At 50.3% G+C, this 57,671-nt stretch carries 38 protein-coding genes (1 of these 38 running past the window's edge); 14 read left to right on the forward strand and 24 right to left on the reverse strand.

Annotation, left to right across the window (positions count from 1 at the left end):
* Window positions 1-469: 469 nt before the first annotated feature.
* The 8 genes from folP to BUB16_RS17170 form a co-directional block, all read right to left on the reverse strand.
* The gene (folP, locus tag BUB16_RS17135; RefSeq protein ID WP_244545729.1) at window positions 470-1,324 is read right to left on the reverse strand and encodes a dihydropteroate synthase; all 855 of its coding nucleotides are present in this window, start codon (window positions 1,322-1,324) and stop codon (window positions 470-472) included.
* Between the two features lie 108 nt (window positions 1,325-1,432).
* Window positions 1,433-1,774: a DUF3470 domain-containing protein gene (locus BUB16_RS17140; protein WP_073067356.1), complete on the reverse strand. Its 342-nt coding sequence runs from the start codon at window positions 1,772-1,774 to the stop codon at window positions 1,433-1,435.
* A gap of 222 nt (window positions 1,775-1,996) precedes the next feature.
* Window positions 1,997-3,181, reverse strand: a complete 1,185-nt coding sequence (locus BUB16_RS17145) for an alkaline phosphatase family protein (RefSeq protein WP_244545730.1) — start codon at window positions 3,179-3,181, stop codon at window positions 1,997-1,999.
* Between the two features lie 138 nt (window positions 3,182-3,319).
* On the reverse strand, window positions 3,320-6,472 hold the full coding sequence (locus tag BUB16_RS17150; RefSeq protein ID WP_073067359.1) for a TonB-dependent receptor: 3,153 nt from the start codon (window positions 6,470-6,472) through the stop codon (window positions 3,320-3,322).
* 151 nt (window positions 6,473-6,623) lie between these two features.
* Window positions 6,624-7,316 (reverse strand): TIGR04283 family arsenosugar biosynthesis glycosyltransferase, encoded by a 693-nt coding sequence (locus tag BUB16_RS17155; protein WP_073067361.1) that lies wholly within the window; start codon window positions 7,314-7,316, stop codon window positions 6,624-6,626.
* Entirely contained in the window at window positions 7,316-7,927 is a 612-nt protein-coding gene (locus BUB16_RS17160; RefSeq protein WP_244545731.1) for a TIGR04282 family arsenosugar biosynthesis glycosyltransferase, read from the reverse strand. The genes BUB16_RS17155 and BUB16_RS17160 overlap by 1 nt, the downstream gene beginning before the upstream one ends.
* 181 nt (window positions 7,928-8,108) lie before the next feature.
* Complete coding sequence (gene arsS, locus BUB16_RS17165; RefSeq protein ID WP_073067467.1) at window positions 8,109-9,158, reverse strand: arsenosugar biosynthesis radical SAM (seleno)protein ArsS; 1,050 nt, start codon at window positions 9,156-9,158, stop codon at window positions 8,109-8,111.
* A 280-nt stretch (window positions 9,159-9,438) separates the two neighbouring features.
* Window positions 9,439-9,774: an arsenosugar biosynthesis-associated peroxidase-like protein gene (locus tag BUB16_RS17170; RefSeq protein WP_073067469.1), complete on the reverse strand. Its 336-nt coding sequence runs from the start codon at window positions 9,772-9,774 to the stop codon at window positions 9,439-9,441.
* Between the two features lie 176 nt (window positions 9,775-9,950).
* Between BUB16_RS17170 and BUB16_RS17175 the strand changes: the two genes are divergently transcribed.
* Complete coding sequence (locus BUB16_RS17175; RefSeq protein ID WP_073067365.1) at window positions 9,951-10,424, forward strand: hypothetical protein; 474 nt, start codon at window positions 9,951-9,953, stop codon at window positions 10,422-10,424.
* A 113-nt stretch (window positions 10,425-10,537) separates the two neighbouring features.
* Here BUB16_RS17175 and BUB16_RS17180 read toward each other — a convergent pair whose 3' ends face one another.
* The 7 genes from BUB16_RS17180 to BUB16_RS17210 form a co-directional block, all read right to left on the reverse strand.
* The gene (locus BUB16_RS17180) at window positions 10,538-11,407 is read right to left on the reverse strand and encodes an MBL fold metallo-hydrolase (protein ID WP_084088393.1); all 870 of its coding nucleotides are present in this window, start codon (window positions 11,405-11,407) and stop codon (window positions 10,538-10,540) included.
* Between the two features lie 17 nt (window positions 11,408-11,424).
* Entirely contained in the window at window positions 11,425-13,536 is a 2,112-nt protein-coding gene (locus BUB16_RS17185) for a DUF349 domain-containing protein (RefSeq protein ID WP_084088394.1), read from the reverse strand.
* A gap of 195 nt (window positions 13,537-13,731) precedes the next feature.
* Complete coding sequence (locus tag BUB16_RS17190) at window positions 13,732-14,547, reverse strand: mechanosensitive ion channel family protein (protein ID WP_073067368.1); 816 nt, start codon at window positions 14,545-14,547, stop codon at window positions 13,732-13,734.
* Between the two features lie 425 nt (window positions 14,548-14,972).
* Window positions 14,973-15,263, reverse strand: a complete 291-nt coding sequence (locus BUB16_RS17195; RefSeq protein ID WP_073067370.1) for a sll1863 family stress response protein — start codon at window positions 15,261-15,263, stop codon at window positions 14,973-14,975.
* A 184-nt stretch (window positions 15,264-15,447) separates the two neighbouring features.
* Window positions 15,448-15,915, reverse strand: a complete 468-nt coding sequence (locus BUB16_RS17200; protein ID WP_073067473.1) for a Dps family protein — start codon at window positions 15,913-15,915, stop codon at window positions 15,448-15,450.
* A 377-nt stretch (window positions 15,916-16,292) separates the two neighbouring features.
* A complete protein-coding gene (locus BUB16_RS17205; RefSeq protein ID WP_073067372.1) occupies window positions 16,293-17,000 on the reverse strand; it encodes an RluA family pseudouridine synthase in 708 nt (235 codons plus the stop codon).
* A 50-nt stretch (window positions 17,001-17,050) separates the two neighbouring features.
* Complete coding sequence (locus BUB16_RS17210; RefSeq protein ID WP_073067374.1) at window positions 17,051-17,401, reverse strand: hypothetical protein; 351 nt, start codon at window positions 17,399-17,401, stop codon at window positions 17,051-17,053.
* Window positions 17,402-17,571: 170 nt separating this feature from the next.
* Between BUB16_RS17210 and BUB16_RS17215 the strand changes: the two genes are divergently transcribed.
* Window positions 17,572-19,350 (forward strand): SLC13 family permease, encoded by a 1,779-nt coding sequence (locus BUB16_RS17215; RefSeq protein WP_073067376.1) that lies wholly within the window; start codon window positions 17,572-17,574, stop codon window positions 19,348-19,350.
* A gap of 3 nt (window positions 19,351-19,353) precedes the next feature.
* Window positions 19,354-21,096 (forward strand): SulP family inorganic anion transporter, encoded by a 1,743-nt coding sequence (locus tag BUB16_RS17220; protein ID WP_073067377.1) that lies wholly within the window; start codon window positions 19,354-19,356, stop codon window positions 21,094-21,096.
* 81 nt (window positions 21,097-21,177) lie between these two features.
* On the opposite strand, the gene BUB16_RS17225 is transcribed toward BUB16_RS17220, so the two are convergent.
* From BUB16_RS17225 to BUB16_RS17245, 4 genes are all read right to left on the reverse strand, one after another.
* Complete coding sequence (locus BUB16_RS17225; protein ID WP_073067379.1) at window positions 21,178-30,735, reverse strand: Tc toxin subunit A-related protein; 9,558 nt, start codon at window positions 30,733-30,735, stop codon at window positions 21,178-21,180.
* A gap of 119 nt (window positions 30,736-30,854) precedes the next feature.
* A complete protein-coding gene (locus BUB16_RS17230; RefSeq protein ID WP_170864452.1) occupies window positions 30,855-38,819 on the reverse strand; it encodes a SpvB/TcaC N-terminal domain-containing protein in 7,965 nt (2,654 codons plus the stop codon).
* Between the two features lie 455 nt (window positions 38,820-39,274).
* Complete coding sequence (locus BUB16_RS17240; protein WP_244545735.1) at window positions 39,275-40,576, reverse strand: MATE family efflux transporter; 1,302 nt, start codon at window positions 40,574-40,576, stop codon at window positions 39,275-39,277.
* 15 nt (window positions 40,577-40,591) lie between these two features.
* On the reverse strand, window positions 40,592-41,086 hold the full coding sequence (locus BUB16_RS17245; RefSeq protein WP_073067384.1) for an MgtC/SapB family protein: 495 nt from the start codon (window positions 41,084-41,086) through the stop codon (window positions 40,592-40,594).
* 356 nt (window positions 41,087-41,442) lie between these two features.
* Between BUB16_RS17245 and BUB16_RS17250 the strand changes: the two genes are divergently transcribed.
* The 11 genes from BUB16_RS17250 to BUB16_RS17300 all read left to right on the forward strand — a co-directional run bounded on the left by BUB16_RS17250 (window position 41,443) and on the right by BUB16_RS17300 (window position 51,731).
* Window positions 41,443-42,111 carry a thiopurine S-methyltransferase gene (locus BUB16_RS17250; RefSeq protein WP_073067386.1) on the forward strand — a complete coding sequence of 223 codons (669 nt, stop codon included), beginning with the start codon at window positions 41,443-41,445 and terminating at the stop codon, window positions 42,109-42,111.
* 131 nt (window positions 42,112-42,242) lie between these two features.
* On the forward strand, window positions 42,243-42,722 hold the full coding sequence (locus BUB16_RS17255; RefSeq protein WP_073067388.1) for a hypothetical protein: 480 nt from the start codon (window positions 42,243-42,245) through the stop codon (window positions 42,720-42,722).
* Between the two features lie 6 nt (window positions 42,723-42,728).
* Complete coding sequence (locus BUB16_RS17260) at window positions 42,729-43,592, forward strand: hypothetical protein (RefSeq protein WP_073067390.1); 864 nt, start codon at window positions 42,729-42,731, stop codon at window positions 43,590-43,592.
* 439 nt (window positions 43,593-44,031) lie between these two features.
* Window positions 44,032-44,586 carry a 16S rRNA (guanine(966)-N(2))-methyltransferase RsmD gene (rsmD, locus tag BUB16_RS17265; RefSeq protein ID WP_073067391.1) on the forward strand — a complete coding sequence of 185 codons (555 nt, stop codon included), beginning with the start codon at window positions 44,032-44,034 and terminating at the stop codon, window positions 44,584-44,586.
* Between the two features lie 13 nt (window positions 44,587-44,599).
* A complete protein-coding gene (gene coaD, locus BUB16_RS17270; RefSeq protein ID WP_073067393.1) occupies window positions 44,600-45,106 on the forward strand; it encodes a pantetheine-phosphate adenylyltransferase in 507 nt (168 codons plus the stop codon).
* Between the two features lie 240 nt (window positions 45,107-45,346).
* Window positions 45,347-46,540 (forward strand): pyridoxal phosphate-dependent aminotransferase, encoded by a 1,194-nt coding sequence (locus tag BUB16_RS17275; protein WP_073067395.1) that lies wholly within the window; start codon window positions 45,347-45,349, stop codon window positions 46,538-46,540.
* 198 nt (window positions 46,541-46,738) lie between these two features.
* Entirely contained in the window at window positions 46,739-47,053 is a 315-nt protein-coding gene (locus BUB16_RS17280) for an FmdB family zinc ribbon protein (RefSeq protein ID WP_073067396.1), read from the forward strand.
* Window positions 47,054-47,217: 164 nt separating this feature from the next.
* Window positions 47,218-47,826 carry a GbsR/MarR family transcriptional regulator gene (locus BUB16_RS17285; RefSeq protein ID WP_073067398.1) on the forward strand — a complete coding sequence of 203 codons (609 nt, stop codon included), beginning with the start codon at window positions 47,218-47,220 and terminating at the stop codon, window positions 47,824-47,826.
* Window positions 47,823-48,209: a YraN family protein gene (locus tag BUB16_RS17290; RefSeq protein ID WP_073067400.1), complete on the forward strand. Its 387-nt coding sequence runs from the start codon at window positions 47,823-47,825 to the stop codon at window positions 48,207-48,209. The genes BUB16_RS17285 and BUB16_RS17290 overlap by 4 nt, the downstream gene beginning before the upstream one ends.
* Before the next feature lie 281 nt (window positions 48,210-48,490).
* On the forward strand, window positions 48,491-48,796 hold the full coding sequence (locus tag BUB16_RS17295; protein ID WP_073067402.1) for an FtsB family cell division protein: 306 nt from the start codon (window positions 48,491-48,493) through the stop codon (window positions 48,794-48,796).
* A gap of 229 nt (window positions 48,797-49,025) precedes the next feature.
* The gene (locus BUB16_RS17300) at window positions 49,026-51,731 is read left to right on the forward strand and encodes a putative LPS assembly protein LptD (RefSeq protein WP_211483220.1); all 2,706 of its coding nucleotides are present in this window, start codon (window positions 49,026-49,028) and stop codon (window positions 51,729-51,731) included.
* A 218-nt stretch (window positions 51,732-51,949) separates the two neighbouring features.
* Here BUB16_RS17300 and BUB16_RS17305 read toward each other — a convergent pair whose 3' ends face one another.
* The 5 genes from BUB16_RS17305 to BUB16_RS17325 all read right to left on the reverse strand — a co-directional run.
* On the reverse strand, window positions 51,950-52,543 hold the full coding sequence (locus BUB16_RS17305; RefSeq protein WP_073067405.1) for a riboflavin synthase: 594 nt from the start codon (window positions 52,541-52,543) through the stop codon (window positions 51,950-51,952).
* A 135-nt stretch (window positions 52,544-52,678) separates the two neighbouring features.
* Entirely contained in the window at window positions 52,679-53,794 is a 1,116-nt protein-coding gene (gene ribD / locus BUB16_RS17310; protein WP_073067477.1) for a bifunctional diaminohydroxyphosphoribosylaminopyrimidine deaminase/5-amino-6-(5-phosphoribosylamino)uracil reductase RibD, read from the reverse strand.
* Between the two features lie 69 nt (window positions 53,795-53,863).
* Window positions 53,864-55,621: a SurA N-terminal domain-containing protein gene (locus BUB16_RS17315; protein WP_244545736.1), complete on the reverse strand. Its 1,758-nt coding sequence runs from the start codon at window positions 55,619-55,621 to the stop codon at window positions 53,864-53,866.
* Window positions 55,622-56,111: 490 nt separating this feature from the next.
* Window positions 56,112-57,041, reverse strand: a complete 930-nt coding sequence (locus BUB16_RS17320) for an MlaD family protein (RefSeq protein WP_084088395.1) — start codon at window positions 57,039-57,041, stop codon at window positions 56,112-56,114.
* A gap of 11 nt (window positions 57,042-57,052) precedes the next feature.
* Window positions 57,053-57,671, reverse strand: partial view of an ABC transporter ATP-binding protein gene (locus BUB16_RS17325; protein ID WP_073067411.1) — the 3' portion only. It continues 122 nt past the right edge of the window; the window shows 619 of its 741 coding nt (coding positions 123-741); its start codon lies off the right edge, out of view; the stop codon is at window positions 57,053-57,055.

A 57,671-nucleotide genomic window follows, 5' to 3' on the forward strand; every position in this document is an offset into this window, starting at 1 on the left:
TTAATCATCGAAATAAAAACTTATATAACGTCTTGCTGCAAAGGCTCAGAGAAGACCCTCTCTAAGTCGTTTGCTTCATAAGACCCTTAATAAATATAACTATAATTTTAAGAAACTTTGTACCCGCTCCCTAATTATTCCTGCCTGTTTCCGGGTGGCTATATAAACCCATAACGGTTTCATGGGAGAGACAAATCCTGCTCGGCTCATTCTCCGGATGAGTATTCGGAGGCGTCCGCGATAACGAAATCGTCCCCCCATATCATCCTTCATATTTATTTATCAGGTTTGTTCACGCTCCACGGTCCCCCGGAGCTCATATCAGGGCCCAGGCCCCGGGACTCCAAGCCCTAATTCTTAATTCTCAATTCCGCACCTTGCCCTAAGCCCCAAACACCTGTAGAAATTTTGGGGCTCGTGAGGAGAATCAGAACGACTTGCTCCAAATTCCGTTAAGTCCTTGAAACTCCTAACCGGATGTCAGAGCCTTATACACCAGAACCGAATCGTATGCTTCTTTGACATCATGTACGCGAATGAGATCAGCTCCATTCATCAGCGCGTGATAATGCGTAACGACCGTTCCGGTCAGCCGATCATCAACAGGACGTCCGTCCAATATTTCACCGATCATACTTTTGCGGGAAGCCCCGATCATTAGGGGATGTTCAAAGGCTCTGAAGGATTCCAATCCTGAGAGGATATCTATATTGTGCCGCAGTGTTTTTCCAAAGCCGATGCCCGGATCAATGATAATATTTTGTAATCCCCTTTCATTGGCGGTGGCTATTTTTTCCTTAAAAAACAGAAACAGATCGTTTACTACCTCATCATACTCGGGATTCTGCTGCATGGTTTGGGGATCCCCCTGGGTATGCATAAGGATGTAGCCTGCGTTATATTCCACACACAAATCCACCAGGCGTAGTTCTTTGAGTCCACTGACATCATTCACCAGGTGAGCCCCCCGTTTTAGCGCCTCTTCTGCAACCCTTGGCTTAGTGGTATCTATGGAAAAGAAAGTCCCGGCATGTGCCGGAATAGCTTGTTCCATAACCGGAATAACGCGATCAAGCTCGTCCCTTTCTGAAACCGGGTCCGCACCCGGGCGCGTGGATTCCCCCCCGATATCGATGATATCCGCACCCTCGGAAATCATTTCCGCTATGCGGTCAAGTGCCACGTCAGCTTCATTGAACGTCCCCCCGTCGGAAAAGGAATCGGGCGTGACATTCAGCACACCCATTATCCTGGGAGAAGAGAGATCCAGCAATTCATCTCTCAGCGGCAATTTATGCCGGGCAGGGACATCAGAACGGTCCATATCTTGAACGATCGGTTTTGACTTGTTACCGGTAATTATTTAAAGCTCTCTAATCAAAACAGGAAGTTTTCCCTTCCCCAATAACAAATAACCGCTAACTGACAACAACTACTCATCCCAGTCCTCCTGCAGGTATTCAAACTTGTCGTCCACTTCCGCCCATTTATCGGCTTCGGGCAACTCCTCTTTGGTTTGATTAATAATTCTGCCCTGCCATTTTTCAGCCAGGCGATCGTTAAGCTCGATGTAGTGTTCCCACTCCATGGGAACTTCATCATCGGGGTAAATAGCCTCGACCGGGCACTCGGCCACACATGCATCGCAATCGATACAGGCCAGCGGGTCTATCGTCAAAAAGTTGGGGCCTTCCATAAATGCATCAACCGGACAGACTGCAGCACAATTGGTGTACTTGCAGTTGATACATGGTTCGGTTACAACATATGCCATCAGACTGGGGTGTTCTTTTTGCTGTTTTGAGTTGGACTAAATATCCCGGCTTCTGCGGATAGATGCAACGTTTTATATTGATAATTTTTCGGCGACCGGCTTCTCCTGTCACAGGGAATAGCGGACTTTGTAATGGTCCCGGAAACGGACGGCGGCGGGGTCTTCCCCGACGGGAAAATGGGCCATCTAAAAAGTATAGTCAGCTCATCCGCCATAAATAACCTATTTCAGCAAAACCCGCACGCTGTCCAGCGACCCGTCATTTTCGGCCGGCGTTGTCCCCATCAGGTAATTCATCAATTCATAGAGATGGATGCTTTGAAAAGCCTCCACGGTTGTATCCTTTTTAAAGGCGGGACCATGAGCGATAAAAAACGACTGCATGGCCTTTTCAGACGGATCGTAACCGTGGGTGGCCCCGGGCAGTGATTGTACGAACTGCTGTTTGTATTCCGAATCCAGGATCGTATACCCCAGTTCGGCTATCATAACAATTTCCGGAACGCGCCGGTGATTTTTAAGATGATATTGCCCGGGTATTTCCTCTTTTTTATAGACACGGTAGTGCTTTGCCTCCTTTTTTAATTCCCGGTACATCTCCTCTTTTTTTCCCTGCTTCGGCTGTATCATTGTCAACGGTCCCCACACTATACGCTCGGCGTCATCGATCGGAACAATCCGGTCCAGCTCAATGATCTTGTCCGCCGACAGGTCGACCATGCCGTGGTCGGAAACCACCAGCAGGTTCAGTTGCTCCCATAGATTCCGCCGGCAAAGCTGATTCTTCAGGTATCCCAGTATCCGGTCCGATTCCTCAATAGTCGCTTTCAGCGAATCCGAATCCATGCCGTAGCGGTGTCCCATCGCATCGGTGTATTCAAAATAGAGCGTAGCGAAATCCACTGCTTGAGAATCTGGTGCGCTCAGCCATTTCACCACCGTATCCACACGCGCCTTAAACGGCATGGTGTCGTCAAACTTCTTCCAGTATGTGGGATGCATCTCCTGTATATTCGCTTCCGATCCCACCCAGAACATGGTGCCGGTTCGAATGCCCTGTTTTTCAAGGGTATTCCAGATCGGTTCTCCCCCGTACCACTTGCCATCCTCCACCGTTTCCCGGTCGCGGAGGCGGTACCACTCCTCCCATTCGGGATCGTACATCGTATTGCCGACAAAACCGGAGTTCTCCGGATACAGTCCCGTTGCTATGGCATAGTGATTGGGAAACGTCTTGCTGGGAAAAACGGGAATGAGTCCCTCTGCCCGGACACCCCCGGCCACCAGGCTGTCGAAATGCGGGGTTTCCGCTTTATCCAGGTAATCGTATCGAAACCCGTCAAAGGAGATAAGGAGCAGTTTGTCCGGGGACTTTTCCCCATCCTGCTGGTGAGCACAGCTTGCCATTCCCACAACCATGACTAAGCCTAAGATATAACAAGTCGTTGTTTTCGCTTTATGCATCATTCGCACCGGCATTTTTCCCTGAATGAAAAAGGACAGCCGGTCGGGCTGCCCTTTTAATAAGACTGTTATACCATTCCCTTAGAAATTGTATTTAATCCCTAACTGCATTTTCCAGCGTGAGCTAAAATCATTAACCGTATAAAGTTCATCTTCAGATACGTTTTCAGGATTGAAAGAAAGTATGGGTCGTCCACTACCCTCTTCATATCCGCGGATAGTGACAGCCTGGTAATTATTGAAGCCATCTACCGATTTCTGGATTCCCCAGTCATTATTCAAAAAATTAAGCACATTAAACAGACTGGCTGTAACCTCTATCGATTGGCTGCCAACTGTTTGAATATTCTGATTGATGCGAAGATCTATAAAATTAGACCATGGCTCGCGGGCCGTTCCCCGCTCAACAGGTCCCCCGCGGTAATCACTGAGAGACTCATTATTCTCAATCCACTGATTGAATTCATCCCAGTTATCGGTATACATGACTACTTCGTCTTCACTGGCCGGTACATAAATCAGATCATTATCAAATCGGCTGTCGGCGTTTGCATCTCCGGAATAGATCCAGCTGAAAGGTGCTCCGGAACGACCATCATAGATGAGAGAAACAGTTGTAGCAAATCGCTCAGCAAAGCTGAACTGGTAGGAAAATTGTCCCAATATGCGATGACGTCGCTCGTAATCCGCCGTTCCCAACTCGGGGCTGTTGACATCGAAATTCTCATTGTACTGCCAATTAGAGATCGCCCGGCTGGAGGAACCGTTATTTATTGTTTCAGCCCTGTTATAAGTATATGCCAGGCTGGCGGAAAACCCGATATCAAACTGCTTTTCGAGTTCACCCGTAAGGCTAAACTGATACCCTTTATTCGTATTATCCAAGACAATAGCATTTGTAAAACTTTCCCCATCCACACGCTCGGGCGAACCGGAAGCATTCTGGAAATCCTCATTTAGAAAGATTTCCCCATAAATAGGCCTCCCATACGGGGTAGTGTCAACCTGCTCAAGATTGATATTTCGGAACACGACTTCATTTAGCATGTCCGTAAAAACACCTTCCACCGTACCTGTAATACCAAAAGGCAATTGTTGATCGACCGCAAGATTATACTTCAGTGATTGGGGGTACTTAAAGTCCTCTTCAATCAAATTCACCTCCGTAGTTGCCAAATCTGCCCGGGGCTGCTCATTGGGATCAGGAGAAAACTCAATATCCGTATCGAACATATCAGAAAATCCCAGATCAATACGTCCATAGTCAGCTCCCGTATTGCTATACTGGTTGGAAATCCATACAAAGGGCGGATTGCCGGTAAAAACACCAACACCACCTCGAAGCTGGGTGGTTCGCTCACCCCGGCTAAGGTCCCAGTTAAATCCGAACCGGGGAGACCAAAGCACATTTCCGCTTGCAACGCGTGATGTGGAGTATCCCGGAAATGATTGTTCAACCTGAGGATTGTGAGTAGGCTCATCGGGAAGAATGGGAATATCCGCACGCAAGCCCAGCGTTAATTTCAGGTAATTGGTAACCTGCCATTTGTCCTGTGCATACAAGCCCAGCTGAATACCTGTAAACTTAGCGGTTGGACTTCCCCCGGGCAGCAGATAGCTGTACCTGTACTCCTGGGGATCCCCATTTCTAAAATCCTCAATACTATAGAAAGTATAGGAACCAAAATCATCCTGTACAAACAGGTTGTCAAAAGTAAAAATCTGATTACTGGTACCAAGAGTAAACTCATGGTCACCGGTGATATAGGTGAAGTTATCCGTAATTTCTATGAGATCCTGGTTTAACCGATTGGCCTGGGAAAAACGGTCAATACCCATATAAATACTTACGAAATCATCGCTGTTGGGGTCAGATAAACTTACCTCCACTTCTGGAAAAGCCGGGGAATCCAGATCTCTGGAATCACGAATCCGTGTATACACAGCCCGGAACATATTAGAGGTATTATTTCCAAAACTGCTGTTCAGCTCTGTGACGAAGGAATTCTGTACACTATTAAAATTGTATGCGCGATTCGCGTAACTATAGGATGAACGCCCTCTGCCAATCCCCTCTTCATCAATCGCATCTACAAAATTATAGCGAAACGTCAGTTTGTGATCTTCACTTATATTCCAATCCAACTTTGCCAGAACTTTGTTATTATCCTGCGATTGAGAAAGCGGACTTGTATATCCTCCAGTGTTATAATTGTAGGCCGAATCAGCTATAAAACTGATTCTGTCAAACGTATCCGCTTCATAGGGAAATTGGTTTACAGCTCCACTGCCCTGAATACCTGTAGTGAGAGGGCTTGACTGGCGCCTGAACTCTCCGCTTACAAAGAAAAAGAGTTTATCTTCTATAACAGGGCCTCCCAATGTGAGTCCAAGGTAGTTTTCATTAAATTCGGGATAATCACCGGAGGTAGTTCCGTCATCCGTTTGATAGTTCCCCACAAATGATTCATTGCGCAATTGATAGTAAGCAGAACCTGTAAACGTATTGGTACCACTCTTTGTAATCGCGTTAATTTGACCACCCGTAAACCCATTATTAGTCACATCAAAGGGCGCTATATCAACATTAAATTCTTCAATGGCATCAATACTGATGGGAGAACTGACACCAGCCTGACTTCCAGGCGTACCTTCACCTAATCCAAAAACATCATTAAGGGTAGCTCCATCGACCAGAAGATTATTGTAGCGATCATTTGCCCCGCTAAAACTATTCCCGCTGGTTACCTGGGGATTCAAACGCGTAAAATCACTTAAACTTCGATCAAGTGTTGGCGTCCGATCGATTTGCTCGCGGGAAACATGACTGCCTGCTCCTGTTCGATCTGCATTAAATACGGGATCTGCTTCAGCAACTACGGATATCTCATCAAGTGTAAGCTCTCCTTCCTCAAGTTCGAAGTTTACTTCAACGGTTTCTCCGAGTTCAACATTAGCAATTTCTTTCTTCACAGGATTAAAACCAACAAAAGTAACCTGAATGACATAAGGTCCCCCCACCCGAACGCTTTTAAACGTAAAACGACCGTTTGGACGACTTGAAGTGCCATATTCTGTTCCGGTTGGTTCATGTATAGCCACAATATTTGCTCCTGGCAGTGCCTCGCCTGAGTCATCAACAACCGTTCCCTCTATGGAACCGGAAGTGGTACCCTGGGCGAACATAACGGCCGGTAAAAATAACATAGCTAATAGTAGTAAGTAGCGTTTCATAATCGATAGGTATGTTCGTTTGGATTAGCGTTAATATGTATCTGTATCGCATACATGAGTCTTGGTCTCTTGAGACGAAAATATAACCAATACAACATTACGAAAACATTAAGTATTGCCGGCCACTGACATGAAAAAAAGAGCTGCAATATCACGCTCCCGGTATGAATCGATGATACACTGATACCAGCTTCTGCTGTTCCATCCCCAGGTAATACAGGCATACTATTAGCCCAAATACCAGTTGAAGCCTTATAATACCCACATCTCGATATTTCCGGGCGGAGGTCGTAACGACATCATCCAAAACCTCAAAGGAAAAGGAACGCTTGACGCGGCGGACAATCTCCTGGTCTTCCATTACCCTATGGTCTTCCCGGAAACCTCCGATCCCGGAAAAAGCTGTGCGAGTCATGAAAAGACTTTGATCGCCGAACCGAAACAGGTCAATATCAAAGCGGGTAAACCAGGCATAAAACCTCAGCAGCCAGTGACGATCATCGAAGGACAGGCGAAAACAACCGGCATCACTCCCTGCATCGACCGCCTGCAGGATGTTAGTAGCATAGCAGGGGGGCGGGTGGCTGTCGGCATGCAGAAAATACAGCAGATTACCCCGGGCATGCCCGGCGCCTGTGTTCATCTGTGCCGCCCGGCCTTTTCGGGGCGATTTTATCGTCGTTGCACCGGCTCTCCGGGCTTCCTGAACTGTCGCATCGTCGCTCCCGCCATCCACAACAATTATTTCCACTATGGCATCCCCGCCATGACTGCGTACTTTCCCGATCGTCTCCCCAATAATTTCCGCCTCGTTGTACGTGGGGATAATAACGCTGATATTCATTACACTGACAGATGTTTGGATTGGTCCAGATCCTGCTGGGTATCAATATCATTAAGCTCGGGTAATATCCGGTACGAAACCTTCATCTCATCGAGCTGTTGAATGGTCTGTTCGCATACAGCTGATGTGCTCCACTTTTTCCGGTCAAAAAGTGCCGGGTAAAATTCCTTCATCCCCAGGAGGTAGTAGCCGCCATCCCGGGCGGGACCCACAACGACTTTGTGATCGCGTAGTAGCCGAAATGCCTGCCGCAGTATAGGGGGACGCAGCCCGGGGCAGTCACTCCCGATAATAACCACCCTGCCGGAACCACGGGCAAAAGCCTCCCGGAAAGCGAGCTTCATGCGCCCGCCCAAATCTTTGCCCCGCTGCCGTTTCTTTTTGTACTGTCCCCCGGACCATATATCATTTTGCTCGATAAAGCGGGAGTACCATACTTCCCGGTGGATATTCATTTGATCGGTCACCGATTGGGTTATCCGCAGCAGCTTTTGATAGACCTCGAGCGCTGTATCATCGCCTGCTGTTTCTGCCAGGCGTGTCTTCACTTTACCCCTTTCCGGGTTTTTAATAAAAATAAGAAGGGTTGGTCCCATTACAGAGTCTGCCACAAATCTCGTTTGCTTATCTTTTCAACATTAAATGCGACTTACCAAAAGAGTACTTTGCAAAACGTTTTTTTGTTCAATCTCTACATTTTCGCGATTTCAAAATACTCTCGTATAGATAATAAGGCCACAGGAAATCAGGAGCTATCCCTCACATCTCCTGTTATTCTTGTTTCCATACCGTTCACGTCGTCGCTCCGCCGCAGCTGCTGCCGGCACCGGCAGTGCAGCCAAAGCAGTGCTGGTTGATTCTTATCGTTCGATTATTCAGCTTCAACTCATTCCACTCACTGATATGCCGGGGAGCGTCCTCCTCTACCGGCATATCAAGCATCTGGTTGAAATCACAATCATAGAGGGTGCCATCCCAACCCACCGAAATAGTATTACGGCACATTACGCCCTGGGCAGCGGCGGGATTGTAAGCGGTCACCAGCCGGTCCATATAGTCTTCGAGGTTGCCGGATTCCAGCAAAAAGTTAAGAAAGCGGCTGATCGGTAAATTTGTGATCGTAAATAACTTATTAAAAACGATACCGTGCTTGCGGCTCAGCTGGCGTTTGAACGTTTGTTCCATAGGCTCCTGCTCTCCGGGTAAAAAAGCTCCCGCAGGATTATATACCAGGTTCAGCTCTAACCCGCTCCCTTCCCGGCCGTACCCGATCCCGTTAAGCTTCTGAAGCGCTTCTATGGACTTTTCGTACGTCCCTTCCCCCCGCTGACGATCCGTCCGCGATTTATTATAGAACGGAAGGGAACAGGTTACTTCCACCCCGTGCTTCGCAAAAAATTCAGGCAGTGCCCGGTACTTCGGGGCTGTCGTCAGAATGGTGAGATTGGAACGCACAGTAATCTCTTTACCCAGCTTCGAGGCTTCCTCCACAAACCATTTGAAATGAGGGTTCATCTCCGGGGCCCCACCTGTCAGGTCGACGGTCGTGGCTTCTGAGTCCCTTAGCGCTTCAAGGCACTGCCTGAACGTCTCCTTCTTCATAACTTCCCTGCGATCCGGACCCGCATCCACATGGCAATGCTTGCAGGTCATATTGCACATGTATCCGACGTTCATTTGGAAGATCTCAATCCCGGTCGGCTTAAGGGGAAACAGGTCGGTTTCCTTTAATTTATCCCGAAATCTTGGCAGATCCCGCAACGATTCCGAATAGTTATTCAACACCTGCAGTTGATAAGCCGGATCGGAAAGTTTATGGCTCTGGGTTTTCAGAGATTTGATCATAGGGGGTTGTCAATTGTCAGAGGCTGCGGTTTTCGAACCTCCGTGTTAAGGATTAATTTCAGTTATTGGGGGATCTTCTCCGTCTAAAGACGGCCCTCTTTGCAAAGCTACACTGCCAACGTTTGAGTTTCTATTTTCGATTTCATTGTCAAAAATTATTTGGTTAAATATTCCTCAACCTGAACTTTAGCTTCAAGCTCGGATTTAACCTGGGTTCCACAACTTACTACTTTTTGCTTTCTACTTACTACTTTTCACTCCCCGCTGACACACTGAATTACATACTCAGATCCTTCGTTTTGTTCATCATCTGCACGCCATGCACCAGCGAGGATCCGCCTCGTATGGCGGAGGCCACGTGAACCGCTTCCATCATCTGTTCTTCACTGGCTCCCTTCTCCAGGCTTTCGGTCGTATAGGCATCAATACAATAGGGACACTGGACCGTATGAGATACGGCCAGGGCAATCAGGGCTTTCTCCCGTGCACTCAGAGCCCCCTCTTCGAACACAGCGCCGTAATACTCAAAAAACTTTTCGGCTAATTCGGGGCCAAAATCGGCGACATCTTTAAATTTCTTCAAATCTTCGGGTTGGTAATAGGTATCAGCCATCATATAATTTCTTTATATTTAATTATGCTGTAAATTGCATCCTACGTTTAAGGTAGCATTATATATATCTATTTAGTTCCTCATCACAATGTGGAACTTTTTGCCGTGGGAGCCATAAAATATGACAACTACATACAACAAATTCTTACTAATCAATTATAATTAACCATATTTCTATGAAAAAGATACTGATATCGGTATTCCTAAGCGCTTTTTTATGTATATCACTGGCAACCATAACCCAGGCCCAGCAAGCCGGCGATGGGGTTGGCATCGGTTTTATGGTTGGAGAGCCTACGGGACTCAGCCTTAAATCGTGGACCGGTGGCAATAACGCTTTCGATGTGGGACTGGCCTGGTCACTAGGCCGGTACGATGCGGTAAATATCCACGCCGACTATCTATGGCATAACTATGATCTTTTCAGTGAAATCGAATCCGGCAGACTTCCGTTTTATTACGGCATTGGCGGGCGCCTCATTTTAGCGGATGATGATGCCGTCATAGGCGCCCGTATCCCGGTAGGACTCAATTACCTGTTTGACAATTCTCCGGTCGGGCTCTTCCTGGAGATAGCTCCTATCTTCAACCTCGCCCCGGAAACCGACTTTGACGTTGACGGTGCATTGGGGGTGCGCTTTTACCTCTGAACGTCCTCAACCGCTGTTGCGATGGCGAACTGGATGCTGTCAAACTTTACCCTTAGCCGGATTATACCAAATCCCCGGGTCCCGGGAAGTGCGAGGCGAATTTAACGGTACGCTTATATTCTTTTCGTTTGTCCCTCTTTTGCCAGCTCGATAGTTTCAAAAAAGGAACCGTACTCCAGCTCGAGATGCTCATCCAGGCGTCGTAATTGCTCGTCATTGGCTCCGGGGTCATGATGGGTTAAACAGAGTTTTCTTACCTTTGACTTCCTGGCCACCCTGACGACCTCTTCCCAGGGTGAATGTCCCCATCCCTGTCTGTTTTCATAGAGCTCCAGGTTGTATTGGGCATCGTGAATCAAGAGATCGGCGCCGCTTATAAAAGCCGAAATACGCGCCATTTGCTCCGGATTATCGCAATAGGCTGACGGGACAAGCTCATTGTCAGGAGCAAAAACGAGCTGCCGGTCGTTCACATGAAGTTTATAGATAGCCGTATTGATGCTGTGATTGGCTTTCATGAACTCCATTTCATACCCTTCGTACGACCGGCGCTCCGGCGGTTGATTTACAAAACTGAGCTCAGCATCCAGCATGTCCAACGCGACCGGGAAAAAGGTTTTACTAAAATGACCCGACATAATCTCCCTGCAGCTCCCCTCCTCCTGGACAGGCATATGAATATGAAACTTGTTTGAGCTCCCGCGCAGAGGCTCAAAAAAAGGAAAACCCTGGATATGGTCCCAATGGGGATGGGTCAAAAAAATGCGCCCTGACAAATCGTGATCCCGTTGCATCAGTTGCTGGCCCAGATTGCGAATGCCCGTACCGCTGTCGAAAACAAGTATCTCCTCCCGCTCGGGCAGCTGAACCTGCACGCAGGTTGTGTTGCCTCCATATTCCATATGCTCTCGGTTGGGACAAGGGGTCGATCCCCGCACGCCCCAAAAGGTACAGGTACATGATGGTGATGGTTCGTCGCTCATAGTAGCGGCTTACGCTGTTATTCAGCTTCGGCCCGGATATCGTCCATTTCCTGCGTGAGCGCATCCATCTTTTGCTGCTTCTTTTCTAATTTGGCCTCTGCCTTTTGGATTTTCTCTTCTACCTGGTCGAGCAGACTGTTTCCCCCGCTCGACGTATTAAAATAGGTCTTCTTTTCTTTGAAGTTGAGGACTTCCTCTTTCAGGGCACGCGCTTCTTTTTCCACCTTTTTGAATTCCTTGCGGAGTTTTTGAATTTGATGGCGGTCGTCGGTATCCAGGTCAGCCTTGGCCAGTTCCTGGTCAAATTTATCGCCCGACTTGGCCGCACGGAACCGGTCATAGATCACATCACACGCCTCGCGGTACTTCTTCCACATCTTATTTTTATGCTTGATAGGCACATACCCGGCATTTTTAAACTCTTCCTGCAGCCCTTTTGCGATATCCACGGCTTTAATCGGATCGTCGTGACGTCCCAGTTCACGCAGCTTACCCAGGATTTCTTTTTTCTTTTCGAGGTTCTCTTTTCGTCGTTCCTTGACCTCCTTGAAATGTTCGCGACGGCGATCATAAAACTCATCCATCGCCCCCTTAAACTGTTTCCATATTTTGTTGGATTTCTTCCGGGCTACCGGACCAATATTCTTCCACTGTTCCATCAGGTCCTGCATCCTGGAATGCCCCTTGTCAAAGTCGTCCGTATCTTTAATCGTCTGGGCCTGATCAATCAAATCGAGTTTTTGACGGTAGTGTTCCTCCTCCTGCTCTTTAATCTTGTCCTGATTTTTGGCCTTAAGCTCATTAAAGGCATCCGTTGCCGCTTTAAATCGAGACCAGAGCTTATCTTCGGTCCGCTGGGGCAGGTTTCCTATTTTTTTCCACCGGCGGTGCAGCTTGTTGATTTTCCGGGCTGCCGTAGCAAGATCATCAGCCTCCAGCAGCGCCTCTGCTTCCTCGCAGATCCGCTCCTTCTTTGTTGAAAATTTGTCAACCTTACTCTGGTGCTCAGGATTGTACCGATATTTCAGATCATAAAAATCGTCCTGAACGCTCTTATAACGGTCCCACGCATCATCCGCCTTTTCCTTGGGCACCCGGCCGATCTTCTTCCATTGTCTGGTCAGTGCGTCAAACTTCTCATCGATCTCATCCCAGTTTTCGGTTTCATGATCAATGGCTTTGGTCACCCTCTCCATCTTTTCAAGGACGGTAAGCTTAACCATCAGGTTGTCTTCTCTTTTCTGGCGCTCCTGTACCAGCCGATCTACCTTATGTTCATTAAAGATATTCAGCAACTCTTCAAACCGTTCATCCAGTCCTTCTCCTTTTCCGGACGGCAGGGGACCGATACTGTTCCACTGCCCTTTCATCTGGTTGACCCGGCGGGTCGCCGTCCATGTTTTATTGGAGATGATCCCCTCAAATTCTTCAAGCAGCTTCTTCTTGGTTTCCAGATTCTCTTCTTTGCGCTTGTTAAGCTCCTCGTAGTGTTCTTCCTTCCGTTTTTCAAAATCGCTGACAGCGTCATTAAACTTGCCGAACAATTTTTTCATCTCCTCGGAGTCCGTATCCGGGCCCTCCGACCAGTCGTGGCTTAACTTATCAAGCTCCATCGACACGTAGGGCCAGTCTGTTTGCTTGGCGAGATCCTGAGCTTTCTTCACAATAGCACGATAGTATGCCACCGGATCTTCTGCTCCGTCCGTATCTTCCCCGGCCGGTTCTTCTTCAGGAGGCTCCATCGCGGTCGACTTCTTCTCTGCTTCCTGTTCATTCGTTTCCCGGGACTCCTCCGCCCCTGCACTGTGCTTCGCCGACTGCTCTTCAAGCCGTCGGATCAGCTGGCTTACATCACCAATGCAAACCACCTGTTCCAGATCAGTGTGCAGATCAGCAAGGGCCTCCGAAGACGGGTTGTCGTCTTCCAGTATCTCCTCTACCCTCTCCTGCAGCTCCTGAAAGGTATTCCTGAGCTCTTCTACTTTCTGTCCGACCTCTTCCTCGGCAATGTCACAAACTTTTTCCGGATCTCCCTGCGTTCCTTCCTTCAGGAATAATTCATTTTCTTCGGTTAAAAAAACGTGTTCATCCTCGTATAAGTAAGGGGATGCTTCTTTTTGCTCTTCCATAGTTGATTCCACAGAAACCTCAGTTAAAAGCTTGTCAATTCAAATGTACACCTGCTGCCTCACAGCCTTTTAAGTTTAGGTAAGATAATATTTCTGTGCAACTTATTACAATTGTTGGACGGGAAATTCAACAATAAAAAAGCCGGACTCAAACTGAGGCCGGCTTCCGGTAGTTAATGCACGCACAACAGGCAATCACTCATCGCTTTCATTGTGAAAATAGATGTCATGCGAGGGATATGGGAAGTTTATGCCCTCCTCATCGAACCGCTCCTTGATGCGTTTGGTAAGATCAAATTTCAGATCCCAATAGTTATCCTTCTTTGTCCACGGGCGCACAATAACGTCCACTGAGCTTCCGCCCAGCTCCGAAACCGCAATTTTGGGGGGCGGATCATCCAAGATACGCTCGTCTTCCGCAAGCACCTGGCTGATAGTACGAATAGCATGATCGATATCGTCATCATATCCAAAACCGATCACCATATCTACGCGCCGGTTCTCATTTATGGCCATATTCTTAATATTGTTACCCCAGATATTCGAATTGGGTATAAACATAGCTACGTTATCAAAAGTGTTCATCTTGGTCATCACCAGTCCTACCTCTTCCACGACTCCCGACGTACCGCTTATGTCCACAGCATCCCCCACCTTAAAAGGCCGCATCACCAGGATCATAATCCCGGCGGCAAAGTCAGCCAGAACGCCCTGCCAGGCCAAACCGATCGCCAAGCCCAGGGCACCGATAACGGCCACCAGGCTGGTGGTCTCCACCCCAAACCGGTCCAGTACCGCCAGTACAACCACCACCAAAACAAGCACCTTCGCTGTTTTGGCAAATACTTTTGTCAGGGTATCATCCAGCTTCTCCGAGGCTTTTCCCTTTTGCCGGATTTTCCGATTCACCCAATTGGCTATCATCCAGCCGATGATAAGTATGACGATTGCAAAAACCGCATTTAATATGAAAGGCCATGCCGTAGCCATGTATCCATCAATAGTCTCCATAAAATACCCCGTTTTAACTAACAATAATTAAGTGTCCTTGCAAAGCCCCGCTGAACTTATTTAGCATCTACAGCGAATACGCTTTAAAACTGTTGATCCCATTTTATTTTCCAGCAGCCCCATCTCCCGGGAAACCTGGAAGGACGGGCCCGGATTTGCAAAAAGTTCTTTGCCGAAAAAAAGCTCTGCTGAAAGGCAATATACCTTTTTACGCAGTTTTTATCTATTAAAATAAAATAATAAGAAACAGATGAAGCCGGTGAATGACTAAACAACTCGCAGATAGCTTTTTCCCATTAATGACCTAAGAATTACCTAAAGATACACAAAACTGTTACACCGCTGGTTCTGTCGTCCGATAATATCGGCTGTTCATCTGCCGGTTATCCGTCGGATTGCCTCCCTATCGCCTGTGTATCACTTCATTACTCCCGAAGAATGGACTGCAACTCAGCAAATCCCTCTTTTACATCCTTCCACAACACTTCAGCATCGACCTTTATCTTTTCAAAGGCGTCTTCTCCGGAATCTTTAATCTTTTCCAGTTTATCACGCAATTGCGAGCGTTTATCTTTTAGCCGGGCCACTTTCCTGTTTGCTTTTTCTTTCAGCTCTTGCGACTCCTGATTGGCTCTTTCCTGCAGCTTGTCGATTCGGGCGTTCCACTCTTTCAGCTGCGCCTCCAGCTTTTCGATATATTCTTCGCGTGTAGCCATAATATTTTGATAATTTAATCTAATTGCCTTTTTATTTATTTGTCCATCCCAGACAGAGAACCCCGCCCCTTATTCAGCAGGATGTCCCCTGTCCCGGATACAAATTGCCAGCTATGTATTGGAAGCCAGGATCCTGTCGAGCTATCCTTCCCAACCCGCTTTTCTGGCAAGTACACGGTATTCATTATTCGAGATGACTTCGAAGCATCCAGGCCGTTTTGGAATGCACATCAAGGCGTTGGGTCAGCAAATCGACCGTGGCCTCATCCTCTCCATCATTCGCCGGCTGCAGCGCATGACGGGCCGTGCGTAGTACCTGCTCATTCCCCAAGGCCAGCCGGCGCACCATCTCCAGCGCTTCCGGCTCTTCAGTGTCTTCCTCAATGGAAGTCAGCTCATTGAACTCTTTAAAGGTGCCGGGCGCCCGGTATCCCAGGGAGCGGATGCGTTCGGCAATTTCGTCAATAGCTTCGGCCAATTCAGTGTACTGTTCCTCAAACTGCTCATGCAGTGAGTGGAACAGCTCCCCCGTGACATTCCAGTGGTAGTTATGCGTCTTCAGATACAACATGTATGAATCTGCCAATACTTTTGACAGTTCATTCGCTATGGCTTCCCGGTGTTCTTCACTGATTCCGATATTGATTTTCATCTTTTTTTCTGCTTTTTGAATACGATTCATAGTAATACCTCTTAATTTTAGTTATTTATTCTTACTGCATTGGCGGACAGACTGTTCCCTTTCCGCTGGATTCCGGAAAGGAATCAAGTCAATGCTCCCAGCCTCCCTCCATACGACATCTATTTTTATTTATTTAAAAATACGTGTTTAACGGTTAACTGTTTATGAACGGGCAGGTGGATTCTTCTTACAGATTCAAACCCAAACCCTGACCGCTCAATATGTTAAATTCTCTTTACGAAAATTGGTGTCATATCCTGATGTCATAAATACAGAAATATCGCCGGAATCATTCCGGGACACTGATAGATCCTTTTTATGGGGGAAATAGAAAAGAATGCTTTCCTTCAGGAATGGGCTTCTTCTTCCCAGCGGTAATGATCCAGCAGTCTCAGCATGTCAGGCGGAATCTTCGCCTCGAATTTTACCAACCGATGTTTACGGGGATGCTGAAACGCCAATCGATAAGCGTGCAGCGCCTGCCGGTTTATCAGCTGTTCTTTTTTTTCTTCAGGCGCATAATGCCGGTCGCCTACCAGCTGATGTCCGATATGTTCGAACTGAACGCGAATCTGGTTTTTTAATCCCGTGTCCAGCTGTATTTCCACCAGCGTAGTTGACCGAAACCGTTCTTTTACTTTAAACGAGAGGCGGGCCGGCGTAGCTCCTTCTTCATCGGGATCGACCACGACATTGCGGAATCCTTTTTTTATGAGCTTCAGATGATGGTCAAGCCTTCCCTCATCTTCATCGATAATGCCCCGCACCACTGCCAGGTAGGTACGCCTGGGCTCATGGTTGCGAAATTTCTGGTACAGGTCATCGTAAGCCCGTTTATTTTTGGCGAACACCACCAGGCCACTGGTGTATCGGTCGATGCGATGTACCGTCCCAACCCGAACGCCATGCTTGCCCAGGTGGTCGGCCACCAGATCGAAGAGGTTTTTTACGTTGCTGTCGGGAATCGGGACCGCCAACAGTCCCGCCGGTTTATCAACCACAAAGATATCCTTATCCTGATGAACGATATAAAAAGGGCGCTTCTTCGCTGCCATATAGCTTCCGTGTACGAACAGAAATTAGCGGGAACTCAGGTAAGTAAGGCCTAAGCTTCTACGTCATGCACTTCCCTGAGAATAGCCTGGGCATTGGCATCGCCATCCTGTATGACGCGATGCTGCAGGTTCGTGACAATTTCTTGCTGTGCCTTTTCAAAAGCTTCTTCTTTCGCTTGTTTCTCATTACCGGTACGGAACAGGTCGTAGATATCATCCGCCCGGATAATACTGTACAGATCATCTTCATTAAAGGCATGCGAGCGCAGTTCCTCGTACTGCTTGAATACTTCCGGAAACTGTTTACTGTCCTCCACCCTCGTAATCACTTCCACATCTTCGGGGCTTTCTGCGCTCAGCGGCGTCTTGCATAAATAGAAAAACTTGTGCTCGTATTTCATACGATATAACCTAAACAGTTAAAATGCGATTCAGAATTTTCCGGCCTAAAGATAAGAAAAAAAACCCACTCTTCTTAACCGCTCTGTCCAATAACACAAACCACTTATTTGGAAGCTAATTATTCAATATTTTTACCTCATCACTCTTTTAACCGTTCGATTAGCTTGCAATGTCATTTGAAATTATTTTCGTATTTGTCCTCCTGCTATTCGCCCTATTTCTTTTTTCCTCGGATTACGTCTCTTTTGATATTGCCGCGCTCCTCATCATGATTTCACTGCTTGTCACCGGTATTCTAACTCCCCGTGAGGGACTGGCGGGGTTTAGTAATCCCGCTACCCTTACCGTAGCCGCTATGTTTATTCTCAGCGAGGGACTGCGGCGCACGGGATGCCTGAACACCATTGGCGACTATTTCAGCCGGCAGATACAGCATAACTACTGGATGGGATTACTACAGATGCTGCTTTTCGTGAGTATCGCTTCGGCATTCATCAACAATACGGCCATCGTCGTTATTTTTATTCCCGTAATGATCGATATCGCCTCACGCATTGATATAAGTCCGTCCAAACTGCTGATGCCTCTTTCATTCGCCGGTATTTTCGGGGGGATCTGTACCCTGATCGGAACATCAACGAATATCCTTGTCAGTTCGATCGCCGAGGACCGCGGGCTCGATCCATTTTCCATGTTTGACTTTTCCCCGATGGGCTTGTTGCTCCTGGCATCAGGGTTCATCTTTATGTTCACAGTCGGTATCCGTGCCATTCCGGAGCGCAGAAAAAATGAAGAGCTCACCGAAGGATACCAGATGCAGGAATACCTGACGGATGTCATTGTCAAGCCCACGAGCGACCTGACAGGTCAGGTGCTGGACGAAGAGGCGCTCACCAAAAAACTGGACCTGGATGTACTGCGCATTTTCAAACCCGACCGGGACAGTTCAGCCCAGCGTACCGAAACCAGCATTCAATCGGGAGATGTCCTTCGAATCAGGGGTAGCGCTGACGAGATCAACAAGCTCATCCACCGCAATGATATTGCCCTCAAGCCTCCCCGGCGATGGGCCGACGTGGACCTCAAGCATGGCCGCGATGCGCTGGTTGAGGCGGTTATTGCTCCTGACTCCTCGCTTGAAGGGAAAACGCTGGATGAGACAAACTTTACCGAACGATTCGGGGCCGTTCCGCTCGCCATCAGACACAAAGGAAAAATTGAACAGGAAGATCTCAGTAACATCCGGCTCACCGGCGGAGATACCTTACTTCTGAGTATCGGTAAAGAGCGCGTCCGGCAAATCGACAAAGACCAGGCCTTTGTCTTAGCTTCCGAAGTCGGTGCCGCAAAGACGAGAAATAACAAAACACCGATAGTGCTGGCCACTATTTTCGGGGTCGTTGCGGCAGCAGCATTAAATATTGTCCCTATTGTTGTCAGTGCCATTTCAGGGGTAATTGTACTAATCATGACGCGTTGCCTCACGGCTGACGAGGCCTACAAAGCAGTCAACTGGAAGGTCATTATGCTGCTGGCAGGCGTTATTCCGCTCGGCACCGCCATGGATAAGACGGGAGCCGCCGGGATGCTTGCCGACCAAATGATCATTATGCTCTCTGATTTGGGGCCCCGGGCAGTGCTGTCGGGATTCTTTTTGCTCACCATGAGCATTACCGCGGTTATGTCCAACAACGCCTCGGCTGCTCTGCTGGCTCCTATCGCCATTGAAACGGCCCATACCCTGGATATAAGTCCCTATCCCTTTTTATTCGCCGTAACGTATGCTGCCTCGTTGAGTTTTATCACCCCCTTCGGTTATCAGACAAATACCTTGATTTACAGTGCTGGTCAGTATAAGTTTACTGACTTCACCAAAATAGGTTTACCACTTAATATTATTTTCTGGATTTTAGCAACGATATTCATCCCCATATTCTGGTCATTTTAACAGATGGTTGAATGGCTCAAAAAAACGTTTAAAATCGTTGATTGGCTCCCCCATTACAGCCTTTCAAAATTACGCGGCGATCTGTCAGCGGGACTCACGACCGGGATTATGTTCATTCCGCAGGGGATGGCTTACGCCGTCATCGCCGGAGTGCCGCCTATTTACGGGCTCTATGCCGGCGTAATCCCCCTGCTGATCTACCCGCTGCTGGGGACCTCAAAAAACTTGTCGGTGGGACCGGTGGCCGTGGATATGCTTATTATCGCAGCGGGGGTAAGCCTGCTGGCGGAACCGAACAGTACCGAATACATCAGCCTTACGATTGTATTAACCATGATGGCAGGGGGACTGCAGCTGATTATGGGGTCCATGCAGCTGGGAGCCGTCTTTAACTTCTTTTCACGCCCCGTCATTGCGGGGTTTACCCTTGCGGCGCCCCTCATCATCGCTTTTACCCAACTCAATAATTTGCTGGGCATTGAACTTTCCAATACCCAGTATATCATTACCATCATTCAGGAAGTTATCCTGAAAGTCGAACAGATTCATCCCGAAACCCTGCTCTGGGGCGGCACAGCCCTTGCCGTCCTCGTTGTTTTTAAATACCTGAAATCAAACATCCCGGCCTCGGCTATTATTTTAGTAGGCGGTATTATTGCCGCCTGGCTTTTAAACGCCAATACCATGGGCATACAGCTGGTCGGTGATATTCCGATGGGACTTCCCCCTTTTACCTTTCCGGAAACAAATTTCAGCAATATGCGCGAACTGCTACCCACGGCCCTGACATTAGCCCTTGTCCAGTTTATGGTCGTAGCTTCACTGGGACGCACGTTTGCAAAGCGGAATAATTACGTCATTGACGCCAACCACGAGCTGGTGGCCATCGGGGCCTCCAACTTCCTGGGAAGCTTTTTCCAGTCGATTCCCGTATCGGGCAGCTTTTCGCGTTCCGCGGCCTCAGAACAAGCCAATGTACAAACGCCGCTGGCGAACTTCATCACCTCGGGAGTCATCATTGCCACCCTGATACTGCTGACCCCGGTCTTCTACTACCTGCCGATGCCGATTCTGGCCGCTATTATCATCGTATCGGCCCTCAACCTGATTGATATCTCTGAATTTCGATTTTTATTCAGCACCAAAAAGAGCGAAGGGTTTATCGCTATTTTTACCGCTGTCTGCACGCTGTTTATCGGTATTCAGGAGGGGATTCTGCTGGGGGTCGTCGCCTCCATGGTTAATATTCTCTACAAATACAGCCGTCCGAATGTAGCGGAACTGGGACTCATTCCCGGGACCCACCTTTTCCAAAATATCGACCGTAAATCGGATGCCCAGCGTATCAACGGCGTCATCATACTGCGGGTGGATGCTTCTTTTTCCTTTATCAATGCCGATTTTTTTCGGGACTATATCGTAAAAAAAACCCGTGAAAGAAATAACTATACCCGGTATGTAATCATCGACGGCAGTACGATCAATACTCTTGATACCACCGCCATCGACCAGCTGAAATCGATGGCAACCACCTTAAAGAACTGGGATATTGAACTTTTCATCACCGGCTTAAAAGGTCCGGTGCGCGACGTAATCTCCAAATCGGGCATGCGGGATTTTTTAGGGAAAGATCATTTTTTTCGCGAACCTCACGAGGCTGTCCAGCATATCTTAGAAATCATGGATCATGAGGATGACACCTCTCGCCTGGATACCTATAACAGGGAGGTCAACAAAAATCAGTGAACAGGGTCTCAGTGACCGGTTATCACCCTGTCAATAGTCCGTTGGATGCATATTGGAACACGGACCAACCCTGAAAATGGATCAACTTCCCGTCGTTATGGTATAATGCAACATCAAATAGATATCCTTCAGTTTTCGGTCATCAAAAACCGGGGGTTCGGCAGCACCGGTGTCCCCTGTTCCCAGGTTTCCGAGCTCTTCGATCGTCAGTTCAACGCCCAGAGGTCCCGCAGACGGATTGGTCGGGTTGAAAACCGAAGCTCCGAATGATGCTGATTGATACAAGTCGGGGGAACCCTCCACCGGATCAAAACGGTCAACGCCAGCAGTTCCGCCGTTGCCCCTGATAGTAATGGCCGGAGTAGCCAGGCTATCGTCCGGGAGCTTGTCGCTGTCAATTTCAAGGAACAAGCTTGCCTCTTCTATCGACAGGGTCCGGCCCTGCAAAAACAAGGGAAAATGTTTTTCACTAAGCTCCAGGTCGATGGAAGTGCCCACTTCACTGTTCAATATCCGATGGAACGCCTGCGAAAACTCTTGCCGAATGCTAAACAAGCGGGATATGGTATGGCTGCTCAGAAAATTCTCTATTTCTCCGGCTACTCCTTCGATCTCCCCCTCGACCTCTTCCCGGTACAACTCATCATATTCCGCCTCATAACTGATATGCAGGATTACATCATTGATGGTACTGTAATCGAACGGCCGGAATTGTTTGGGCAGATCCAGCCGCCATTCACTGACAGCCCCGGCGCCTTCGAAGGGCATATAGCGCTCGTCCCTGAAATCCAGGTTGAACACGCCGGAATCGTTTTGGGCCGTGCTGGTAGCGACGGTGGTTGTGCGGGTCGGAGGGACCTGAAACAGATCCGAATCCGAACCTATCTCCTCCATCTCCGGTTCCTTGCGAATCTGACTGCGTTTCAGGGTGAGTGTTGCACTGACGTTGGTATAGGGTCCCGTAACACAGGGAATCGTCAGTCGGGCCGATTTGATCCGCCGTCGGTACTGCCCCGGATAAAAAAGGTCAAAGTAGAGCTCCGGAATCCTGAATTCACACAATCCCGTAGCCTTTAGGGTAAGCAGCGCTTCCGGATCGATCTGGGTCAGCGAAAAGGCCTGGTCGATCTCCATCGACCGGTCGTTTGTCTCGATATACAGCCGCTCCATATTCCTGAGATCATTCATCAGCCGCTCCCCGGCCAACAGTCCGGACCTGGAAGCCTCCCAGTAGTTGCCATCCAACAGCGATGTGGTGTCGTCCCCGCGCTCGAACCGGTAGGCCCGCTCAGCCATCCGTGCCATGGTAAGCGCATTCCGGTAGGCCTCCCGATAGAGTCGCTTAAGTCGGACAGACAGCCAGGTGTACAACCCTAAATTCGTAAACTTATCCTCGTAGAAATCTATTTTGTCCTGAAGCTGTTCTCTTTGTTGTTCGTGAATCTCTTTCGACTGCACGGCAATCTCCAACCGGATCTCCGCAGCCTCGATCTTCTTTTCGATCTCCTCCAGTTCATTTTCGGCTTGCTGCAGGTTGAACTTCCAGCCCTGCTCGCGGCGAGTAAAACGGGCTTCCATTCCTGCTAAATCGCCAATTCTATTGGTATGGTCCGCCATACTTTTAAACGTATTTGCTGTATTGATCAAGACCTCTTTTGCCCCTTCCGCACCCGTTGAATTACTAAGTCCGATAATATAAGGGAGCCCAGCCACAGCCGTTGCGCTGACTTGGAAGGGGGTTGCAATTTCAAGCAAAATATTACTTGCATATTTTGATACCTGTTGCGTACGCTCTCCCGGTATCAGCCCATCGTCGTTCAATTTTTGATAATAGTCTTTTCGATTTTCCACCGTCTCTCTGCGTCGCCTGAGAGCTTCCAGATTGGCTTCGGCGGCCGTAATCTCCCGATTCCGGAGTTTGGTGGTGAGGTTTTGAATATTTTGCTGGTGGGTAAGCCGGATCCGGGCCAGTTCCCCGGCATCTTTCTTTTCCAGGGCACTCAGCAGCGCCCCGCCGAACGACTGCAGGGCTCCGGCGTATTCCCTGGCCTTGGTAATAAGAAAGCCAAAGCGGTAGGGCGGCAGATCGCCTCTTATGGAATCGAGTACGTCTTCCAGAGGAATTCCCTCTGCCCGGGCTCTGACCAGTAACATAGGATCGATCTCCGGGGCAAAGAGCGGCAGCTGACGGCGAACGCCTTCGATGTTAAGGCAGTTGCGGATTTTAAACAGCCGGTCTTCCACCCGATCCCAGTACTCCAGCAGTTCTTCGTTGTGAGGAATACAGAAAATACAAGCCTGCTTCAACAGACTTGTCCCGAATGAGGGCAGGGGGAAATACGGCTTCCAGGGATGAAAATTCTTCCAGGCGGATCCTTTGAAATACCGATCCCGACCAATGCCGAAATTGCGCCTATCTCCGGAAAAATACGGTTGATCACCCGAGGTAATATTGTCAATATCGTCAGATTGAACATAGGCCGTCACGGGGTGATTCTGCGCCATCATCGCAGCATTTCCCAGCAACTGATTATCAATGACCTCTGACTGACCGGTTACCAGCGACAGATCGACTGGTCGTTGTCGTTCGGAAGTCAGGCTTTCGACTTCCATGATAAAACCGGAGCCGGAAGACGTATGACAATCCCTCATGCGCTCTCTCAGATTTAAAAACGTCAGATCATCCGCCTGCGGCTCGGGACAGTCGCCCAGTTGGGCGGGACGCTCTCCCAGAACTTCGGACGCCATCACATAGAGCAGCGTAGCCTCGTTCACAGATTCCCGGGTATCCTGTGCAAAGAGATGGTCTCCCCAGTCGAGGAGATTATCGACATATTTCATGACCATCCTTTTCATGTAGCCTCCCAGCCGCAGGCGGGCGATCGCGTGGGGGTTAAACGGATCGCTTTTATACGCCTCTACCGCCTCCTCATCGTTAAGCTGCTCTTTCAGGGTTTGCAGGGTATGATTCCGAAACTCCATAAACTGCCATACCCGGTCTTTTTCCCGCTGCTCTCGTTCTTCTGGGAAGCCCGGATCACTGATTTCCTCCATGCCGTCCGGCAGTTGGTCTGAAGTCGGATCAAAAATGTAATGGTACCAGCGCTGGGCATCTTTGTACTTGCCCTGGCTGTTGAGGTGGTTGGCGACAAGAAAAGGAATATGGAAGAAGATCTCCCTGAAATAGACGCCCAGCGAGCCTTTGGTGTCGAATTTCCGTTCTATCATCAAGCTCAGATCCTGCCGCACATTGCGGGCTTCCACGGGAAGGAAGGGGGCGTTTAACTCCTGTTGAAATTCAATATCCAGTAATCCGTCAATGCCCTGCTCAAATAACTGCCGGCTCACGGTTTCACCGTGGGTTGTCCCGATCCTCCGGATGGCATAGGGGGCGTCAGCGTGCACCAGGGAGTAGAGATAGAGCAAGTCGCCATCAACATTGATAACGGCATCTGTAAAAGTGCCGTTCACAGGAGTGACAACGGATCGCTCTCCCTGCAGGCGCAACAGTTCGCCGGGCGATGTCAAATCACTCTTTTCATTTTTCAGGTAGCGCATCATGTCCGCAAAGGCCTCTCCCTGGATCACATTCGGAGCATAGCCGTAGGATATGCGCTCCCCATCCCTTGTCAATCGCTTTAGATACGGGGGATTGGAAGTACCGCCCATAAATCCAAAACCGATATAGGGAAGCGGGCTTCCCGTGACCTCGGGTCCTATGGACAGAGCGTAGAGATCCACATGGGAGGATAAATCGAAATCCCTTCCCACCAACTTCAGTTTGGGATTGCTGTCGAACAGGTTAAAACCCACAATCTGCGGGTCCACGTCCGGATATACCTGATTCCACCGGTAACCTGTCAAGCTATACCCTTCGACGGGCTTTTCATGAGAGCGGGAACGATCCGTTCCGACAGCGCCCTCTTTTTGATCAAAAATATATTTCGGAATGGGCGGACTGGCTATCTGTATTATGGGATCCCTGACAATGCCGGGGCCATCGGAAAACGGCTCATCATTGACCAGCTTTAGGGATTGGGGAGCTGACCAGGTTCCGTCCAGTCGCATCGACATAAATTTGATCGCAAGAGTATGCTTGTAGGCTACGAAGGTAGAACTGCCTTCTTGCAGATCCGTTTTCGGCTGCGTCGTAATCTCCACCCAAAAAACGTACAGTTTGCCGCGAAATACGATGGGAGAAACCTTGTTCACCGGAATCTGGAGATCCAGTTTTTTCCATGGATTCCAGACAACGCCTTTGGAGGAACCGGTCTCTTCAGCTTTGTATATATTTTCGACGGTCCGATAATAATAGACAGGTGGATCACTGGAGGTAACGCCAAAAAGATGCAGTACATCGCGGTCGTTCCCACGGTCGTGATAGGCACCGGCGATCTTCAGTCGGGCGATTTCTTCAAACCCTTGCATGTATTTGGAATAGGCATCGATCGCGGCCTGAGCGTCGATCTCCCGCTGCAGGAGTTCGGATTCCAGCTCCTCGAACAGGGGTGTCTTGTTATCGCGCAGGTCCGGTTCGATGTAGTTCTCCGGATACAGAAAAACCTTCCGGTTGGCTTCCCACACCCGGTAGTTTTTGCGCCACTCCCACTCATCCTGGGCCTGCTTGCTCAAATGAATCGCGAGACGGGGCTCGATACCCGTGGCGGTCTGCTCCAGGTTCATCAGAATCCGCTGAATGTACAGCTGCAGGCTGGAGATACCGGCCACCACCCTGGAAGTTCGCGCACATCCCTCCAGCTCGGTATCGATCAGGAAATAGTTGTACAGATCTTTTTCGGTTTGGAAGCGATCGGTCAGATCAGGCCGCTCCGGGTCATCCGGTGCAATGGAGTGCATCAAATAGGTGGTCAACGCATCCCGCCTCAGCTCGCGTATCCGGTCCTCAAACGGTTCCGCCACCTCTTTCCACTCTTCTTCCGAATCGTATTTGGTGCGTATGGCGGTAACCAGGGTCTCCACTCCCCGGGAGAAATGCTCAACTTCCTGCTCCCATGCATGAACAGGTTCAAAGTCCTCATAACGTTCGGGAATGAGCAACGGAAGAGCTTCTCCCCCCACCCCCAGGTACCGGGCAAGCTCCACGTTGGTTTTTAGTTTGTCTAAAGCTTCAAGCGCATGATTAACCGGTGCTCCTTCGGAATCCACCGAGCCGGGAAAATCCAATACCTGATTCAGCGAATTAATCAGTCCCCTTTCTGCCTCCAAAAGATGCTCCAGTCGATTTAGCGTCTCTTCATCCTCATTAAATCGGGGGGGGATGGCTTCATAATCAAACCCCTTCAACGCACCAAACAGCTCTTCAGCCGTTCCTCCCGTCTCCTCCAGCAGGTCAAGGAAGAGCGCCGTTTGTCGGACATGCATAAAAGCGGGATTAAGAAATTCACTGGGATCACCGGTACCTACCCGGAATATTCGGCTGCTTCCTCCCGCGTTTTTTTGTATAAACGCAAGTTCTTCCGATCCGAAATCATCGTCGTTAAACCATAGCGTAAGTTTGTTCAATGCCGCGTTCAGATCCTCAAGAACCGTTTCTGTTTTATCGCCGTGTAATCTTCGGGCAAGGGCGCTGTGGAATACATCGTTATCCTGAAAGTCGTATCCGGCCAGCGACGCAAGCCTCTTTATTTTATCGGTTGAAAAGCCGAACTCCTTTCCCAGTTGATTTGCAACAACCTCTCCCGCACTGTGTCGCAACAGCAATTCCCGGGCCTTTTCAGCTCTGATCGGGACCTCCGCGGGTATCGCAATAGAGTCGGAGGGGTTGAAGCCGGCTGACAACCTATAGAGATTCGGGGGTTCTGCCGGTTCGAAAATGGAGCTATTGGCATCCAGAACGGCTCTGGACTGAGATAACGAAAGACCCACCGTGCCTACCAATACCCGGTCGGATATATCCGGAGCGCCCCCCTTCCGGTGAGTAGCTGCGATGTCCCGAATAACGTTTTTCAACTCATCCATTTGATCTGAATCCAGGATATCCTCAACAGCCGTCAGATCAGGCTCAAGCGTTTCAGGATCCGAAACCGAGTCTGCTATCCGGTATATTTGAATATCCGCCGGTTCGATCAGCGAACTATTCTCCCTGATAATGGCACGGGATTGCAATTCCGTAATTCCCTCAAAATAGGCGAAGGCCGTATCCGCAAAAATCAGCGACTGTTCAGCATAAATGTTGTTAACAATTGATTCGCTGATTTCAGCAAGAGTCGATTCCCCTTCTTCCTCGCCCCACCCCTCATTCAGGATTTTGGCCAGCTCCTTTATGCTGTAGCCACTTTCCTCCCGCCAGTCCGCGAAACGGGTTAAAGCCCGGATATCTTCCAGGTTTTCCAGATGGTTATTTTCGATATCGGGACTCATGCGGAGTAACGCTAACAGTTCCGAAACGGTCACTCCGAGGGCCCGGCTCAATCGCGCATGACGGTATAAAACAGTGAGCGTATCGAGGGTTACTTCAAACTCCATCGTATCCTCATCCGCTCCCAGCGGTTCCCGGAGAAACTCAATAAGCCGGACCAGTTCATCGTCATTGATCCCGAGTCCGGCCAGGAGTCTGTGCTGAATGCGTACACCTGGCCCCTCCGGGTCGGGCAGGTCGGAACGAAAAGCCGGATGCCGAAACGTATCCGATACCTCGCCGGGATCCCAGACGGTTTCATCCCCGAAAGCCGGCAGATTAAAAAGCCGGTCGAAAAGGGAGGGAGATCCACCTGTCGGAATCCGGTTAACCAGGGCGCAACATTCCGGAACGGAAACCTTGAGTTGCTGCTGTAACGAGTGAAGACGGGCTATCTGCTTCAGCGGGAGCTTTCCGGAACCCGACATAATGTCCACCTCCTCCATCACATTATCCAGATGATCCAGTAGCTGATCCAGTTCCCGTATGGACCAATCCAGCTGATGCCATAGTCGCACAAACCGGTGCATACGGTCTAAAATACCGGGCGTATAGTTTTCAAAAACTTCCCTGTTCGGTTGAACGCTGCCCGCCAGGGTAATCGCTTTTACCCGCGGTTTATCGTCACCCGGACCATCGATTCCCGCCAACACAAAATAGGTTGCAATCAGGTCGGTGAACTGCGATCGGGTGAGGTCCATCGCCGCGAGCAGTCCTTTTACTTCGGGCAGATCCTCATCCGAGGTGGGAGCCGGAACCGTTATTCCATACAAGTCGCTCAGAAAGTTTTCTTCCGGCAAATCACGGAAGTCATATTCCGCAACCGGATTTGAAATAAGCTCATACTCCCGGCCGGACAGCTTCAGTTTGGATTGTGCCCATACCTCGTTCCCATCTTCCTGGTACATCCGTACTTTTTCAACGATTTCGACCTGCGCAACCGGAAAATGTTCGAAATAGGTCCGGAGTTTCGAGAGCGGCAACAGAAAAGGCTGCCGGAAGCTGTTGAGAGGCGTCAAGTTATAAAGCATACGGTATACATATGCTTCCACCTCGTCTCTGCTTGAAATGTCACCGTCAAATTCATTTCCCGGCTGACCGGCAATATAATTTTCAAGGATCTCCAGAATGACAGTCAGGTACGGAATCAGTGTGTGAGTATTTTTGCAGGTCAGGGGCAGGTTATACCACAGATCGGCCCGACGAACCCGGGGATCCAGATCGTGTCCCCGTTCTCCGGGAACGTATTCCGGAAAATATTCATCCAGCACATGGGTCTTCAGATACTCCATCAGATCCACAAAATAGGCCGCCGGGCTTATGATCGACTGACAGTGCTTGCAGTTGCAGTAGTCCTGACTTCCGAATAACTCACCATAACCGTTAAACCGCTTGAGATAGGCGTAAATATCGGTCGACGTATTATCGACGTTCAGCCAATCCAGTCCCCCCTTCTCGATGTCGATTATCGAACCGAATTTGGAGGTGACTTCTATCGCTATATCCTGAGCGTTCCGGTAGTACGGGGCAGCTATCTCATCTTCGAATCCGGTGGCCTCCTTAAAGCGGGTGTAGCTGTCGGAGGCGATCTGGTACGCGGCCTGATACCCGTTTTCCATCAGCTGAAACGTGTGTGCGGCATCTTTGGTAATGCGATAAATGCGTTGGTTGGATCTCAGGTTATTGATCACCCACTGACGCTCTTCCCCGGAATAGCCCGAAAAGTCTAACCGGTCCGGGTCGCTGCTGTCGGGACTGTAGTCAAGAGAGAGGTATCCCACGTTTTCATGCTCCCGGCAGAACTCCTCCACAAGATTAATCCGGCGATTTATTTCTCCCACCTTTTCCTGAGAAGAACGTTCCCGATCATTTAACACTGTCTTTAACTCCAGTCCCGGGTAGCGATTGGCCTGTCGGGCTATTCCTTTGTACGCCTGCTCTATCGCTGCCCGTTCCTGCGGGTCCGTATCGTCCAGGTTGAACGCGGAAAAAGATGTCCCGTTAAACAACAACTGCTCATTTTGAGCAAAGAGGGGCTCTACCAGGTCCAGATTCCGGATAAAACTACCTTCATCAACCGACTGAAGATAATTGGGAAAAATCTTATGCGGGAATACCATTTCTACCTGTTTGTGCAGAAAAGCTGCATAGCCCTCCTGGCTGACCCCTTTCGGCAAATCAATATCGGTTTCATCGAGCAGCGTTTGCCAGTCGTTGCGGCTCCATGCACTCAGGTCGCGCACGGCAGAAAGGCCCTGCTCCCCTTCTCTCTTTTTGATGGCATTCACCAAGTCAATATCAGCGCCTGCAAGCTGGTACAGATTAGCGTTCAAACCCAATTCCCCGGCTTCACTGCCATCCAACACTTCCTCTTCGATGAGATTATCCAGCATTTCCCGATTGATCGTTCCCGGTCCCATTCCCCGGTTTAACAGTTGATCTACCTTTTCGTCGTTAAGCTGAGTCAGTGATCCGATATGCAACATACCGGCACTCCGAAACTCCTCCGCAAACAACGGATTGCTCCGGAGCGGGATACCCGGTCGCAACATCTCATCGGCATGTTTTGGGCCGTTCCATGTTCCTACGTTGAACAAGCCCTCTTTTTTCCTGAACTCCGAAAGATCGCTGTTCTCGATCGATTGTGTAAGAAAGGTTGTAAGGGGTTGTTTTTGCCGGACAGGCAGAAATAGATTCAATTCCTCGATCAACACCCGAAGTTCGCCGGAAGCCTCTTCAAAATGATTATTCAGTTCCTGCCGTAGACGGCTTACGACTTTCTTTTCCAGCTGCTGATAGAGCTCCGGTTGTTCCGCTTCTATTTCGTCCGGGGTTTTAGCCGAATGTTCGTCGAGCTCCAGCAGCTGATCACGGTCGGGTTGGTAGTCTTCATCCCCACGAACCGACAGATCGACCTCGATTCGAAGCTCTTTTTCCCGGTCGTCCATATTCCAAACGACGCTATGCCTGGTATCATGTACCAGCTTGTCATCCTCAAAGACCTTAAAAAACAGGTCCGGTTTCCGGTCGAGAAACAGCTCTTTGAAATAGGATTCGTCAAAAGTGATTGAAAAGCCACCCGACTCATCGGTCGAGTCGCTCCCGACAAGGTCATCGAAGATCAGGTCCTTGTCCCACGCCTCCACCCGGAGATTGGACAGGGGTTGTTTGGTCGCTGCGTGAATAACGGTGCCGGTAATGTGATAGGATTGTTTTGTCATGGCTCTGAGTCATTTACGATTTTAATAAAAGTAAGCATTGTCGGCAGCATGCTGATATTTTCAACCGGGACAGCCGGCCTGCATTATTGCATTGAAAATTTATTCACAAGAGATCCCGGTCAACGGGAGGGCAACAACGTTCCCCTGTTAAACTGCCTCCACGCCTGGAATGCCTCCCACGGTTCTGCGAAAGATCCCCGGTAGATCTCGATCGATCTTCGAACTCCACCGGTTGTCGTTACGCCGGGGGCCCTCAGGCGAATCCCGTTAAAAACCTGTTGTTCAATCTTGAGTTCGGCGCTAAAATTATTTCGGTACTCGGGACTCATTTCAGACAGAAGCTCTTCCCAGTCCCGCATGGTTAATTCGCCGGCTTCCAGGTTTTGCAGTAACTCATTCAGCGACACTTCCAGATCATCCGCCAATTCCCTCAGATTGGTCAGCCTGATGGTGTACGTACCGACAAATTTGGTCCGCCCGATCTCGATGCTGCCCTGACTGGCGATTTCAATCGTCGCTGTCTCCGCCAGCTCTTCCGCTGAAATATTTCCCATTTGATATTCAAAAGCAGCCGGGAGGGGGACATAGCCGGAAATGCTGGTCTCACCTCCTACATTCAGTCTCGGGAACCCGTATTGACCGGCAAAGGACTCGAGAACATCCGGTACCGGAAGCAGGCCCTGTAGTCCGCCCGGACTGACGCCCGGGATATCGAGATAAGCGGGGGGCTCGGCGCCGGCCGTTCCCACAACCGACAGGGTTTGTCCCACGTGTGGCTGTCCCTCTATCACCCGGTATTCTCCCCCGCCGGATATGCCTGCCATCAGACTTACTACGGGAAGTTCGGGTTCAATCGTCAGCCCCACATCCCCTCTTGCCCGGCTTATGTGGGGGAACAGGTGCTCCATCGTTTCCTGCAAATCTTCCTCAGATTCAACCTCCGAAAACCGCTCCATCATCTCCAGTATGTCACCTGCGGCCTGTTCCCCTGCAAAATCGAGTGTCGTTCGTCCCCGCAACCGGATACCTGCATCAGCGGCGGCCCCTTCTCCCTGGGCCTCCTCTCCAACTCCCAAGGCGCCCCCGGCTTTCACTTCCAGCTGTATCTGATAAGCATCGGGATCATCAGCCGTCCTGGTGATCTGGGCGCCTACACCCAGCGAAACGCTTCCCCCAACTCCGGCATGAACGGAAGCTTCGACATTCATATTCAACACCAGTGTCTCATTGACTTCGAGCTGACCAAGCCGGTCGGGCAGCGTCTCAAGAATCTCTTCGGGAGGCTGATCCGGCTCCCGGGTTTCTCCTTCTATGTCGATGGTAATAGCAGTATCTTCCTCTTCGGCAGACCCTGTTTCTTCGGATGGATTGCCGCCGGACTCTCCTCCTGTGGGCGAGGCAGGCTCACCTGACGGTTCCGGAGCAGTTGCTTCCGTCTCCCCGGAAGTCGCCTCTTCTTCCGTATCCCGCTCCGAAGAAGCTTCCGGAGCCTCTTCTCCCGTGGAGTCATCCCTGCTTTCCAGCATCTCTCTTGTCCTTCTGCGCAAGTCTTCCCGTGCCAGCTCACGAATAGGAATAAATCCGAACTCTCTTATCTCGACAAACTCGGGAAGAGCCTCCAACAGTTCGGGAACCGTGCCCTCTATTTCACCGTGAAAAGAAAACAGTTCTTCGCCATCGGAGGTTATGGACAGACTGAATCCACTGATCAACCGGCCCTCCTCGCTCCTCCTCTGATAGATATTCGAATCAACGCCAAAAGGATACAAGCCGTTTTGATCCACGAGATTCACCGGATTATTCCGCACGTACTGGTACAGGTTCAGGCTGTCCCCGGGGCCGATCGGGTCGGGACTGAGCCAGTTGCCAATCCAGGGGGCGTAGTAGCGGTAGCCGAAGTAGTAGAGCCGGGTGGCATCGTCCTGCTCTTTGCCCGAATAGCGGTACTCTTTCAGGTTTACATCCGCCTGGCTGCCCGCGATAAAAGCGGAACCGCCGTACGGAAAATACTCTTCGTAGCTGATGAGCTCGCCCCCCTCATTCAGCTCCATAGCCGCCGAACCGAGACGATCCGTCAGCTGATAGTGAAATTTTACCGTGTCCGGATCGTCCGTTTCCCGGTTAAACGTGTCCCGTTCCCACCGGTGCATCAGTCCCAGACGCTGCGCCCCGTCCGTGAGGTGCACAGTATACCGCTTCAATAACTCGCTGTCGCCGCTGCGAACCCGCTTTATTTCGCAGCCGTCGAGGTAGATCTTCTCGGTGATCTCCGTGGTCCCGGAAGCCACATCGGTGACCCGTTCGTGCACTTTTCGAACGCGCTGGTTGTCCGCTCCGTAGCCGTAATACTCCACATCGTCCGGCCGGCCTTCCCGTTCTACGATAACCGCCCGCGAAAGCTGGTTTCGATAGTCCCACTCAATGCGGGACAGATGAGGCAGATAAAGCGTGTTGCCGTTGCCGTCGAACCGGGACTCCGGGTCCGAAACGGGCAGGCCGCTCATTTCTTCGGCGGGCAGGGAGCGGTTGGACCGTTCGGAGATCCGGTAATCGCGCCGCCAGCGGTTTGCTCCTGAGTCCAGGTTTGTTATATGGATCATCGATTCCAGGTTACCGCCCAAATCGTAGTGGTACTCCCGGGTATAATTTCGGATGACTTCAGCATTGTTCAGCCCGATATGGCGGGTTCCTTTTCTGAATCCCTCGGTTTCCGGATCGTGGTTGTAATCGCCCGTTTCCAGTGCGCGGTGCGTCCGTCCTTCGGCACGGATAAGCTGGTAAAAGGCATCATAGGTATACGAACAGCTTCGCGGCTCTGCTAAAATGGAGGCCCCATTCGGCCGGGCGGTGTCGATCAAATGAGTGATATTGCCCGCCGGATCATAGGTATAGCGAATATTCTGATACTGACGTCCTTCTTCATCTCCAACGGAGGGGCGATGAGCGGTCAATCGACCCAACCGCTTTGTGCGATCATCGTAATGGAAGGTTTGTATGACTCCGTTCCCGAGAATTGCTTGTATGCGCTGTCCATTTGCATTATAGGCCGCATCGCGAAGGACAGGCTGCTCCGATACGGCTCCGTCTGCCGTACTTACCTCCACCCGTGCTATTGCTCCGCTTTGGTTATAGCGGTATCTCCGAAGGGATCCCTCCGGCAGCTGCTCCTCTCTCGTCCGGGCAAGGGCGTCGTACTGCAGCCGGGTTACATACCCTTCCTCCTGCAATGATACCGCATCAATCGTTGTCCAGTCCGGAATATCTTTATAATCCTCCGTCAACTGCCGGCTTCGATCCAGTACCTGGCCGGTCAAATCACAGCGGCCTACCCGAAGCACTCCGGCCGAATCGTACTGCTCTGTCATCCGGCCCCGTAAATTTTTGAGGCGCGCATCGGCGATAGCCGGGTGCTCCCCATACCGGTATCGTTCGGTCGCATGATCCATCCCCCGCGCACCGTCCACGTTCACGCGCGTAATTCTGTCCAGCGAATCGTAACGTATCTGTTGATGCACCTCCCGTCCGTCCCACTGATGAAGCGGTCGGTCGAGAGCATCGATGAACTGCCGTTTTTCGCCCGCATCCATGCTGCGCTCATAAAAAACACGTCCCAGCATATCCCGGCTATAGGTAAAGGCCTCCAATGTTCTCGGGTCAACAACACGCACGGGATTTCCCGCGTAATCCATCTCCGTGCGCATCCGGCGGAGGGTCCCGTCACCGTTTTGTTCTTCGGTCATAAACGGCCGTCCCAGCGGATCCAAATGTGAGATCACCGGGGTTTCCCGATGCTGCCTGGCTTTTTCCAGCGCCTCCATTTCAGGATCACCTTCTCCGGCTTCGGCCTCTACCCTCATCTCGTAGAGACTGCCGAGAACCGTATCGTTGGGATCGTACTGCCTGACCTCCCACGGTGAAATTTCCACACGGCCACGCGATCCATCGGGATAATCGGTCCGAATTTCACGTCCCATTGCATCGTAATGGGTTAAATTGGAATAACCGAACTGTTCCAGGATGTCATCCGGCTCATAATCATAACCGGAAGAGAAAAAAGGTTCAAACTGGCGTACCACCTTCTGTTTGTTGTTGTAAACCGTATGTCCCGACACTCTCCACCGGGTATCAGAGGGGTGCAGCACCGGCTCGCCCCGGTCGGTGAGCACCGCTCCCTCTTCATCCCGGGCAATCGCATCACCGGATTCGGCCAATGTTTTGGTTTGCAGCGACCGTCCGAATCCATCCAGGTAGTTTATGGTCACCTGCACCTCGGATTCCGGTTGCCGGTTACCTTCCCCGTCATGGACCCACTGCTCGCGGTCCAGCGCCACACTTCGCAGAGGTTTGCGGCGGCGCGTCCAGCTACCCAGCTCATAGAAGAAGAGCCCTCCCGCTCCCTGTACAAACGTCTCCGGCGCATCAACAATCTCTTCAAAGGAGATGGAGGAAGGATCCGTATAGTTTTCCAGCGACTCGTGTCCGTATTGCTCAATGGTGTCCTCCCGGCTGAGGATATCACCATAAGAGGTAGCCAGCTCAATCATACCCAGCGGATCGTACCGAACCTCCGAGACATTGTCGTTGTAATCCGTTATCCGGTCCGGGGCCAGGAGGTGGTAATCTATCTCCGCCGAAATCCTGTTGTCGAGCGCATCCGTGATGCTTACCGGAGTGAGAAAATACGGTTCATCAAACGTATACCCTGAGGACCCTCCCTGCAGGTGCTCCTTCCGTTCCGGGAGATAGAACGCCTCCGGTTCCCGGTAGAAAAATGTGGGCCCGGACTTCCACCAATATCCGTCATGATTCTCATAAGCACCCTCATCGGCTGCCATATCCGCCGAATAGCGCTCATCCAGCGCATCTGTCAGAAACCCGGTGTCAAAACAGGCTTCCTCCCTGTGGTGAACCAGAACCGGACTTCCGGTCGCTGCCCACGGCAGCACTCCGGTCCGATCGTTATCCCAGTAATAGGTCTTGTTCCATCGCACCAGCCGTGATTGCGGTCCGCCGGTAAAAGAGGTGTGAAAGGGGATTTCACGATCCAAAGCCTCGTTGATTCCGCGCTGCAGCGATCCCATATCGAAATAAGACGCCCCCTCCCCCGGGGTTATGCCGTGCAATTCAAATGTCTCTTGTTGCAGCGGGATACCCAATGCATAGCGCTCATCTTCGTCGTAAGACCGGATCCGGCGGCGCTCCAGGCGTATCTGATACCGTACCTGCTCATCCAGGGTCCCCATTCTGCGCGGATAAGCGACCGTCGCGCTGCTCCTCACCTGCCCGTAGCTGTCAATCTCCAGGTTCAGGGAGTGTTCGATACGCGGATCACCGGAGGCCTCCTCATACTGGTAATTCAGGCTTTCCCGGGGAAATGAGGCGACACACGGGTCATATTCCCGATACCCCGGCTGAATACGGCGCAGCAGGAAGCGGTGTTGGCTAACCTGAAACGGATGAGTCCGCCGCTCTCCTTCACGGCCCAGCCCGTAAACTTCTGTTCGGACCAGTCGACCCGCCAGGGCCTGAAATAGCTTGAAATATTCTTCAGCGCTAAGCTGCGCCGTGTTTTCCATTTCATGACCGACCTGCCTTCGGACCTCTCCGTCTCCCTGATAATACTGCTCGGATCGCTGCTTCTCCCAGCCGGGCAAACCGCTGTGGAACCACGTACGGATACAAACGGGATCGGTAAACTCAGCCTCCGGGATATCCATATCCGACCTCTCCCGATGGGTTTCCGAATCGTACCGGTCGACCACACCGAATCCCTGAAATGCCCGTTCTTCGCCATCATAAAATCCGTCGTGGTATTCGAAGCGTTGCTCAAAGCGGGTATTTCCGATATGATCGACAACCTCCAGCCGGTCGACTACGGTACGGTGCGAAGGCAGCCTGGATATCCAGTCCCTTCCGTTCTGCCGGTCCCGGAGATAGTGCTCCGCTGAATATCCGTAGCTCAGTTGCGTTTCCTTTCCCATGGAATTCTGAGCACCAATCAGCAGTCCCGGTTTAACCCCGCTTGTCAGGGGCAAATAGCGGATCGGAAATTCTGCGTGACGGGGTGTGCCCGAAGACCAAACAAGGCAGGGTGTCCCGTTCCCTAAAAAATCTATCACCTGAACCGAGGAGAGCTGATCGATGTACGGCAGTCCCCCGATCGTTTTCTGATCGAGGAACCGATTGCCGTTGGCGTTGATCCAGTACCGTACTTCCCCCCGGCCGATGTACAACAGATCAGCGGTGCCGCTGCCGTCCAGGTCCACCAGCCGAATACGTCTCCCGTCGAATTCGGAACTGCATTCAAGATAAGGAGCATCGCCCATAACGACTCCCCGGCCGAATCGGCCCCGTCCCTTGTTGGGCCAGTATTCTATGCTCCCGTTGGTAATCCGAACCTGATCCGGCAGGCCATCGCCGGTCATATCTGCAAAAAAGTAGTTGAGCCCGGGATCAGCGCCCAGTGTTGGGAGTTCACTCTCACTGCCGGATGCAGGCTTTGCGATCGTTCTCGGCGCCCCGAACCCCTCCCTCCCCCTGGATGGATACCAGACAATCCGGTCCTGTTCCATATGCACCAGGTCCGGCCTGCCGTCTCCGGTAAGATCGATAAGCCGGGTAAATTGTTCTCCCCGGGTCGTCCCGATAAACGTCTTGTGGGCTGACCATCTCCCCGTATCCCGTTCATATTCGTAAAAACCCGCCTCTCGCCCCTTCAGAACAGCGAGATTCATGTTCCCGTCAACGTTAAAATCACTCAGGGAGTACGACCCGAACGTTGCCGATGGCTTTTCCGCTACGCTCCGCTGCTTCCCCAGCCGGCCATCTCCCAGGTTTCTCTTGTAGTACCAGGCCTGATTGGACTCAAACAGGATGCCGGGCAGCCCCTCACCATAGAGATCTATCCACTTGTAGTTTAAACTGCCGATCCCCACCGGGGCGTTTTCGGTAGTCTGGACCTGAACAGCCTGAAAATGATCGGCGGACTCCGGCTGCGTGTAATCAAACTGCAAGGGAGGGACGGATTTTTCCCGGTACACGCCGCTCTCGGAATTCCTCCGATAACCCGTATAGCTGAGGCTTTCCAGGGTGGTACCCGCCTCTTGCTCATGGTGAGCGAAGTCTACGCTCCCGACCAGAGTGGCGTCTTCCCCCAATTCCTCCGGGAAATGATGAAACATCAACACTCTTCGGCACAGCCGATAGGTACGTACCTCAAATCCGGGGGTATGTACGGAATATGGATCGGGTCGGCTCAGCCACGAGCCTGTAGGTTCATAGGAGGAAGCGGCGTCACTCGCATGCTCCCCGTAGTCAAAAAGGACCTCGAATAGCCATTCACGGTCATCCGCCTCAGGTTCCCCCGGGGACAGCGGAATGGTATTCCCATAGGAGATCCGCTTCAGATACCGCTGGGCCATCTGTGACCGGTTTTTCTCAAAGATGGCCTCTCTGTTTACCCTTTCCCGATTCTCCTTTTTATACTCATATGTTATAGCATTCCCATACGGGTCATATTGCGCCTCCAACAGCCAGCGAAAAGTTCGTGTCTCATCCTGCGGATCCGAAATTCGCGTGCTTCCGTCACTCTGCAAGCCAAAAACAGACGCGATATTTTCCGAATCTCTCATGCGCCAGTGTACTCTTTTTGTCTCCTTGTGGACCCATTTTTCGAACCGAAGAAAACGCTGCTCTTTCCCGCTTCTGTAGAGGTGAATCTTATACCCAGCCGTCTCAAACGACACGGGCTCCCGCCCCCCGGTATCATCATTAAGGAAGGGGACCAGTTCATTCCCATCGAACTGACATTTTTCTCCGCCGCTATATTCCGGAAATCCCTCTTTTAAACTCAGGCTGACAGCAGGCAAACCGGACAATTCCCACCCGGCGCCAAATGCCGAATTACTTTTATTGGAGTGGTAAGTTAATGAGAGATCGGGGGTAAAGCCGGAACGGCCGGAAGTCAAAGGAATATCGACGGCTATAGTTGCCACACCGGAGGAGGGATTCACATTAATCTGATGTGCGACTTCAAGATCCTGAAGATCTTTAGCGGCAAATGTTATGTCAGATGGGTGGTTCATCAGTTCATCCCTGCTATTATGTGTTTTAATAATCCAGCAGTGACCTTCGAACAACTTCGAAGGCTGCATATTTTAATAGATATTCGTCGTATCCACCGAATCAGATTTTTCCCTGCTGTGATAAAATTTCCCTTCTATTATACTATACGTAAAAACCGGGGAAAGTACGACACAATTTTTTATTGGTTACCGGAGTATCCGTGTTTCAGCCAATATAACCGGCAACTGACCAGGTACGATGTGATTGCCGGAGAATACGGCGGGACCAACCAAGTCGCCGAAGTACCGGTCAAGACAGGGAGAAGCTATTCCTGAATTATTAGACGAAGTCCTGATCAAGGCCAAACTGATAGAGCTGAAAGCCAATCCCGATCGTACTGCGGGCGGCGTTACTCCGGAAGGCCGGCAATTGAGATGTGAGTGCCAAAACCCACCCTGCGAGATAAGGGGCCGGGCTACGTCGCGCGCAAAATATGCCGGGGTGCGTAGCAGGTCAGCGTAACACCGCGGGCAATCATAAAAAGCGTTAACGCCATCCAAAGGGCATGGTTATCCAGAAACGGGACGCCGATAAAATAGGCGGGAAGGAAGCATCCGAGCGTGGCCATAATCATCGCATCGCGCATGGGTCCCGTTGCCGTAGCTCCGATGAATACTCCATCCCAGATATAGGAAAAGCTGCTTACGAGAGGACCCGCAACGGTCCATAAAAAATAGATCATGGCCATATCGATCACCTCCTGCTGATCGGTAAATATCTGCAAAATATGTACGTTAAAAACGGCATACACCGCCGATGCCAGCAGTCCGATCCCCGTACCCCAAATGAAGCAGTATTTCACGGTAAGCTTCACCCGCTTTTGTTGGCCGCTCCCCGTATGTCGGCCGACAAGGCTTTCCGCGGCATAGGCAAAGCCGTCGGTGCCGTACGAAACGATCATCCAGAGCTGCAGCAGGATGGAGTTGGCAGCCAGCACCACGTCTCCGAACGAAGCAGACTTGGCCGTAAAAAAGGAAAAAGTAAATATAAGGCAGAGGGTACGAATAAAGATATCACGGTTCACGAAGAAGAACTTTTTGAGCGCCTCCATCTCCAGCAACAGTGTGTGGACGTAACCGCTCAGCCATGCCCTGTACCGGGTGAAAAGCAGTACCACCGCCAGCAACAACCCCGTATAACGGGCAATCAGCGTGCCCCAGGCCACCCCATCCACATGCATGCCGAGACTATATACAAAATAAACATCAAGAGCGATGTTAAGAGCGTTTAAAACGATAGTCACGATCATGGGATAGCGGGCATTCTGCATCCCCAGAAACCATCCGTTAATGGCATAGAGTCCGAGCGTGGCCGGCGCCGTATAAATACGAATATTAAAATAGATCCGGGTATAATGCTCGACCTCCGGCGATGCTTCCACCAGCCAAAAGCTGAGATCTGCGATCCAGACCTGCAGTAAAAGTAGCAGCAGGCTAAACAGTCCCGCCACCGTCAGCGCCCGTGCCAGGGTCATGATGCTTTCATTCTTATTCTCTTCGCCGAAAGCCTGGGCCGTAAGACCGGTTGTGCCCATGCGCAGGAAACCGAATCCCCAGAAAATAAAGTTGAAAATCATCCCGCCTAAGGCGATAGCCCCGAGATAGTAGGCCTCCTCCAGATGTCCCACCAGCGCCGTATCCACGGCCCCCAGAAGGGGAACCGATAAATTACTGATGATGTTGGGTATAGCCAGATTTAGAATCTTCCGGTTCAGCAACTCGGGATGTATGCGTTAATCGTTTGACTTATCGTTGTACCAACGCCGGCGAACCTGTTGAATGAAGCGCTCAATATATCCCAGTCCATATAAAATCACAATAGCGAGAACCGTGAGGATAGCGGCCAGAAGGTAGCGTTCCAACGCTACGGCAATACCGATTGCTGCCACGAAAAGAATAGAAGCGGCGGTTGTCAAACCCTCAACGGTTTCATCTTTATTCCTGAAAATAATGGTCCCCGCTCCCAGGAAACTGATCCCGGTAATAATGGCCTCCATGATACGAATCGGATCCGCTTGAATGGACCCTGCAAAGGCGTCTACCCCGCTATAATTCGTAATCATTACATTCCCCAGCACCACAAGCAACGAGGAGGCACCGGCGACAAGCATATGGGTGCGAAGACCGGCCGGTTTTTGCGCCAGTTCACGCTCCATGCCCAGAAGTCCCCCCAGAAACATTGCAAAAAGCACTTTAATAATCGGATCCCCAATTGAATACAGTTCCATATTATACCTGTTTTATTGTGTTAGAAGTCGTTGCAAAACCGTTCTTTTGTCCAATGTCGGTGTTATCGGTCGGTTAAAATTCTCACATATGGGTTATATGCTGCGATTCCAACCTCCCTCTGGTTTTGACTTTGGACAAAATTTCTGGTTTTTCAAAGATTTCTGTTAATTATATAGTATACCCGGATCAATGCCACCCTGATCATTCCGAAGAGCTGAAAGTTGTCGGAATGCTCCGGGACCGGCAAGAGGTCAGGGTAGATTTTTAAACCTTCCCGCATTATGTATATTCAACACTCAGCGCCTGACTTTGTTCTCATAAGATTGACAATTTTTTTACAAAAAACCTACTCCAAATGGAAATCAGTTACTGGAAAAGCCGGTGGCGGAAGGATAACATCGGCTGGCATATGAAGGAGATTTATCCCCCGCTGCCCACCTTTTGGCCGCAACTCAATCTCCCGGCCGGAGCCCGGGTACTGGTGCCGCTGTGTGGCAAGAGCCACGATTTAGACTGGCTGGTTTCCAGGGGGCTTAACGTGACCGGTGTGGAGCTGTCGCTGAAAGCATTGCAGGAGGTCATGCGAAGGTCCGCAAAACCATTCACACGCACAGAAAGCCATGGTTTCCCCGTTTTTAAATCAGAATCCATGGAGCTCTGGCAGGGCGATTTTTTACGATTACCCAACGCCCCCCTCCATCCCGTAGACGCTGTATACGATAAAGCCTCCCTGGTAGCATTGCCCGCCGCAATGAGGAAAAGGTATGCAAAAAAGCTTCTTGAACTGCGAGACAGCCATACTCAAATACTACTGCAAAGTTTCGAATACCAACAGGAGGAAATGAACGGACCTCCTTTTTCTGTGCCTGAACGGGAAATAAAGAAACTTTTTGGGAGCTCGTTTAACCTGAACCTCCTGCTGGAACAATCGAAATTCGAAGAAGTTAAAAAATTCCATGAGCGGGGGTTATCCTCCTTTTTTATTGAAAAGGTATACCTCCTGTCGCCCGGGAGACCGATTTAACGAAGAACAGGCAAGGGTCGACTTAACCCTCGCCGTCAGCTTTTTTTAGTTACAGTTGCATATCAATATGTCGGCATGTATTTTCAAAGTCATATTTTCGCTAAACACTATAATTATATATCCACCGCCACATGAATGTTGAACAGCGTAATCGACTCATAAGTATTGTACTGGCAATTATTATCATTGCATTAGGATATTATCTTTATCGCTCAATTGTAGATCCTTACCAGGAAGTCATTGAACGTGAACAAATGACCGAACGAGTTCGGGAGCGTATGACGACGGTCCGTGAGGCCCTGAATCTTTACAAACGTCGGGTTGACAGTTTTCCCCCGTCGGATGGAGGGCTCGATACGTTGGTCCACTTCCTGAAAACCGATTCGCTGATGTCCATTCAGGCCGACTCAATCCTGGCGCCGGAAGATACGACAGAAGCATTCAACGCAGATTCCCTGATCTATTCCCCGCGTCCCCCTCATTCCAGGTTTGAATACACCCTCAATGATACGCTGCGTCCACAGATCTATCTGCTCGAAGATCCGGACAGCGAAGACAAGATAGGATCACTCGAAAACACCACCGAACTCAACGAAGCCAGTTGGAACTAATGGAAGATGGAGCATCAATATCCCAGTTTAGGGCTTTGCTTTTTTGATAACCAACTCTTCTATGCTGTCAGTCAGCCGGATGCTTCCCACAGTCTTGCCCGGATAGGATCATTCGACTTTAATACCGATACCACGGAAATGCTGCTGGACGAATCCGATCAACATTTCCGGGGTATTAAACAAACCGTTGCCCGGCTCAACGATGAGTTTGATATCCGTCACCTTCGTATCCATTCTTTTCCCACCCGGGAGTGCTGGACTACCGTCCCCAAAATTGTCTATGACAATGCCGACGAGCGGGAACGTCATATCAGCATCCTGATGAGCGGAACGGATCGCAGCCAAATTCAAGCTACCTGGTATAACCTGAGCAATCAAAAGTATAAATTCCTGCTGTTGCGGGACAAAGCCTACCAAAAGGACCTGCACCAGCTCGCTTCGGATACCGCCACCACCGATCTTATCAGTGATTTCGAAATCGGCAGCCGCTGGATACAGCATGCCGATCCCGGGGGATCATTTCTGACCGTCGGTTGCTTCAAGGATTGTATCAGCATCACCTCTTTTATACTGGGCAAACTGCGCGGGGCCACCTATATCTCCTTCGACGATATACAGGACCTGCCTTATTTTTGGCTGCAATACACCCGGGAGCTTTCCTGGATGCGCGGGCTGCACGAAAAAGTTTACGTCTATGGCCTGGAGACTTTTCGTGTTATTGATATCCTGGAACCCTTCTGGGACGACAGCGGGGAGGTTACCAAGATGGATACGCTCAACAAAATACAGATTGACGCCGGGGAGACCACCTACGGTTTCAGCCTCGAGAAAGCCTTCCCCGCCATGATGCTCGCCCTGGATTATCACTGACAGGTCTTGTTTGTTCCCCGGTTGATCGACCGGCCGTACTTTCCGGAAGCGAAAAAAAATACACAACCCTCCAGGCCTGTCAGAGGCAACAAGTTATCGGTATGGCAAAGAGCGTACGCCGCCCCCTGCAACAGCCATGACAACGGTGATGAGTCATTCCTCTGCCGCGTTTCCTTTGTTGCATTTACCCAGCCGTGAGCCAAAAATCCGGAATAGGTCCTTCCCTGTTATTTTTTGTACCTTTCACCTTGCAGAAAGAGATCAGCCAGTAGCTCGAACCGATTCCTGTTTTTGTTTATACAGGCGGCTTTACAAAACCAGGCTGTTATCCTGAACGTAGCTGAAGGAATCAACCTCTACAAATCACAATCGTTATTTGAAGTTCTTCAGCAGGCTCAGAATGACCACTTCAATGGTTTTCAAAACCTTCATATAATATATGCGCATCATTACCGGCCTACTCAAAGGAAGAAAAATTCACATCCCCAAGACCCTGGACGTACGTCCCACTACCGACCGGACAAAAGAGGGACTTTTTTCTATTTTGGATGCCCGGAAGTATATTCGCGGGGCCCGGGTGCTCGATCTGTTCGGAGGGTCGGGGAACCTGGGGTTCGAAGCCCTCTCCCGCGGCTGTGAAAGCGTCCTCTTCGTGGACAGTGACCGCCGCAATATACGTCACATCGAAAAAGTGGCGGAAGAGTTTGAGTTGTCCGACCAGATACGAACGGCTGTCTCGCAGGTAGAGGACTTTTTGGAAGGCATGCCCCTATCATACGACATCATTTTTGCCGACCCGCCGTACGACTACCCGCTGATGGATGAGATGATTGAAACCATCCTATCGGATGGCTGGCTTGCGGACAACGGGTGGCTGATCCTGGAGCACGACAAGCGGCACGATTTCAGCGATCACGCTCACTGCGCCTATAAAAAAGAATACGGACGGACGCATATCAGTATATTCCTGCCCGAAGAGGGCGTACAATTCTAACCACTGCTCACCTATGAAAACCTTAGCTCTTTATCCCGGCTCTTTTGACCCCATCACCTACGGTCACCTCGATATCCTGGAGCGAGCCACCGAACTTTTTAGCAAGATTATCGTCACGATCGCCGTCAACAATAACAAGGATACGGTCTTCTCCGGCGACGAGCGCGAGGCGCTGATCCGGGAATGCCTGAACGGCAAAGATTGGGCCTCGCGGGTGGAGGTTCAGCAATTTACAGGATTGCTCGTTGACTTCGCCAAAGAGAAAAATGCCCAGACGCTCATTCGGGGCGTACGGCAGATCTCCGATTTCGAATACGAATTCCGCATGGCCCTGACCAATCGCCGGCTGGCACCCGAGGTGGATACCGTTTTTTTGATGCCCAACGAACAGCTCACCTTCATCTCCGCCTCGCTTGTCAAGGAAGTCGGCTACTGGGGCGGCGACCTCTCCTCTTTCGTTCCCGAGCATGTGGCCGAAGCGCTGACGGCCAAGTTCGAAGAACAGCGGGCATCGGAGTAAAACCAGGAGAGCCATCGAAAAAGCTTACCAGTGAAGATTGGAAACAGATCAACAAAAAATTCGGGATCATATACCGTGACTAAGCCGGCGTATCAATTACGGTATAACCCATAAAGGAAAAAGGAGCCTGTTCCCGGACAAATAAAAGGTTGTAAAGTCCTTTTAGAATAAGAGCCTGTTTTTTTCTATTTTCCTTCCTTCTTTACAAAAACCAATACAAAAACTGAATAACCAGACTTCATGATTTCCAAGCGTGCCCAATCCGTTGCGCCTTCTGCGACACTTGCCATTTCTGCCAGAGCCAAGGAACTGAAACGACAGGGAAAGTCCATTATCTCCCTGAGTGCCGGAGAGCCGGACTTCAAGACGCCGGAGCATATCTGCGATGCCGCCATCCAGGCCATCAGGGATGGTTTCCATGGCTATACCATGAATACCGGGACCCCGGAGCTGCGCGAAAGCATTTCGATAAAGCTGCAGCGCGATAACGGGCTTTCCTACGACCCCTCACAGATTATCTGTACCAACGGGGGAAAACAGGCCCTGGGATTCAGCATGCTGGCGATGCTGGACGAAGGGGACGAAGTGATCATTCCGGCCCCGTACTGGGTTTCCTATCCGGAGATGGTGAAGATGGCCGACGGTACGCCCGTGACCATCCGCACATCTTTCGAAAATAATTACCGGATGACCCCGCAGCAGCTCGAAGACGCGATCACGGAACATACCAAGGCCCTCCTGCTCTGCTCGCCTTCCAATCCCACGGGCACCTGCTACACAGCCGATGAGCTCGAAGCCCTGGCCGACGTGCTGCGCGAATACCCGGATGTCACAATCATATCGGACGAAATTTACGAGTATATTGTGTTCGAGGGCGATCATGTGGGCATCCTGAACGCAGCTCCCGATCTCAAGGAGCGCACGCTCTATATCAACGGGTTTTCCAAGGGCTTTGCCATGACGGGCTGGCGGCTGGGATACCTGGCGGGCCCGCAGCATTTTGTGAATGCGGTGGCCAAAATACAAAGCCAGGAAACCTCGGCTCCCTCCTGCATTTCGCAGAAAGCCGGTGAAGCGGCCTACCGCGGCAGCCTGGATGCGATAGACACCATGCGCGAATCGTTTAAAAAGCGCCGCAATTTTATTTTTGAAAAACTGTCGGCGATAGAGGGACTCCAATGCTTTAAGCCTTCGGGTGCTTTTTATGTGTTCCCGGATATTTCGCATTACCTGGGTACCACGACGGAGGACGGGGAAGCGATTGACACCAGCACCGATTTGTGCCTGTATCTGATCGAGCAGCAGGGACTGGCAGCCGTACCGGGGGATGCTTTTGGGGAACCCAACGGCATCCGACTCAGCTATGCTTCCGGGATGGATGAACTCAAGGAAGCGATGAGCCGCCTGGAAGACGGGTTGCGTAAGCTATCCTGAAAATATGACCGGCCGTAAAGCGTTTGGCACATTTTATGTTATATGATGAGTAGGTACAATTGATACATGAAATCAGAAAATATCCTGATGGGAGAGATGCAACCGTCTCCAACAGCAGGAAGAAACAGGGAAAGCCGCTCCGTTGGACTTTCCCTGTTTGTAGAACTTAGAATACTTTAACAGCTACTATTAACCGCTATGCCTACATACGAATACAAACGAGAAGACGGAACCACATTCGAAGTAAAACAAAGTATTAATGACGATGCCCTGGAACACTGTCCCGAAACCGGGCAAAAAGTAAAGCGCATTATTTCCGGCGGAGGGGGTGTGGTCTATAAAGGGGAGGGCTGGTATGTCACTGATTACAAGGACAGCGACCGCAAGGAGAAGCGGGCTGAAGCCGCCAAGAAGTCCAACGGTGAGGCCACCTCATCCAAAACCAGCGGTGAAAACAGCGGCAGCAATAGTACCAAGTCCACGAATACGGCCGATACCACTACGGATACCTAACAGGGGGGCGTCGAAAAACCAGGGTTTTGTTCAAGGTCAACGCCAACGGGAGGTTGGAACCGCAGCATATAACCTCTATGTGAGGATCTCAACCAGTCGGTAACAACGTCATTGGACAAAAGATCGGTTTTGCAAAGTCCTTAACAACTGAATCCGGTTCACCTATGGTGCCTGACAAGCGTTCTCAAACCCATAAAGAAGCGTTAGAGCAATTCGTACTGCTCTGGGGAGAAATGGCCTCGGCGTGGGGCATCAATAAGACCATGGCCCAGATTCACGCCCTGCTCTACGCCGAAGCCGACCCGCTTGATACGGACACCATCATGAAGCAGCTGGATATCAGCCGCGGCAATGCCAATATGAACCTTCGTAACCTTTTACAGTGGCAGCTCATCCGCAAGGTACATTTTAAAGGAAGCCGCAAAGATTATTATACGGCTGAAAAAGAGGTTTGGAATATGGTGGCCACGATCATACGGGAACGACAGCAGCGCGAGGTAGCCCCCATCCGCCAAAACCTGAATGAGTGCCTTCAGCTTTTCGATGATAAGGAGCAACTTTCCGGGGAGGAAGCGGCCTTCCGCGAGCGGATCGAGAACTTTACGGAATTCCTGGAGATGTTCGAACGGTTTACCGAAGCGCTCCTCCCGTATATCAACAAGCGCAATTTGAAATTCCTGAAACACCTGGTGAAACTGGCCGAGATGAAACACAGCATAACCGGTACCGACTCCTCATCATCCGCAACCGAATCAAGTGAGGGATCACCATGAGTGACAATGATAAAACCACCAGGGAATTGGGCCGTGAAGGCGAGGAGCTGGCCGCCGCCTACCTTGAATCAAAGGGATATACGATCCTGGAGCGAAACTATCACTTCAGGCACGCTGAAGTGGATATTGTAGCCTACGACAATGAGGCCTATATCGTATTTGTAGAGGTCAAACAGCGTTCCAGCAACCAGTACGGGAAACCGGAGGAGTATGCGGACCGGCAGAAAATGGAAAAGGTGTACAAGGCGGCCGAAGCCTGGATCTATGAACGAAAAATGGACGGGGCGCCGGTCCGTTTCGATGTCATATCCATTCTCCATCCCCCGGGTGGGTCGCCCGACATCAAGCACTTCGAAAATGCTTTTACGAAGGGACGGCGATAACCGCTCATCGCACTATCGATCTTGTAGTAGGTTCTTGTGATCCGTGCATTCGTATTTCCCAGACCTAACAATATATGAATCCATAATAGTTGCAATCCCCATGCCATATTTCGTACCAAATAAAAGTATGCACAACGCCATTTACCATAAACAATGGATATCGTTATGGTGAGAAGCCCGGTCTCACCAACACTATCATTTAGAAAATTGCGTTTCAGTAATGTTTTGTAGTATCTTGTATCGAAAGCGGACTCCTGTTAAAATTTAGCTTTATACTCTCGATGAAGATCAAATACCTGAATCCTCTGCGCTGGCGTAAGTCCTTTCTGGCTCTTATCCTCGGCGGCGTGGTGTTCATCTGGTTTGCGTTTTTCGACACTTATAGTATATGGACCCGCATTCAGCTAAACCAGCGCATGGATCATCTGCAAACAAAAAAGCAAGAACTCCAGCAGGAAACGCTCATTTTAAAGGAAAAGATCGAGAATCTGGAAACGGATCCCAGTTTGCTCGAACGTATCGCCCGTGAAGAATACGGGATGAAAAAAGAGGGGGAAACCGTTTATAAAATCAGGGAAGTGGATTAGTCCCCATACAAAGCTGCGGTTGTCATGCCAATCCGCTGACCACCGACTTCTTTTTTATCCTTCATTCCTAAGCACATCTCCCTTATACTACAGACACTTTAGTCAAGTTATAATATCTTAACGCCTGATACCCAGCAGCAAAACTTCCGTTTTCCAGCCATATTTCTACATGAACAGCTACCGGACATATGTTAAAGGCCGAAGATACGCCCAAGGCTGGATCCTCTTTATGCTCCTTGCGGGTATGGCCAACCTGTTGCAGGCCCAGGATACGGGAATGGGAAGAGCCGATACCCTGGGCAGGGGCATGACCGGTGGTGCCGGGCAACAGGGTCCCCCGGGAGAGCGGGGGGGGACCGGCCAGCAGGGAGTCGCCCCTGTTCCCGAACAAGAGGGACAAATTAACTTCCAGTCGAGCGATTCGCTGGTTTTTGTATTCGATACCAGCCGCACGGCGACCCTCTATGGCTCGGCTTCGGTTTCTCATTCTGCGGGTCAGCTTAAAGCGGGTAAAGTCTCCCTCAATCTCGATCAAAATATTGTAAGTGCCGATACGCAAACGCCCCAGGATACCCTGTCGCAACCCGTCCTGATCCGGGAAAATGACGAGGTGCGAAGCAACCGCATCGATTTTAATTACCAGACGGAAAAAGGACGGTTTGAGGTGGCACGGGTGAATATACAGGATGGACGAGTTACCGGCACACGTGTTAAAAAAACCGGTCCTCATGTGGTCTTTTTGGAAGATGCCATCTATTCCACCTGTATGCTCGATCATCCTCATTATTATATTAAGGCGGCTCGGATGAAAGTCGTGGATGAAGAAAAAATCTTCTTTGAGCGGGCCCGCCTGTTTATCCTGGATATTCCCTACCCGCTCGTCTTTCCCTTCGGGTACCTGCCGGGCAAGTTTGACCGCAAGCAATCGGGATTGCTGGAACCAACCTATGCCTTCCAGAACAAACAGACGCGCGGTCTCGGCCTGCAGAACCTGGGTTGGTTCCAGTATTTCAACGACTACATTACCGCACAGGCCTCGATGGATATTTTTACCTCGGGCTCCTACTTTGTGGATGCACAGACCAACTACAGGGTCCGCAACAAATTCGACGGGAGTATACAGATTGGGTATTCGAATGACAATTCGGGATTGGAGCCTACGGATCCCGGCTACCAGACCACCGTTCAAAAACGACTGGCTATTTCGCACCGTCAGGACTTCTCCCCCTATGCCAGTTTTAACAGCAACATCAACCTGCGCACCGCCGATTATTTTCAACAGAATTCATACGATCCCACCGATCGTGCGGAAACAAGCACCAGCTCGAATGTAAATTACCGGTATCGTCACCCCGAAAATCTGTATAACTTCGACATATCCGTACGGCAGAACCAAAATTTCAAGACCAATGTCACACGGCTTTCCGGGCCGGATATGAATTTCAGTTTAAAACGCTTTTCCCCTTTTGAAAATGAACAAACGACCTCTGAGAACCAAAATTGGTACGAAAATATTTCGGTCAGCTACCAAAACACCTTTGACTCCGAGTTCGACTATCGTCCCACCCGGGCCGACTCGGCCCGCTACAACTGGTTCGAAGCGCTCATGGATCCGGACAAATATCAGGAGGCTACCGGAGAAAACGAGCACTACCAATATGGCTTTCAGCAACAGGCCGATATCAGCCTGGGACAGATACTCAACAGCCGGTTCCTCAATCTGAGCGCCAACGCCAATTACAATGAGTACTGGTTTCCCACCACCACTTTAAAATCGTTCAATGCCGATTCCAATGAAGTAGAAGAGCGACGGGTACGGGGCTTTACCACAGCCCGCGATTTCTCGACGGGATTGAGCTTTTCCACGACCGTCTACGGGCTGATGAATGCCAAGATCGGAAAACTGCAAAGTTTTCGCCATACGCTTCGCCCCTCTCTTTCCCTTAGCTACCGCCCCGATTTCAGCAGCGATTTCTGGGGCTTTTATCGCACCGTACAAACGGATACCACCCGGCAAGCGGATGGAACCGTGCCGACCCGGCGCTATTCCATTTTTGAGAACGAGGTGTTCCGGGGTCCGGGTCGGGGCGAGCAGCGGTCGCTGGGCTTCAGCATCAACAATACCTTTGAGGCGAAGCAGGTCAAACGCGACTCCACAGGCGAGAAGCAGGAGAATGTGATCCGGCTCATCGACCAGCTGAACATGAGCTCAAGCTATAACTTCGCGGCCGACAGCCTGAAACTGGCCGATCTCAATACCTCTTTTTCCGCCCGTATCATTGATGGAATGAGCATCCGGGCCAGCGCCAATTTTAATTTTTATGAGCGGAATGAACAGGGCAACAAGATCGACCGGTTTTTGCTGCCCAACTCAGGGAAGCCGTTTGAGATGACGCGCTTCTCGGCCAGTACCAGCTACTCCTTTGACTGGGGACGCAGCGGGGGATTGCAAACCAGTAACCGGGACCCCTATTTCCCTGCAAACTACGATCCGCTCAACCAGCGGATATTCCACCCGGTGGATCCGCACTTTAACACCCAGCCGGTGCAGGAGTTCAACTCTCCTTTCTCTTTTTCTGTGAACTTCAGCTACCGGTGGAACCTGAATCCGACGGGCAGCAACCGTACCTCGGCGACTATCAATGCCAATAACATTAACCTGAAACTTACCCCTCGGTGGGACTTCCGTACCCAGATCGGATACGATTTTGTCCGCAAGGAGCTCACTCCTTCCCAATTTTCGCTGAACAGGAGCATGCACTGCTGGAATCTTTCCTTTACGATGAATCCCTTCGGGGAATCCCAGTACTACTTCTTTTCGCTCCGGATCGATGCGGGACAGCTGCAGGGGATCATCCAAAAACTCCCGATCCTCAATAACCTTGAACGCAGTTCAACTCCCACAGGCCGGGGAGCCCCGCGTGGTTTTAGATAACAGGTAGAGGTAAAAAGCTGCAATTTTCCAATCTTCGAGCTAAATCACCCATTTTGATAAAGTTTATGCAACGGATTTTTGAATTCATCATGATGAAACTTTGTCATCCGGAATGAACAATATCGGATAGCTGATAGCTGAGTATAACTATTCAGCAAAACATATCCCGGGAAAGAATGGGTATGCTTGAAAAAGGGTGAAAGGTCCCAGCCGTACCCTTATTTTCTGCGATTCTCCATGTACTTAATAACATACTTACCCAACACATCAAACTCCAGGTTGACCGTATCGCCCGCATTCCTGGTTTTCAGGTTGGTATGTTCATAGGTATACGGAATAATAGCGACCGTAAAAGCATTCTCTTGCTCCCGGGCTACCGTCAGGCTGATACCATCGAGGGCGATGCTTCCGCGTCCGACCACCAGCGCCGTATGCTCTGCAGGGTAGGATACGGTCAGCAACCAATCCGATCCCTCCTTTTCAATCTGCTGTATCGTGCCGATAGCATCAACATGGCCCTGAACAAGATGACCATCCAGCAGCTGATCGGGACGCAATGAACGTTCCAGGTTCAGCAGATCCTCTTCCACGAGGTCCCCAATATTCGTTTTGCGCAATGTCTCCTCCACGCTTTGGACCGTAAATGTTGTTTCATTATGCCTTGTAACCGTGTGGCATACGCCATTGATACTAATGCTTTGATCGACCTGCAGCTCATCTGCAAATCCACAGGCAATGGTGAGTTCCCTGCCGCCATCGGACGGGTCAATTTGCAGCAGTTGTCCCACTTCCTGAATAATTCCTGTAAACATAAGTTATTTGTTTGTTTTGCCTGGATTATTCACAGCCATTATTCCAATAGTTCATAAAAAGACCTTAATAGATTCTGAGGCCTTAAGATCTCATAGGATAACGAATCATTCCATATTATTCATGAATAATCCAGGTTAAAAATATCCGCTGAATAGCAGGTCCTTGCCGACTTGACGCCACTGGGTTTCCCTGAGTTCCAAAACTTCCTCCATATGGTCGATGCCTATACCCATCACCGAGCGGGTGCCGCCGCCCAGCATTTTAGGGGCGATAAAAATTTCGACCTTGTCGACCAGCCGGTCGCGCAGGAGTGCCGAAGCCAGATTTTGTCCCCCTTCGACCAGAATAGAAGTGACCGGCAAGCTCCCGAGTTCCTGCAGGGCTTGTTTCAGATCAGTATGGCCCTCTTTTTCATCAACCAGCAGCGTCTTGCCCCGGAAATAATCGGACTGCAGCAAGCTCAGCATCGGGTCGGCCTCATTTCGAAACTTTTCCTCGTTATGTGTCAATACGATGGTCTTCTCCTCATACTGGTCCGTAAAGAGATTCAGCTCGTCCGGCAGGTCCAGCGGTCCGTCTATCACGATTCTCCTGGGCTGGCGTCCCTCGATATGGCGGACAGTCAGCCGCGGGTTATCCAGCAGGGCCGTATTCCGCCCGATCATCACTGCGTCATATCTGCTTCGCCAGCGGTGGACCATCGTCCGTGATTCCAAACTGCTTATCCACTCTGATTTACCGTCAGGGGCCGCGATATAACCATCCAGCGTCTGGGCGATTTTAAGGGTCACAAACGGACGGTTCAAAGCCTGGTGGTGCAGAAAGAATTCATTTTGTCGGCGGGCCTTTTCTTTCAGCAACCCCACATCCACGCTGATCCCCTGCTCCCTCAGGTACGAAATGCCCCGTCCTGCCACTTTGGGGGTCGGGTCTTCCATCGCCACTACCACGCGCCTGATGGGCAGCTCCCCCAACATTTTACAGCAGGGCGGGGTATGTCCCTCGTGGGCACAAGGTTCAAGCGTTACATAGACCGTTGCATCCTCCAGTCGCCCGCGATCCGTCACTGAATCCACCGCATTTTGCTCGGCATGAGCCTGGCCGTACCGTTCATGATACCCCTGGCCTATTTTGGTGCCATCAGCAGAGACGATTACGCAACCTACCATGGGATTCGGAGAAACATAACCCGCTCCCCGGTCGGCTATTTCAAGCGCCAGATTCATCCATTTCTCATCTGCTTTTGTCATTTGTAAATCACAAAAAGCTTCCCGGGTTCCGATTGACTGAATATAATAAAACAAAAAGGGAAGGAAGCATTAACCCTGCAGTACCCGGGAACGATTATCCTCGATATCCGCTTCTTCCTTGAGCTCTTCAATCCAGGTATTCAGGTAGGCAGCCTGCTTCTCTTTCCTCAGCTGTTGACGTATTTGACTGCGCTGCGAGGCGGTCATATTTGAAATATCGGCCTCCTGCAGTCGGTCAACCCGCAGTATAAATGCGGCGCTGGTGCCCTTGACAGGTTCCGACCGTTCGCCCTGGTCCAACCCGAAGATAGCACCGATAACGGCGGGTTCACGTCCTGCTCCCGGCAGGGTGGTTGCGTTCATGGCAATTCCCTGGGCCGTTGCCACTTCTTTGCCGGCGGCCTCTGCCAGAGCAGAGAGGGTACTGTGTTGTTCAAGCAGTTTCCCGGCCCGGCTAACCGCCTGCTCTTTACGCTTCTCATTCACAACCGTGGTTCGAATTTGGTCTTTCACCTCTTCAAACGGCTGCACGCCGGCAGGAGTAATGTCGGTCACTTTCAGGACGACAAATTGTCCCGATAGTTCCACCGGTTCGGAAATATCGCCTTCCCCGGCATTAGTCAGGTAATTCATAATCTGCTGGCTTTGTCCGATACCGGAAATAAAACTGGTTCCCTTGGTAGCCAGACCCTCCCTGAGTTCCAGTCCCCGGCGTTCCGCCTCGGCTTCAAAGCCATCCTCTTCGGCAAAAAAGCTGAAATCATCCGCTTCCTTTGCCTGCTCGTCTATCGTAGCTACGGGATCAGCTGTTATATCGAGGCTAAACGGAACAAAGCTTATCTCAGAGCCGCTTTCACTCACTTTTTTGAGCAGGTACACCCGTCCCTCATCGTTGATGACCTCGCTTACTTCCCCAACCTCCAGATCCACCACCGGAGCAAACAGTTCCCGTATTTCATTCTCTTCCACAGTTCGGACATTAAAGGGGGTTGTGGACTGGTAGCTGTTCAGGAACAGCGAATCATTTTCGGCTTCAGCAAAATCAGACCGAAGGCTTTCCATCTCCTTCAGCGTGCGGGCGGTATCCTGCCTGGTCGGCGTCTTGTCAAAGCTCACATAATTAAATCGATAGGTTTCGCGCCGCTCGAACTGTTGCTGATTATTATTGTAATATTCTTTCAGATCGGCATCGGTCACCGAGATATCACTTTCCGGGATATCGGCATAGGGGAAACGTACGTAAGCGACGTCGGCCCGGGTGTTGTTACGAAGATACTGCTGTTCCACCTCATACTGGCTGACTTCCATGGACGACTGCAGATAATTATTCATTTTCTGCTGGCGGCGCTTTTGGCGCATCTGATCTTCGATCGCAATCCACAGCTGTTTGTTTTCGGGCGACTCGATAGCAGTTTTCAACGCCACACGGTCGATGGTTCCGTCTTCCCGCTGGAATTGCTGCCGTATAAACGGATCGGGGTTTTCCCCCGTAATCATATTAACCACTTCCTGGTCGGTCACTTGAATTCCCAGCTCCTCCATTTTTTGCTGCAGCAACTTTCCCGTCACCATCTCGTCCCATGCGCGCTGTTCAAAATTAGCCCGCATTTCGGAATCAACGGAATTTCCCGTCTGTTGAGAATACTGCTCGATATAGTAATTAATGCGGTTGTTATACTCTTCAAGCTCAATTGATTCTCCATTGACCGACCCGAGGGATTGGGAACCTCGCTGAATAACATCGAAAAAATTAGTGTCCGCCAACATCCATAATAATCCAAATGAGAATATAAGCACCCATAAAATCACGCTGGTACTTTTTCTCATTTTATCCATTACACCCATATATAAAACCTCTTATCTTCGTCTTTTATATTCCAAAAACAATTGTTTACCAGAACACACTGGTCTATACTAACAAACCTGTAAATATACAAGAAGCCTGCACTAAGAGCAATTCAGGGCCCTACAAAAAGTTTTTAAAGACCTAACCCGTATTTCTCACGCATAAAATATAGAATACCCCTAATCTTCTTAATAGCAAGGAGACCTAACCCGAATCTCACCAGGAAGCTTGTTCTTCAGCAAGGCGAAGGAAAATGACAGCGGGAGATGTCCCCCCTGCGCCCGGGACGCTATTGTTAGCTTTAACGCCGCTGACGGGCAATGTTTGCAGGATGTGGCACGCTGCTATTTTTTTGGCCTCAAAAATCGATATAACTTTATCTGTATCACAAGTGTACCACACTACACCAGGCATATCAGTGAGAACTGCGGGCTACTGCCGAAATGAATGCAAGCACAGTAACAAAAAAACCTAAAAAACCTCTATCAAGCGCATGTGTTTAAGGTATTTCCCGGGATCTTCATTAATATTCTTAATCAAAAGATCCATTTCACCGGACAGGCTTTCCAGGTTGTCATACAGGCCGGGATCATTGACCAATTTGCCCAGGCTCCCTTCTCCGTTGTTGATCTTAACAAGCACCTCGCGCAGTTCCCGGTTGGTCTGCGTCAGTTCATGGCTCAATACTTCGAGCTCCGTGAGCGAACGGTCCAGCCCCGTCAACACTGAGTCAATACGCGATTTGTTCCGCGTGCTTACGGTGTCCATATTCGCCAAAAACTGTTGCGCGTGCGTTATGCTGAGCTCCAGGTCCGATCGTTTATTACGGAATAAGGTTGCCATCTCATCGGTAGACGTTTGAAGATTTGTCAAAGTGGTATCAATCTTTCCCTGGGCCTCTTCGTCAACCATCGTGTTAAGCTCTTCGAGAAGGGTGTTGAGCTTCTCAAACGATTCCGATACATCTTCGCTCAGCTGCTCTCCCTCCTGCTTCAGGGTCTCCATCATCCCCCCCTCATAAATGCCCTTTATCTCATCGTTATGCTCTACGTCCTGCTGAGAATTACCCCGTATAATGACGATAGCCTTTTCATCGAGTAAGCCGGACGACTGCAGATGAGCTTCTGAGTCTTTGGGAATATGAGTGTCCAGATCCAAACTCATGCTCACTTTCACGCTGTCTCCGTTTGAGAGCTGCATCGACTTGACGGATCCGACCCTTACGCCACTGACAAAAATATAACTTCCCGGGGTCAGGCCGTCTGCCTGCACAAAATGGGCGTGGATTATTTTCGACTGCCGGAACATCGGCATATCTCCCATCAATCGATAGCCGAAAAACCCGGCCACCAGGGCAACTAAAATTGTTAACGCTACTTTTAACTCGTTACTTATCTTCAAAATATCTCCTGTTAACTTCTTATTTGATACTCACTGGCTGTTATAAAGTCCATCAAAATACGGTCCTCACTTTTTCTCAGCTCCTCCACGGTGCCGTGCCAATACAGGCTCTGCTCTTCCAGATAAGCAATCCGGTCGGCGATTTTCAGGACGCTGTGGATGTCATGCGTTACCACAATAGAGGTAATATTCAAATTATCCGCCATAGATATAATAAGCTGATTAATCTCCTCGGATGTCTGCGGATCGAGCCCGGAAGTAGGTTCGTCATAAATCAGGAAATCGGGCTGCAGAATAGTGGCCCTCGCCAGGGCTACTCTCCTGCGCATACCCCCCGACAGCTCTGCGGGCGATTGGTCCCCCGTGCCGGTTAAATTAACCATATCCAGTGCATCTTCTACCTTTTTTTTAATCTCATTTTCATCAAAATCCGAAAAATAGCGCAGAGGGAAGGCGATATTTTCAAATGTATTGAGCGAATCGAAAAGCGCGGATCCCTGAAACAACACCCCAAAGCGCTGCCTCATTTTGCGAAGATCGACATATTCAAGTTCAAATACATTATTCCCATCAATAATCACTTCGCCCGAATCAGGATACATTAACGCATTAAAATGTTTGACCAGTACC

Origin of the sequence: Fodinibius roseus (assembly GCF_900129315.1) — a bacterium.
In the GTDB taxonomy this organism is placed as follows: Bacteria; Bacteroidota; Rhodothermia; order Balneolales; family Balneolaceae; genus Fodinibius; species Fodinibius roseus.

Excerpts from the sequence above, each read along its gene's own strand:
- folP (WP_244545729.1), bottom strand. The coding sequence starts at position 1,324 with ATGGACCGTTCTGATGTCCCTGCCCGGCATAAATTGCCGCTGAGAGAT.
- BUB16_RS17140 (WP_073067356.1), bottom strand. The coding sequence starts at position 1,774 with ATGGCATATGTTGTAACCGAACCATGTATCAACTGCAAGTACACCAAT.
- BUB16_RS17145 (WP_244545730.1), bottom strand. The coding sequence starts at position 3,181 with ATGGCAAGCTGTGCTCACCAGCAGGATGGGGAAAAGTCCCCGGACAAA.
- BUB16_RS17150 (WP_073067359.1), bottom strand. The coding sequence starts at position 6,472 with ATGAAACGCTACTTACTACTATTAGCTATGTTATTTTTACCGGCCGTT.
- BUB16_RS17155 (WP_073067361.1), bottom strand. The coding sequence starts at position 7,316 with ATGAATATCAGCGTTATTATCCCCACGTACAACGAGGCGGAAATTATT.
- BUB16_RS17170 (WP_073067469.1), bottom strand. The coding sequence starts at position 9,774 with ATGGCTGATACCTATTACCAACCCGAAGATTTGAAGAAATTTAAAGAT.
- BUB16_RS17175 (WP_073067365.1), top strand. The coding sequence starts at position 9,951 with ATGAAAAAGATACTGATATCGGTATTCCTAAGCGCTTTTTTATGTATA.
- BUB16_RS17180 (WP_084088393.1), bottom strand. The coding sequence starts at position 11,407 with ATGAGCGACGAACCATCACCATCATGTACCTGTACCTTTTGGGGCGTG.
- BUB16_RS17185 (WP_084088394.1), bottom strand. The coding sequence starts at position 13,536 with ATGGAAGAGCAAAAAGAAGCATCCCCTTACTTATACGAGGATGAACAC.
- BUB16_RS17190 (WP_073067368.1), bottom strand. The coding sequence starts at position 14,547 with ATGGAGACTATTGATGGATACATGGCTACGGCATGGCCTTTCATATTA.
- BUB16_RS17195 (WP_073067370.1), bottom strand. The coding sequence starts at position 15,263 with ATGGCTACACGCGAAGAATATATCGAAAAGCTGGAGGCGCAGCTGAAA.
- BUB16_RS17200 (WP_073067473.1), bottom strand. The coding sequence starts at position 15,915 with ATGAAAATCAATATCGGAATCAGTGAAGAACACCGGGAAGCCATAGCG.
- BUB16_RS17205 (WP_073067372.1), bottom strand. The coding sequence starts at position 17,000 with ATGGCAGCGAAGAAGCGCCCTTTTTATATCGTTCATCAGGATAAGGAT.
- BUB16_RS17210 (WP_073067374.1), bottom strand. The coding sequence starts at position 17,401 with ATGAAATACGAGCACAAGTTTTTCTATTTATGCAAGACGCCGCTGAGC.
- BUB16_RS17215 (WP_073067376.1), top strand. The coding sequence starts at position 17,572 with ATGTCATTTGAAATTATTTTCGTATTTGTCCTCCTGCTATTCGCCCTA.
- BUB16_RS17220 (WP_073067377.1), top strand. The coding sequence starts at position 19,354 with ATGGTTGAATGGCTCAAAAAAACGTTTAAAATCGTTGATTGGCTCCCC.
- BUB16_RS17225 (WP_073067379.1), bottom strand. The coding sequence starts at position 30,735 with ATGACAAAACAATCCTATCACATTACCGGCACCGTTATTCACGCAGCG.
- BUB16_RS17230 (WP_170864452.1), bottom strand. The coding sequence starts at position 38,819 with ATGAACCACCCATCTGACATAACATTTGCCGCTAAAGATCTTCAGGAT.
- BUB16_RS17245 (WP_073067384.1), bottom strand. The coding sequence starts at position 41,086 with ATGGAACTGTATTCAATTGGGGATCCGATTATTAAAGTGCTTTTTGCA.
- BUB16_RS17250 (WP_073067386.1), top strand. The coding sequence starts at position 41,443 with ATGGAAATCAGTTACTGGAAAAGCCGGTGGCGGAAGGATAACATCGGC.
- BUB16_RS17255 (WP_073067388.1), top strand. The coding sequence starts at position 42,243 with ATGAATGTTGAACAGCGTAATCGACTCATAAGTATTGTACTGGCAATT.
- BUB16_RS17260 (WP_073067390.1), top strand. The coding sequence starts at position 42,729 with ATGGAGCATCAATATCCCAGTTTAGGGCTTTGCTTTTTTGATAACCAA.
- rsmD (WP_073067391.1), top strand. The coding sequence starts at position 44,032 with ATGCGCATCATTACCGGCCTACTCAAAGGAAGAAAAATTCACATCCCC.
- coaD (WP_073067393.1), top strand. The coding sequence starts at position 44,600 with ATGAAAACCTTAGCTCTTTATCCCGGCTCTTTTGACCCCATCACCTAC.
- BUB16_RS17275 (WP_073067395.1), top strand. The coding sequence starts at position 45,347 with ATGATTTCCAAGCGTGCCCAATCCGTTGCGCCTTCTGCGACACTTGCC.
- BUB16_RS17280 (WP_073067396.1), top strand. The coding sequence starts at position 46,739 with ATGCCTACATACGAATACAAACGAGAAGACGGAACCACATTCGAAGTA.
- BUB16_RS17285 (WP_073067398.1), top strand. The coding sequence starts at position 47,218 with ATGGTGCCTGACAAGCGTTCTCAAACCCATAAAGAAGCGTTAGAGCAA.
- BUB16_RS17290 (WP_073067400.1), top strand. The coding sequence starts at position 47,823 with ATGAGTGACAATGATAAAACCACCAGGGAATTGGGCCGTGAAGGCGAG.
- BUB16_RS17295 (WP_073067402.1), top strand. The coding sequence starts at position 48,491 with ATGAAGATCAAATACCTGAATCCTCTGCGCTGGCGTAAGTCCTTTCTG.
- BUB16_RS17300 (WP_211483220.1), top strand. The coding sequence starts at position 49,026 with ATGCTCCTTGCGGGTATGGCCAACCTGTTGCAGGCCCAGGATACGGGA.
- BUB16_RS17305 (WP_073067405.1), bottom strand. The coding sequence starts at position 52,543 with ATGTTTACAGGAATTATTCAGGAAGTGGGACAACTGCTGCAAATTGAC.
- ribD (WP_073067477.1), bottom strand. The coding sequence starts at position 53,794 with ATGACAAAAGCAGATGAGAAATGGATGAATCTGGCGCTTGAAATAGCC.
- BUB16_RS17315 (WP_244545736.1), bottom strand. The coding sequence starts at position 55,621 with ATGAGAAAAAGTACCAGCGTGATTTTATGGGTGCTTATATTCTCATTT.